General features: G+C 49.9%; 33 protein-coding genes (1 of these 33 running past the window's edge). 17 read left to right on the top strand and 16 right to left on the bottom strand.

Annotated elements, in window-relative coordinates; all coding sequences use genetic code 11:
* The 6 genes from ACN0YH_RS25390 to ACN0YH_RS25365 all read right to left on the bottom strand — a co-directional run.
* Positions 1 to 754, bottom strand: partial view of a transglutaminase-like domain-containing protein gene (locus ACN0YH_RS25390; protein ID WP_417382403.1) — the beginning only. It extends 1265 nt beyond the left edge of the window; the window shows 754 of its 2019 coding nt (coding positions 1-754); its start codon is at positions 752 to 754; its stop codon lies off the left edge, out of view.
* Positions 751 to 2088, bottom strand: coding sequence for a DUF58 domain-containing protein (locus ACN0YH_RS25385; protein WP_417382402.1), 1338 nt, complete (start codon positions 2086 to 2088; stop codon positions 751 to 753). The genes ACN0YH_RS25390 and ACN0YH_RS25385 overlap by 4 nt, the downstream gene beginning before the upstream one ends.
* Before the next feature lie 79 nt (positions 2089 to 2167).
* On the bottom strand, positions 2168 to 3130 hold the full coding sequence (locus ACN0YH_RS25380; protein WP_417382401.1) for an AAA family ATPase: 963 nt from the start codon (positions 3128 to 3130) through the stop codon (positions 2168 to 2170).
* A 195-nt stretch (positions 3131 to 3325) separates the two neighbouring features.
* Positions 3326 to 4795 carry a sulfatase gene (locus ACN0YH_RS25375; protein ID WP_417382435.1) on the bottom strand — a complete coding sequence of 490 codons (1470 nt, stop codon included), beginning with the start codon at positions 4793 to 4795 and terminating at the stop codon, positions 3326 to 3328.
* Between the two features lie 52 nt (positions 4796 to 4847).
* On the bottom strand, positions 4848 to 6260 hold the full coding sequence (locus tag ACN0YH_RS25370; RefSeq protein WP_417382400.1) for a sigma-54-dependent transcriptional regulator: 1413 nt from the start codon (positions 6258 to 6260) through the stop codon (positions 4848 to 4850).
* Entirely contained in the window at positions 6238 to 7665 is a 1428-nt protein-coding gene (locus ACN0YH_RS25365) for an ATP-binding protein (protein WP_417382399.1), read from the bottom strand. Before ACN0YH_RS25365 ends, ACN0YH_RS25370 begins: the two co-directional genes overlap by 23 nt.
* A 394-nt stretch (positions 7666 to 8059) precedes the next feature.
* Between ACN0YH_RS25365 and ACN0YH_RS25360 the strand changes: the two genes are divergently transcribed.
* The 3 genes from ACN0YH_RS25360 to ACN0YH_RS25350 all read left to right on the top strand — a co-directional run bounded on the left by ACN0YH_RS25360 (position 8060) and on the right by ACN0YH_RS25350 (position 11972).
* Positions 8060 to 9064, top strand: coding sequence for a DUF1559 domain-containing protein (locus ACN0YH_RS25360; RefSeq protein WP_417382398.1), 1005 nt, complete (start codon positions 8060 to 8062; stop codon positions 9062 to 9064).
* A gap of 239 nt (positions 9065 to 9303) precedes the next feature.
* A complete protein-coding gene (locus ACN0YH_RS25355) occupies positions 9304 to 10455 on the top strand; it encodes an SGNH/GDSL hydrolase family protein (protein WP_417382397.1) in 1152 nt (383 codons plus the stop codon).
* Positions 10452 to 11972 carry an FG-GAP-like repeat-containing protein gene (locus tag ACN0YH_RS25350; RefSeq protein ID WP_417382396.1) on the top strand — a complete coding sequence of 507 codons (1521 nt, stop codon included), beginning with the start codon at positions 10452 to 10454 and terminating at the stop codon, positions 11970 to 11972. Before ACN0YH_RS25355 ends, ACN0YH_RS25350 begins: the two co-directional genes overlap by 4 nt.
* 67 nt (positions 11973 to 12039) lie before the next feature.
* Here the strand turns inward: ACN0YH_RS25350 and ACN0YH_RS25345 are convergent, their stop codons facing one another.
* The 5 genes from ACN0YH_RS25345 to ACN0YH_RS25325 form a co-directional block, all read right to left on the bottom strand.
* Positions 12040 to 12798, bottom strand: a complete 759-nt coding sequence (locus ACN0YH_RS25345; RefSeq protein WP_417382395.1) for a hypothetical protein — start codon at positions 12796 to 12798, stop codon at positions 12040 to 12042.
* Between the two features lie 159 nt (positions 12799 to 12957).
* The gene (locus ACN0YH_RS25340) at positions 12958 to 16668 is read right to left on the bottom strand and encodes an FG-GAP-like repeat-containing protein (protein ID WP_417382394.1); all 3711 of its coding nucleotides are present in this window, start codon (positions 16666 to 16668) and stop codon (positions 12958 to 12960) included.
* A 185-nt stretch (positions 16669 to 16853) separates the two neighbouring features.
* The gene (locus ACN0YH_RS25335; protein WP_417382393.1) at positions 16854 to 18194 is read right to left on the bottom strand and encodes a DUF1501 domain-containing protein; all 1341 of its coding nucleotides are present in this window, start codon (positions 18192 to 18194) and stop codon (positions 16854 to 16856) included.
* Positions 18195 to 18250: 56 nt separating this feature from the next.
* The gene (locus ACN0YH_RS25330) at positions 18251 to 21691 is read right to left on the bottom strand and encodes a DUF1553 domain-containing protein (RefSeq protein WP_417382392.1); all 3441 of its coding nucleotides are present in this window, start codon (positions 21689 to 21691) and stop codon (positions 18251 to 18253) included.
* Positions 21692 to 22000: 309 nt separating this feature from the next.
* A complete protein-coding gene (locus ACN0YH_RS25325; protein ID WP_417382391.1) occupies positions 22001 to 25468 on the bottom strand; it encodes a DUF1553 domain-containing protein in 3468 nt (1155 codons plus the stop codon).
* Positions 25469 to 25778: 310 nt separating this feature from the next.
* Between ACN0YH_RS25325 and ACN0YH_RS25320 the strand changes: the two genes are divergently transcribed.
* Together ACN0YH_RS25320 and ACN0YH_RS25315 are read left to right on the top strand one after the other, a co-directional pair.
* Positions 25779 to 26306 (top strand): sigma-70 family RNA polymerase sigma factor, encoded by a 528-nt coding sequence (locus ACN0YH_RS25320; protein WP_417382390.1) that lies wholly within the window; start codon positions 25779 to 25781, stop codon positions 26304 to 26306.
* Between the two features lie 3 nt (positions 26307 to 26309).
* Positions 26310 to 27740, top strand: a complete 1431-nt coding sequence (locus tag ACN0YH_RS25315; RefSeq protein WP_417382389.1) for an anti-sigma factor family protein — start codon at positions 26310 to 26312, stop codon at positions 27738 to 27740.
* A gap of 9 nt (positions 27741 to 27749) precedes the next feature.
* On the opposite strand, the gene ACN0YH_RS25310 is transcribed toward ACN0YH_RS25315, so the two are convergent.
* Both ACN0YH_RS25310 and ACN0YH_RS25305 read right to left on the bottom strand, forming a co-directional pair.
* Entirely contained in the window at positions 27750 to 29411 is a 1662-nt protein-coding gene (locus tag ACN0YH_RS25310; RefSeq protein WP_417382388.1) for an NCS2 family permease, read from the bottom strand.
* Between the two features lies 1 nt (position 29412).
* The gene (locus ACN0YH_RS25305; RefSeq protein ID WP_417382387.1) at positions 29413 to 30399 is read right to left on the bottom strand and encodes an adenosine kinase; all 987 of its coding nucleotides are present in this window, start codon (positions 30397 to 30399) and stop codon (positions 29413 to 29415) included.
* Positions 30400 to 30877: 478 nt separating this feature from the next.
* On the opposite strand from ACN0YH_RS25305, the gene thiC reads away from it, so the two are divergent.
* The gene (gene thiC, locus ACN0YH_RS25300; protein WP_417382434.1) at positions 30878 to 32527 is read left to right on the top strand and encodes a phosphomethylpyrimidine synthase ThiC; all 1650 of its coding nucleotides are present in this window, start codon (positions 30878 to 30880) and stop codon (positions 32525 to 32527) included.
* Between the two features lie 70 nt (positions 32528 to 32597).
* Here thiC and ACN0YH_RS25295 read toward each other — a convergent pair whose 3' ends face one another.
* A complete protein-coding gene (locus tag ACN0YH_RS25295; protein ID WP_417382386.1) occupies positions 32598 to 34712 on the bottom strand; it encodes a hypothetical protein in 2115 nt (704 codons plus the stop codon).
* Positions 34713 to 35030: 318 nt separating this feature from the next.
* Between ACN0YH_RS25295 and ACN0YH_RS25290 the strand changes: the two genes are divergently transcribed.
* The 4 genes from ACN0YH_RS25290 to ACN0YH_RS25275 all read left to right on the top strand — a co-directional run bounded on the left by ACN0YH_RS25290 (position 35031) and on the right by ACN0YH_RS25275 (position 41490).
* The gene (locus ACN0YH_RS25290) at positions 35031 to 35597 is read left to right on the top strand and encodes a YqgE/AlgH family protein (RefSeq protein ID WP_417382385.1); all 567 of its coding nucleotides are present in this window, start codon (positions 35031 to 35033) and stop codon (positions 35595 to 35597) included.
* Between the two features lie 74 nt (positions 35598 to 35671).
* Entirely contained in the window at positions 35672 to 36637 is a 966-nt protein-coding gene (locus tag ACN0YH_RS25285; protein ID WP_417382384.1) for an aldose 1-epimerase, read from the top strand.
* Positions 36638 to 36659: 22 nt separating this feature from the next.
* Positions 36660 to 40139, top strand: a complete 3480-nt coding sequence (locus ACN0YH_RS25280) for a HEAT repeat domain-containing protein (protein WP_417382383.1) — start codon at positions 36660 to 36662, stop codon at positions 40137 to 40139.
* Between the two features lie 211 nt (positions 40140 to 40350).
* Positions 40351 to 41490, top strand: coding sequence for a hypothetical protein (locus ACN0YH_RS25275; RefSeq protein WP_417382382.1), 1140 nt, complete (start codon positions 40351 to 40353; stop codon positions 41488 to 41490).
* A 10-nt stretch (positions 41491 to 41500) separates the two neighbouring features.
* Here the strand turns inward: ACN0YH_RS25275 and ACN0YH_RS25270 are convergent, their stop codons facing one another.
* Positions 41501 to 42316, bottom strand: a complete 816-nt coding sequence (locus ACN0YH_RS25270; protein ID WP_417382381.1) for a 3'-5' exonuclease — start codon at positions 42314 to 42316, stop codon at positions 41501 to 41503.
* Positions 42317 to 42516: 200 nt separating this feature from the next.
* Here ACN0YH_RS25270 and ACN0YH_RS25265 point away from each other — a divergent pair, with 200 nt between their 5' ends.
* Together ACN0YH_RS25265 and ACN0YH_RS25260 are read left to right on the top strand one after the other, a co-directional pair.
* Complete coding sequence (locus ACN0YH_RS25265) at positions 42517 to 43590, top strand: AAA family ATPase (protein WP_417382380.1); 1074 nt, start codon at positions 42517 to 42519, stop codon at positions 43588 to 43590.
* A 43-nt stretch (positions 43591 to 43633) separates the two neighbouring features.
* Complete coding sequence (locus ACN0YH_RS25260) at positions 43634 to 44779, top strand: cysteine desulfurase family protein (RefSeq protein ID WP_417382379.1); 1146 nt, start codon at positions 43634 to 43636, stop codon at positions 44777 to 44779.
* Between the two features lie 94 nt (positions 44780 to 44873).
* On the opposite strand, the gene ACN0YH_RS25255 is transcribed toward ACN0YH_RS25260, so the two are convergent.
* Complete coding sequence (locus ACN0YH_RS25255; RefSeq protein ID WP_417382378.1) at positions 44874 to 45146, bottom strand: hypothetical protein; 273 nt, start codon at positions 45144 to 45146, stop codon at positions 44874 to 44876.
* 1586 nt (positions 45147 to 46732) lie between these two features.
* On the opposite strand from ACN0YH_RS25255, the gene ACN0YH_RS25250 reads away from it, so the two are divergent.
* The 5 genes from ACN0YH_RS25250 (at position 46733) to fliS (ending at position 57556) form a co-directional block, all read left to right on the top strand.
* Positions 46733 to 48550 carry a flagellin gene (locus ACN0YH_RS25250; protein ID WP_417382377.1) on the top strand — a complete coding sequence of 606 codons (1818 nt, stop codon included), beginning with the start codon at positions 46733 to 46735 and terminating at the stop codon, positions 48548 to 48550.
* Between the two features lie 302 nt (positions 48551 to 48852).
* Positions 48853 to 53058: a tetratricopeptide repeat protein gene (locus ACN0YH_RS25245; RefSeq protein WP_417382376.1), complete on the top strand. Its 4206-nt coding sequence runs from the start codon at positions 48853 to 48855 to the stop codon at positions 53056 to 53058.
* Positions 53059 to 53100: 42 nt separating this feature from the next.
* Positions 53101 to 53805 (top strand): hypothetical protein, encoded by a 705-nt coding sequence (locus tag ACN0YH_RS25240; protein WP_417382375.1) that lies wholly within the window; start codon positions 53101 to 53103, stop codon positions 53803 to 53805.
* A 492-nt stretch (positions 53806 to 54297) separates the two neighbouring features.
* Positions 54298 to 57027 (top strand): flagellar filament capping protein FliD, encoded by a 2730-nt coding sequence (gene fliD / locus ACN0YH_RS25235; protein WP_417382374.1) that lies wholly within the window; start codon positions 54298 to 54300, stop codon positions 57025 to 57027.
* A 55-nt stretch (positions 57028 to 57082) separates the two neighbouring features.
* A complete protein-coding gene (gene fliS / locus ACN0YH_RS25230; RefSeq protein WP_417382373.1) occupies positions 57083 to 57556 on the top strand; it encodes a flagellar export chaperone FliS in 474 nt (157 codons plus the stop codon).
* Positions 57557 to 57671 lie beyond the last annotated feature (115 nt).

Below are 57671 nucleotides of genomic sequence, written 5' to 3'. Positions count from 1 at the left end.
CATCGGTTGACTGCACGCGCAGTTTGGTTTGCTCTGCCCCCGCATCAAACTGTTTACTCAGACTCCCGAGTCGTGAAATCGTGGAAAATCCCGCACGCGATGCGATGCCTCCTGTGCGCGGTTCGATCAACCGGTAATACAACTGATCCAGTTCGCGTTCGTACCGATCTAAACCCGTCGCCGTCAACCAGCCCATCAGACAGATCACAACGAAAAAACCAGCTCGAATCAGATAGACAGACCAGTGATTCTGCGCCGTCTTCCCGGACTTCCGCACCGCATGCCCTAACTGATAGAACACCCCTGTCAACAGAATGTAACCAAAGACCAGAACCTGATAATACGCACCCTTCGATCCATAAACCAGAATGTCCCCGATCAGAATAAATGTTACGATTCCAAACAGAGGAAACGAGTTTGGCAGAAATCGATCAAAATGGCTGTCGAACATCTGGCGCAGCTGCACGGTGATGACAAATTGCGCCGCTGCATAAGCCAGAGGTGTGCGGATCGCCAACCGGTCCAGACCAAATTCATGCTGATACATCATATATTTGGCCATAAACAGAATGGCCAGGATGCTGGTAGTCCAGAATACCTGACGTCGTGAAAACGGATACCGTAACAGTTCAGCATACGACAACGCCGCCAGTACGATGATACTGAATGGGAAAAACAGTGTCTCAGACAGAATCCCGAAAGTAGCACATTCCAGGCTGATCATTGTAAACGCGATGGTTCGTTGCCCATTCATAACGATTCCACCTTCCCCCTCGCGATGTCATCCGGGGTGAACTGGAAAGCGGGTCCAAACTCATCCGCATTATAAGGCAGAGTCGTTTTACCTTCATGAATGATGATGGCCTTCAGACTCGAACCCGAATCCAGAACGGCGCGTGCCATCTGCTCCCGCTGTTCGTCCCAGTCCAGAAAAATGCAGACGGCTGTCGAAACATTGGACAACTCCTCAAACACAGCCGGACCAATCGTCTCAAATGGATCATCCAGACAACGATCAACACACGACAGGATCTCCAGCACATTGTCAAAGTGAGCTGTATGCCGGCCGGCACGAAACACATACAACTCCGGCCCCGCAGCAAACAGGTCGATCAGATATTCTCCTCGTGACAGTGCATCCGCAATGGAAGCGGTCAGACTGATCCCCGCTTCGAGAGCGTTCATCGGCTGTTTCTCACTGGAAACAGGCTGATATCGCTGACCAATTGTTTTCAGTTTCTCGACCAACCAGGGCTCGGGCGGCAAATAAGTATCCAGGATCAAAGCAATTCGGCAGTAATATTCTTCCTGATACTCTCGGACCACAGGCTTGCCCAGCCGCGCCCACGAACGAAAATCCAGACGGCGGGCGGGTTCACCCGGAACATATTCCCGGTTACCAATATATTCAGGTGATTCACCCACGTTGGAAGTCAACGCGATTCCCCCTGGTTGAAACTTGCTGCCCACAGGCAGATCAACACTGGTCAACTGATGAAAAGCGGGCAGCACCAGCAGTGATTTCCCGGGCAATGCAGCGTTTCCGGAACGGTTGAGATGAAAAGGAAACAGCGTATGAACGCCCAGCTTGGGGAGCGCATAAAATCCGCGCTGCGGTGCATCTATGGTGACCGTGACGTCGACGGATTCTCCTCGAGGCAGACAACCCAGTGTGTCGTCTCGATCTGTCTGCGACAGTGGCCGTTCCAGCCAGCGAAACGCGACTGCCATATCATAAATGGGTAACCATCCCCGGTTCGTCACTGTAAAATGTCCGACCGCAGGCTGACCAGCCGTTGTCTGGGCAGGAAAATCTCCCTTCAAATCACAGCGGGGACGAAATACCCACGAAGCGATTCCGTCTACCAAGATCAACGCCATCAGCACGCTGAACAGGTTATAAATGGGAACTGATACCGAAATCGTGCCGATCCCCGAGAGGAAAAATCCAAACAGCAGGATCTTTCCCGGATAGGTCATGCGGTAATACCAGTAATGCTTGTGCATCCGCACGAGCAGCAGGCGATTGGTAAAGGAATCTTTTTTTCTGATCTTTGATGAATAAGGATCGTATTCCGAGACATGCATAACTGAATCAACGTTTCACTTTGATAGATCCGGACTGCCCCCGCATGCATCACCATTACCCTGATCGTTGATGATCAGTCTACGTAGGCACTTTTACTTTACTTACGATATCCTTCACGACATCCAGCTTGGTAATACTGCTGTATTTTGCTTTCGAGGTTAAAATCAGACGATGTGCCAACACATATTCCGCCATATGCTGCACATCATCGGGCAACACATAATTACGCCCTTTCAAAAACGCGATCGCCTGGGACGCCCGAAACAGCATCAGCGAGCCCCGGGGACTGACACCTAATTTTAATCGCGGATCGTTGCGCGTTGTATTCACCAGGTCAATCATGTAGCGGGCCACACTTTGATCAACGTGCACCGTTTTCACCTGGTCCTGCATCTGTACCACTTCCTCGTGACTTAACACCCGTTCCAGATGATCCACCGGATGCTCCGTCGATTGCGAAAATAAAATATCAATTTCATTTTCCGCATCAGGATAACCCAGTTGCAGGTGAATCAGAAAACGGTCCAGCTGCGCTTCCGGCAGCGGATAAGTGCCATGAAAATCAACTGGATTCTGTGTCGCCAGCACAAAGAAGGGAGAAGGTAACAGATAACGCACGCCTTCAATCGTCGCCTGTGATTCACTCATTGCTTCCAGCAGCGCAGACTGTGTTCGCGGCGAGGCACGGTTGATTTCATCTGCCAGCAGAATATTACAGAAGATCGGACCTTCCCGGAAATGAAACGTGCCATCCACGGGATTATAAATTGAAGAACCAAGAATATCTGTCGGCAGTAAATCAGGGGTAAACTGCACCCGGTTGAAGGGCACGTCCAGAGAACGGGCCAGTGCTTTAGCCAGTGTGGTTTTACCCGTGCCGGGCACATCTTCCATCAGGACCGAACCGTTTGAGAGCAACGCCACCATCATCATGTCGATGCTCTCTGATTTCCCACGTATCACACTACTCAGATTTTTTCTTAACAGACTAAGCATCTGAACGTATTTTTCGCTTTGCTCCGGCAACGTGGACTGCGCCATACGAATTCTCTACCATTTATTCTGTTAGATCAGGGAAATGCAGATTCTAATCAAATCTTCGATTCGAGTGTTCCATCACAAAGGCAAGGGATCTAACGGATTATAGCAGATCACAGCAAAATGAAAGCACTCTCACAAAATTATTTCCTTTGAATCAAAATCAAATTTGAATATTTCATGAAGATCCTCTGCCAACTACGTGCCTGGTCGCCAGGGTTGCGGTCCACCTGGTTTTGCCTGAAGAAACTTCGCATCGGTCTCCTGATACCACTTGTGAAGCTGCTTACGCATCGCAGTGACACGCTCCGGATACTTTGCCGCCAGATCCTGTTTCTCACCCAGATCTTCTTTCAGATGGTACAGATGCACCTGCCCATCCTCGAATCGTTCTATCAGTTTCCAGTCACCCATGCGAATTGCACCGCCGGGAATGCCTCCCTGATTAGAATAATGCGGGTAATGCCAATACAGCGCATCCCGTTTCAGCGATTCCTCTTCCTGTAGTAAGCCTTTCAGACTCACCCCGTCCAGATGTTGTTCGGGCTTCAAAGGCAGTCCTGCCAGATCCAGAATCGTGGGATAAAAATCGGTCGAAATCACAGGCTCGTCACAAACGCTACCTGGCGCGGTACCGCCCGGCCAGCGAATCAGAAACACTTCCCTTATCCCCCCTTCATACAGCCAGCCCTTTCCCCCTCTTAAAGGCATGTTCGATGTGGGTGAACCCTCCGATGTGCTCAGTCCCCCATTGTCAGAGGTCAGCATCACCACCGTGTTCTCAGCCACACCTGATTCTTCCAGCTGACGCAGCACCTTACCGACTGCTTGATCCATCGACTCCACCATCGCCGCATACACGGCATGGTTCTGCCGGATCCGCACACGTCGTTTTTCATCGACGGGAAAAACCTGCTCCTCGTCCGCGAAATCATGCTGGCCGGTCAGCCTCAGTCGTTTTGCTTTCTCTTTATACTTGGTCACCAGCGGGCTGGGCCCCATCAATGGCGTATGAACCGAATAAAAGGCGAGATACGCGAAGAACGGATCTTCGCGATGCTCATTTATAAACTGCGCCGTCTCACTCGCCAGACGGTCAGGCAAGTGTTCTCCCTGCGGTCCATCTGTCAAACGGGGGTTACCATAAGGTGAGAAATATTTTCCCCCACCATATGGGCCGCCACGATGCCAGCCGCCACGGTTAATATCAAAACCCTGTTTTTCAGGCCAGAACTCTTCGGTCGGCCCCAGATGCCACTTGCCCGCGAAAAACGTGGAATACCCCTGCTCCTTGAGTGCCTCTGCGATCGTCGTTTCGCTTAAAGGCATCCTGTCGTTGAGTGGTGCGGGCAGATATTTTCCGGCTCGTTTCCCGGAAAAGAAATTCGTCGCATCCACGCGGGTCGGATATTTTCCCGTCATAATACTGTACCGCGTCGGACTGCAGACCGGATTGGCCGCGTATCCGTTGGTGAACCGTATGCCGGTCTTCGCCAATGCGTTAATGTGTGGCGTTTCATAAAAAGTCTGCGGGTTATTACATCCCACATCCATATACCCGAGATCATCCACCAGAATAAACACAAAGTTCAATGGTTTTTTCTGCTTCGTTTTCTCAGAAGCAGACAAGGGTATGTCTGCCAGAAAAGCAACAGAGATCATCAACATTAACGTGCAGCGCGACATCAGTTGCATGTTGAAATTCCTCAGAAGAAGTGTTTCAGCTGTTTTCAATTCCGTATTGTTTCAGTTTCTTACTCAACGTGGTCCGATGCAAGCCCAGACACCGCGCCGCGGGCGCACATTGTCCATGAAATTTTTCCAGCGCGACTTCCATCACGGGAGGTTCAATCAGCGCCAGTAACTGTTCGTAAATATTTGCAGCCTGCTCGGGATCTGTCAATTGTGCTTCCGCCCACTGTTTCAGCAGCATACCGATCTCTGCTTCCGATCCCGCGGGAGACTCATCCATTCCCAGAAACGATTGCGACACCGCAGCCGGCAGATCTTCCGGTAGAATCGTTCCCCCGCGCGCGCGCAATGCCGCATGCTCAATCGCATTCCGCAGCTCGCGCACATTACCATACCAGGGCCGCCGCTCCAGCTCTGCGACCGTTTCTGCAGTCAGGCGATGCTGCATTCCCGTCTGTCGATCCACAAACCGCTCCAGAAAAAATTCCGCCAGCACGCGAATGTCAGCCACACGCTTTCGCAGCGGTGGGATATCAATCTGAAATGTACACAAACGAAAATAGAGATCGTGACGGAATTTCCCCTGCTTGATTAACGACTCCAGATTACGATGCGTGGCGGTGATCACTCGAAAGCTCGTCTTCACCCGCTGATTTGAACCAACGGGCAATACCTCTCCCTCCTCCAGCGCACGCAACAGCTTGATCTGAATCGCCAGAGGGATGTCGGCCACTTCATCCAGAAATAAAGTCCCCTGGTCCGCCTGCTCCAGAAAACCGATCCGCGCTGATTCCGCACTGGTGAATGCCCCCTGCACATGTCCAAACAGTTCACTCTCCGCCAGCCCTTCACTTAGTGAAGCAATATTAACCGCGACGAATGGACCCGCTGACCGGTCACTAAAGCGATGGATCGCCTGTGCCGCTAACTCTTTTCCGGTTCCACTTTCTCCCGACAGCAGGACACTCGCTTCCGAGCCAGCGACCAGCGCAATGGACTTAAACACATTTTGCATCTCAGGTGTCGAACCAACCAGCCCCTCTACCTGTCGCGGTTCGCCGGGTGTCAGTTCATCACGCTGCGATTCATCAATGGCTTTTTCCAGCACCCGTTCCATCTGATTCAGATCGAACGGCTTCACAATATAGTCAAAGGCTCCTTTGCGAACCGCTTCCACTGCGGTCTGTAGATCACCGTAAGCGGTAATTACAATCACCGGAACCTGGCCAATACGATCATAGAGCCCCTGTATCGCCGTCAATCCGTCCATGCCAGGCAGTCGAACATCCATCACCACGACATCCGGTCGCTCCTCTTCTGCGAAATTCAATGCCTGTTCCGCTGACGAAGCCATGCGTACCTGATGACCAAGGCTCTCACCCAGCTGGCTTAAACCCCAGCAGATTGATTCTTCATCATCAACGATTAGTAATTTCGACACTCGCGTTCTCCACCTGATAGACAGGTAACTCTACTATAAAACAGGTCTGCCCACCGCGCCGTTCCCAGTGAAGCCGTCCGTTATGATTCTCTACGATTTCCCTGGCGACAAACAGGCCGAGCCCGGTCCCATCCTTTTTCGCGGTTACCAGAGGTTCAAACATTTTATTGATAATAGCAGGCTCAGGCCCCGGTCCTGTATCTGTCACCTCCAAAGTAACAGACTCCTGACCACTTGGGAACAGCCTCAACCTGACTTCTGCTTCTGACAGACTTTGGGAATCAGGCTCTGTTTTGACGGACAATGTTGCTTCGATGGCGTTCAGTACCAGATTGGACATTAACTGCTCCAGAGATTCCGCATCTCCCTCGACTGTCAATGGTTCCTCTACTGAATCATTAATGAGTTGAATCCCCCCATGTCGCGCTGTCGGCTCCAGTAGACTCATCAGCCTCTCAACAATCTCATTCAAACACACCGGTGCAAAACTGCAAAAATGACCGGCTTTGTTATCAAGAAAACTTTGCAGATATTGTTCAATCATGCAGAGTTGTCGATTGGCGACCTGTAATGTTTCATCCTGATCACTGTTGGCACATTTACGCAAATACAGATCTAAAGCAATTCGGCAGCCCGTTACCGCATTCCGCAGTTGATGCGCAATCGCACCGCGCAGCTGTCCCAGTGTTTTCAACCGCTCGCTACGTTTGACTTCGTCTTCAAAATCTCCCAGCAGTTCTGCCATCTGGTTAATCGAAATACTCAGATCGTGAATTTCATCGTTCCGTGAGGGCAGAACCATGGGATGAAAATCCCCATGGGCAATCTGAGCCACTTTGCGATCAAGTCGCTGCAAGGGACGCGTGACCCGGCCTGCTATCACTGTCGCCAGTACTGCAACCACAATCAGCGCAATACTGCCTGCCAGTAAAGAAGGGTAAATGGCATTCGATAACGCTTCCCGATACGCTTTGACCGGATAATAAATATGTAAGTACCTCAATTCATCCGTCCGGACCCGCTGCTGAATCTTGACTACCGTATGAAAATAATGAGCATCACCGGTTTCAATTACATCAGAGATCTGTAACTGATTCCAGTCAGGTGGTTCCTGTTTGATTGCCGTTGGTAGATAATCAGGTCGAGTCGAAGAGAGTACCTTGTTGTCCTGCCTCACCAGTACAAAGTCAGCGCCGGACAATCCTTTGGTCTGATTCAATACTGCTCCGGTTAACGGAAACGTCGCCTCATTCAGAGTATGTGCGATCTGGCGAAACTGATCTCTGATCTGTAATTTGATCTGATTGGTAGCCAGCCAGGCCTGCAGAAATGTCACGACCACAATAGCGCAGACCAGAATGCCCACCATCGGAATCAGGATCTGGTACCGCAATGGCCAGCGCATTGATCAATAGACTTTCTGTGGGACAACGTAAATTCAATGAAACAGGCAATGGACGAACCGACCTGCAGAGATCACTCCATTTTATGTTAAACACAGACCATAAAACACATTCAATCAGTCTGTTGACTCGGTATTTTAGAATCCCGGCTTCGCCAACACGGCTTTGGAACTTCAAGAAACCAAACAAGCTGTCGCAATATTAGCCACTCCTGTCGAATACACCGACACATCAATTCGCTTTGATATTCGAGAAGCATTCCCCCAAACGAGTATTCTGTTTGCACATCCTGGACAGACTACATAATTTATTGAAAACAACTACTTCGGAACATCATTTGCGGCTACAATACAGGACTCAAACTACCCGCACCCAAAGTAAGCAGGAATCCTGAAAATGCGCACCAAACGTGGTTTTACCCTGATCGAATTGCTGGTGGTGATCGCTATCATCGCCATTCTGATCGCTCTGTTACTACCCGCCGTCCAGCAGGCCCGAGAAGCCGCCCGCCGTACTCAATGCAAAAACCATCTCAAGCAGCTCGGACTCGCTGTACACAATTATGTGAGCAGTTATCGTTTCCTGCCTCCTGGCGCCAGTGTGGATTTGTCTGTCTCTGCCACAGGAAACAACGGTTCCTGGGGCGTACATGGCCGCATCCTCCCCCTGTTGGAACAGGGCAATCTTTATAACAATGTCGATCTCTCGATCGCCTGGGATTTTCAAACCGCGATTGATGGTCTCAAAATTCCCGTCTATGCCTGTCCCAGCGATCCAAACAGCGACCGCGTCCGTGATCCGGGGAGCGGAAGGGTTAAACTCTATCCCACCAACTATGGTTTCAATTATGGAACCTGGTTCGTCTATGATCCCACCAATGGCAGTAGTGGTAATGGTGCTTTTTATCCGAATGCCAGTTTGGGCATGGCTTCATTTTTAGATGGCACGAGTAACACTCTTCTGGCCGCTGAAGTCAAAGGCTGGCAACCCTACACTCGTAATGGCGGCCCTTCTACGACCACCATTCCCGGAAACGCTTCTACAGCCGCCACCATCGTCGCTTCAGGTGCCGACTTTAAAACCAACACCGGCCACACAGAATGGCCCGATGGCCGCGTCCATCACACCGGTTTCACTGTTACACTGAATCCCAATACTTATGTGCCTTATACCAGCGGCGGGACTGAATACGACGCCGACTATAATTCCTGGCAGGAAGGAAAGAACGGGAGCGCAGGCTCTCCCACCTATGCGATCATCACATCGCGCAGCTATCACACCGGAGTAGTCAACGCAGTTCTCGTCGATGGCTCCGTCAGAACCATCAGCGAAAATATCTCACTTGATATCTGGCGTGCACTGGGTACCCGCAGTAACGGAGAAGTCCTCGGGGAATTTTAACGGGCTGTTTCCAGGCTATTATCATAAATCACTCAGAGTGGGTCTGCATTCAGATCCGCTCTTTTTTTGTGGACTTTACCAATTAACAATCGTTTTCGCATTATTGCATCCCATAAAACTTTACCCCCATTTTCTGCTCTCAACTTTCTTTTTCTGAATTACTCCGGTTAAGATGAAGGAAGAATTTAATGCACCAGAACAGGTGATTCACTGCTTTTGAGTTGAGAACAGGAAATATCATGACATTGAAACAGACAGCTGTCGGGTTGATACTCTCTGCCCTGTTTTGCGTATGCTCTTTGAATGAGTTGAAATCCGCCGAGTCCAAGCCACTCACCAATTTCTCTGTTGAAGAGAAAACCAAAACCCACTGGTTCGACATCAAGAACCTGGGCGTCGAAGGCAAAGGCTGGACCGATACGGAAGCCTTTTTTAATCGTCTCCCTGCCAAAGCCAAAGGAGTCGTGCGACCACCCGTCTGGTCACTCAGTAAACATTCCGCAGGCTTAGCGGTCCGCTTTGTCACCGACGCGACTACCATCAAAGCCAAGTGGAAGCTGACTTCTGCCAATATCGCCATGAATCACATGGCAGCGACGGGCGTCAGTGGACTGGACCTGTACGTCAAAACAGAATCAGGAAAATGGCGCTGGCTGGCAGTCGGTAAACCATCAAAACAGGTAAACAATGCGACTCTGATCTCAGGCCTGATTCCCGGAAAACGCGAATATATGCTTTATCTGCCACTTTATAACGGCGTCGAATCCGTTGAAATCGGCGTTCCCGAAACCAGTCACCTCTGGAAAGCACCGCCACGGGAAGCAGGCAAAGACAAACCACTCGTCTTCTGGGGAACTTCCATCACACAGGGAGGCTGTGCCTCCCGGACCGGCATGGTCCACACTGCCATCCTGGGACGTCGGCTGGATCGCCCCGTCATCAACCTTGGATTTTCCGGCAACGGTCGTATGGAACCCGAAGTCGCCAAACTGGTCGCCGAGTTGGATGCCAGCGTCTTCATCATGGACTGTCTTCCTAACGTCACAGCCGATACCGTCGCCCGGGAAACCGAACCGCTGGTCAAAACACTTAGAGCCGCCCATCCCGAGACCCCCATTCTACTGGTAGAAGACCGGACCTATTCCAATGCTTATCTCAAAAAGAGCAGCCAGGAACGACATCGCACCAGCCGGGAGGCCCTCAAGAAAGCCTATGAAAAGCTGAAACAGGAAGGTGTCCAACACCTGTATTACCTGGATGGCGAAACCCTGTTGGGAGATGACAGCGAAGACACCGTCGACAGTTCTCACCCGACTGACCTCGGTTTCTTCAGACAGGCGAATGCGTTCGAGAAAGTACTCCGCCCCATTCTGGAACAGCAATCCAAGTGAGATCAGACCGTTTCTGCCACTTCCTGTTTCTCGTAATGCTGACTGCGTGCGGGAAGCAGGAACCGCTGGCGGATAAACCAGCTGAAGTCACACTGCCCGCAGATTCACACTTTCAGGAATTTCACGCCGAGATTCAAAATTTCTGTAGCCATTGTCATCGCTGTCCCGATCCTGGTGTGCTGACAAAAGAAGCCTGGCGAATGCAGATACCGCGTGAGTATGCTCACTTTGAACAGGCCCCCGGCTCCAGCCTGCGGGTCCCGCCACAATCGGAAGTCATCCAATACTTTGTTTCACAGGCACCTGAACATCACGACCTGCCAAAACAACATGCGTCCCCTGATTCCGGACCTGTTCGCTTTCGCAAACAGGTCATTCCTCAATCTGGTTCGAAGGCACTCCCGGCCATATCCCATCTGAACTGGATCGACACTAATTCTTCTCATGAACTTTTCTTGACCGACATGGGCTCCGGCGAGACAGGACGTATTCGATTTGATGCAGGACAACCTGAGTACGAACCACTGGCAAAACTCAAACACCCCGCTCATATCGAACGCGTCGACCTGAACCAGGATCAGCAAGATGATTATCTCATCGCCGATCTGGGCAGCTTTGGACCGGAAGATCACAACCGTGGAACCGTCAGTCTGCTGACTTTTAATAAAAAAACGCATAGCTGGCAGACACAGATTCTTCAGGATCACCTGGGACGTGTCGCTGATGCCAAAGCAGCCGACTTCGACGCCGATGGCGATCTCGATCTGATCGTCGCAGAATTTGGCTGGCACAAAACAGGACGTCTGCTGTACCTGGAAAACATCTCGCATGCAAAAGATGAGCTGAAATTTGAACTGCGAGTCCTCGACATTCGGCACGGCGCCAGTCATGTACTGATCACAGACTGGAACAAGGATGGACGACCTGATTTTATCACGCTGTTCTCACAGGAACACGAAATCATCGTTGCGTTTCTGAATGAAGGGAACGGCCAGTTTCGTAAAGAGACCATTTATCAGGCTCCCGATCCCGCGTATGGATCCTCCAGCATTGCGTTGGTTGATCTGGATCAGGATGACGATCTTGATCTGCTCTATACCAATGGCGACACCATGGACAGCTTCGAACTCCGCCCCAGTCATTCGCTGCAATGGCTGGAAAACAAGGGTGAATTTCCCTTGACCCATCATCCGGTTGCCCCGCTGACAGGTGCCTACTGCGCCACACACGGTGACTTTGACGGTGATGGCGATATTGACCTTGCTGCCTGCACTATGACCTGGGATTATCAAGTACCACGCAACACAATTGTCTGGTACGAACAACTCTCGCCAGGTAAGTTTCTAGCCCACCCCCTTGATTACTCAATGGGTCAGCATCCTGTCATCACCGCCGGCGACTTCGATGGCGACGGAGACCCCGATCTCGCTGTCGGCAATTTTGAAGGACGTGAAACAGATCAGCGGGACAAACAAGAATGGTTTTCGATCTGGTGGAATGAAAGGCCCGTGAATTGACCTCTTTTTGAACCACGAGATTCACGAAAACACATGTAATTGTCGCTGATGTGTCGTCTTTGAACGATTATTTCGACTTCAAAAGATCACTGATGTTTTTCTCAGGATCAATGGAAAAGACCGTTTTCGCATGCGGGTCAGAAACCAGAATGTTCTGCCCCTGGCGGGTGACGCCCACCGGGTTTTTGAACGGCTCGCCGGCCACCCATTTTTCAGTAGTTCCGTCGGCGGCAACTTTCCAGAGTGCTTTCTCATAACCGTCGCTGACAATCGCCGAACCATCATCGAGTACTACCACGTCATGCGGGAAATTAAACGGTCGACCTTTCACAACAACGGAGACTTTCCCCTCCGGACTGACTTTTAACAATTGGTCAGCGGTCCCGGAAACGACCCACAGGTTTTCATCCTGATCCAGCGCCAACCCTCGGGGTGCCTCGACTTTAGCAAACAGGGTCGGTTTGCCACCCGCGGCGGGAACTTTCCAGATTTGATGCAGTTCCAGATCCGATACCAGCAGGTCCCCGTTCTTTAACACTACCACATCCATGGGAATCCCAATTCCCCCGTTGGTGAGCGGTTGGGGCTTCGCGCCCGCTTTTTCAAAACGATACACTTCCCGTGTCGACGAATCACCCGCGATGACATGTCCCTCTTTATCGATCGCGACGCAGCGAACCGCATTTAATGGTGTGCGAAAGACTTTAGAGCCGGTAAAGTAGCTGGTCGGTTTGCCGTTCTCAACACTCCAGATGCCAGGCAGTTTGCGATCCGCCACGTAGACGGTATCTTTGTCAGCTGCTGCTACAGAGAGCGGATACAACATCTCCGCAGCCTGTACCATTTCAGGAGCACAGAAAAGCACGAGAAAAAGACAACAACGAAAGAGAGCTGGCATCATAGCAAACCTGATTAAAAACCAAAGTGAGTCAATCAGTCCGCATTTTACCGAATCAGGCTGGCAATTGCACTCGTGAATTCACGCTCAGGGTTTCAGCAGAGCATTCCAGAATCGGGCGGTGTTTTGATGACGGGTGTGATACACTTCCTTATCTGACTTCAACACCTGCTCATCCGGATAAATTTCCGTTGGATAAGGATAACTTTGCATCTCCCGGAACGGCAGCGGTTCGACCGACTGACCCAGGATCGTATGCAGGTTTGCATCCTTGTCCCAGCCCACATTATGTAGAATAAAATCACGCTTCCAGCCTGGTTTGACAGGCAATTCGGGTACTTTGAACCGCAGCCGCATCTCATCCCCTGAGCCCATAATCACCAGACGATTATCTGCCAATTCCACCAGCGCTTTCACATCACCAAAACGGGTAAAGCCTCCCTGCATCGGCGGCCACTGGATACCAGTCGACAGACTTTGATAATCATAGCGTTCCGGCCCGTTGCCTGGATGGATGAGAGGCGTAGAAAACCCCCGGTACTGCAGTACTGCAGATTCCAGCGGTAACAATTGTGTCACAGTTTCAGCAGCTGTTTCGTCTAAAGTAAAGAAGACCTGTTCCCAGTAGAACTCCATATTCGATTCGATACGCACACGATAATCGTCTGTCAGAAACCGGTCGGTCAAATCGACAACAATCGTTTTGGTCTTGCCACCGGGAAAACCCATGAAGGGTTGAATGGTTTTCCATGCGCCATTTTTGTCCGGTACTGCCAGTGAAGGAGGTCGCGGCGAAGGCATCGAGGGATTCTCCGATAACGCCAGATTGATCCCGGTATCGGTCGGATAAATCCAGCCGGTCAGAAACAGTTTGATCCGTGGAGCTGTTTTCGCGATCCTGACTGCCTCTGTATTCAAATCCAGTTCCAGCGCATGCTCTTCCGTAAGCCCCTGTCGATATTTTTCATCGAATGTTTTCGCATACACATTGTCCGCATCCTTAATTTCAGGCAGCACGTCGCGACCACGCTGATTCACGGCGGTGCGGGGTGTCTGTCGATTTTGAACCGTATGGATTTTAAAAGCCGCCAGATCGGGAGACCCGACCTTTTCATTGGAAAATATCTCCACACCTATAGGATGGTCGACTGCCGTCAATTGCACGGTGTCGAAGTAGCCCGCTTCCCAGAGTTCTTCGGTGATCCGCAGTTCATAAACACCGTCTTTCGGCTTAAGTCGGTCTCCTGCAATCTTGAGATACTCCCAGTCACGGCAAGGCGCTACAACTCCTTGCGCAAACTGCAGTCCGATGGGAGCTGCCCAGAGCAGATCGGTATAAAAGGAAAACTGTTCCCCGTCCCATGTATACAGGTAAGGACAGGACCCCATCAACGTCTGCTTCTCATAAATCCGCTGATCGGTTTTGGCTTTAATAATATTGACGGGAATTCCATTGGTCCACAGGACGCGAATCGCTTCGGCGACACTCTGGTTACCCAGTCCGAAATGTGTAGACTGCCCTGCGACAATCTGAGGCTGGTATATCGTGCCGCTACGTAATTCCAGCAGACTGCCGATGCCGTAATGATTCACGCGTCCGCTGGCAGATTTGACTTCCCCTTTAATCTGCTCGGCCCGCAGTGAAACATCAATCCAATGATAGTCATTTCCCTTGTTCTGCCGATAGATAATTTCATCGCGTGCCACCGTGATTACATCCAGGTTGCCATCCTGATTCAGATCGGCAAGGAGATATTTCTGAACGGGCTTCGCTGAAGTGAGCTCCTGATCTGTCACAAACGCGGTCTGCTCTGTTCTCTGCTCCGCGGTTCCCAGCAGCAGTTGTAACCCGGTTGAGTTCAAAGCTACCACGTCCAGTACGCCATCATTATTCAGGTCACCGGTCTGCAGCATGTTGCCCTGCAAGTCGACAGGCTCGGTTTCCCTGATTTTCTGGACTGAAGCAATCTGCACACTGCCCGGCTTGGGCCGCCGGGTTTCAGCCAGCATCAGCTCATTTTGGCGCACGCCAATCAAATCCCAGGAACCATTTCGGTCAAAGTCCGTCAGTATACATTCTTCAAACTGATTCGCTGTCGGCCCGTCATCTGCTTCGAGTTTAGAAAAGGAGCGCCAGCGAAACCGACCATGTCGTAAATTTTCCAGGTAGCCCGCCTGCTTCGACAAACGACTGCATAGGATCAGATCAAGGTCCACATCCCGGTCCCAGTCGACGCGTACCATCGAAGTGACAGCCAGATCCGCAGGAGGCAACTGGCTTTGGTCGCTGATATTTCGAAACGAAAAATCACCCCGATTCGACCAGAGTGAAAGCCCCTTGTCCGTAGAAGCGACCAGATCCAAATCACCATCATGATCCAAATCAGAGAAATTGACAGCAAATACGTCCGCTAACGTATCTAACGTTTCCAACTGTGCTTTCATGACCAGCGTACGTTTGCTCGTTTTCGAATCAATCTGATTTTCAAAGACTTTGACACCCGATTTTCCACTCACCACCAGATCCAGATCGGCGTCGCGCGCCGGCGAAATGGGAAAGACTGTCGGTGCTGATTTCTCTCTTGCTTCTGGTTGTGACATTCGTTGTATATCAGCGTCAAGATCGACGTCCATAACCTCCGCATAATCGCCTTCCAGTTCACTCTGTGTAATCAATTCCCAGATCTCCCCGGTCTGAGAATAAACGGCAACCTGCCTGGCTGTCAGCACAATCAGGTCGGGCTTTCCATCCAGATTAAAATCAGCAACCTGCAGATCCTTGATGTCAGTCGACAGCGCTGGAGAAAATGTTAGCGGACGTGCTTCAGCGAATTCCACTGTACGAGGCTTCTGTTGTGCCGGCCATTCGACTGCCTGATAGAACGCAGGAGGAAAGTCATGAATCACAAACTCCAGCGGGTTCTGTTCCACGCGACGACGATCACTTTTGACGAGATCTTCCGCAATCAACACATTTCTCAAGATACGCGCGTTTCGGAGTACCACATTCCATTTCCCGCCTTTAATCGCTGTCAGCGAATCCTCAATCAGCTGATTTAAATCCAGGCGTGTATGATTTTTGACGCTGACTGCCAGGGGAGCCGCCAGCGTGTTGATTTTCTCAAATACAGCAGTCGCCTGCTCTGTCTGTTGTTCTGCTGTGACTTGAAGATACTCCAGCGTCAGAAACAGATTATCAGGCTGCAATTCCCATGCTTTAGCCAGTGATTCTCTCGCCATCGATTGAACTTTCGCATCAGAATCCTGCTTTTGCACCTGCGACAACTCAAACCAGATGGCGGCATCTTCAGGCTTCAATTCTGTCGCATGGACCAGATCTTCCTGCGCCTGGAGCGGTTTCCCTAGAGCTGCATAAATACGAGCAGACAGGATTGAACTGACGACAGACTCGGGAGATATTTGTATCAACTGACTCAAGGCATGGAGAGCCTGTTCTTTCAGTTTCCCCCCTTCCGGCTCCTGGGCTAATTTTTCAGGCGTCAGTTGCAGCAGACGACAAATCGTTAAATTGCGAAAACCAATCTCTTCTGTGGGTAGCTCTTCTGCCAATTGTTCCAACAGACGATCAGAGTCGTCATACTTTTCATTCTCCAGGTAAGCGACTCCTTCATTTTTCAATTGCAGCAGTCTGGTTGCCCGCTCATAGCTTATTGGGTCAATTTCAACTGGACCATTTTGCCGGTCCGGTGGTGCCTTGAGTGTCAGAAACAAGGCCAGCATCCCCAGAAACAGGACCACTGCAGCAATGATGGCAAAATGCGAAGACCGGGGCGGCATATAATAAACCTCTCAGCTGAAACATCTATGACTGGATTCTTCATCAATTAAGAATACACAGCCAGCTTGCAGATGTCAGCCAAGACAGGAACGCTTTCCCGTCAGAACGACCCGGAAACAAAACCAGGATGGCCATTTTCAAGCCATCCTGGTTCTCTGGTATTAGATTTATAAGTCTTGCGGGCTTATGAAAAGAGTTCTCGAACAGGATCGCCCATATCGGTAATCGGCACGGGACGATCGCCGGCAAAGAGTTCTTCACTGGGGTCAATACCCAGAGAAGCATAAATTGTGGCATGCAGATCAGGAACAGAAACCGGGCGGGAAACGATTTCTTCACCCAGTTCATTCGTCACACCAATTGTTTTTCCATTCTGCAGTCCGCCGCCAGCCAGAACAACGCTGAAAGCCTTGGACTGATGCCCGCGTCCTCCGCCGGAATCGAATTTCGCCGGACGTCCAAATTCGGAAGCAACAACAATCAACGTTTTATCCAGTAGCTTATTCTGCTCCAGGTCGAGTACCAGCGCTGACAGCGCGGAGTCCAGTTCCTTGATCAGCAGATGCTGATTGAGCTGGCCATCGTTATGTGTGTCCCAGCCGGTACCATTCACAAAGTTCAGATTATGCGAGACTTCAATGAACCGCACGCCTGATTGAATCAGACGACGTGACAGCAGACAGCGCTGGCCGAACTCACCACCATAAGAGTTGCGGAGATCACTATTTTCATTGTCCAGCTGGAAGACTTTCATGAACTCAGGCCCCGACAGACGCAACGCCTCAGCCACCGACTGGTCATAATCCTGAATCGCCTGACCTCCTACACTTTTCTGGCGGAATTCGGCCCGCATCTTCGTCAGCAGACGTTCGCGACGGTCCTGACGACTCTGATTCACGCGGGAAGACCGTGTGAAGCCACTCGGGCCGGCACTGGTATCGGTCAGATAAATATAACCCGCCTCACTACCCAGAAACCCGGGACCACGCGTCACGTTGGGATATCCAATCAGCACATACGCGGGAGCATGTTCACTCGCAGATCCCCGTTTATGCGCCACCACGGAACCGACTGAAGGATAGGTAATCGTTCCAGTTGTCGGTCGTCCTGTATGCATGCGGTTTGTGGCAGCCGCATGTTCGTCGATCACCTCATGGTGCACCGATCTCACAATGTTGAATCGATCGAGAATCGGTGCACATTTGGAAAGATGCTGGCAAACTTCGGTTCCCTTGATCGCAGTCGGAATTGAATCGTAGTAGGAACCGGCTTTTTTGGCTTTGGGATCACCCTTGCGTTTCGGGTCCCAGGTATCGATGTGGCACGAACCGCCGCCCAGCCAGATCATGATACAATGCTCGGCTTTACCAACCGGCATTGGCAGTTTTTTCGCACCATGTTTTTTATCAGCGTGCTTTTCAGAGGCCAGCAACTGCTGCCAGGGAGTTCCCAATGCAGATGCTGCCAGACCAGTGAGCGAAGCCTGTCTTATAAAGTCGCGACGAGTAGATTCAAATGCGTTCATGATTGACTCTTATGATTAAAGTTGCAGGTTGGTTTATCAGTCAGGATCAAGTTTGATTATGGTACGAAGACAAATTCCGGAGAATTCAACAACGTCCAGAGCATATCTTCATAGCGATTGCGCCAGTCCACGTTCAAGCGTTCTGTGGGAAGATCCCCCTCTTTGACGGATGCTTCCAGGGACACCTTGATTTCATTGGCTTCGGGACTCAAATGATTTGACCACCCCACCAGATTGCGTGGCAGTGGCTCACGTGAAACAATCTTTGCATCCTTGTTAACACGTTCTGTATAACCAGGCTGCAGCAGTTCGACAAAGAGTTTCAGTTCACTTTCGGTCGGTTCACGTGTCAACGTTTTCATGACAGTCGCTTTAATCAACGTTTCGAGTGACTGCTTCTGTAATGCCAGGTCAGTGAAATCACTGTCGTCAGACAGACGGGTGAACCGCTTGCCGATAACACCATTCGCGAGAATGGCCGGCTGAATCGCTGTGGAAGCATATTCGCGAACTGTGATCGGGCTTTGTCGTGTATCACGCCAGCCAAAGGTTTTCAACAGAGTAATAAAGGGTTGCCCGAAAGGCAGTGCCAGACTGGGCCGATCTCGTTCATTGGAGGGTGAAGTGAACTGCCAGGCACGCCGCGGCGCTCCCAGATCAAGTGAACTGTGATAGTCACGGGACCCATCAATATCAATACACATCCGACCGGCATCCAGTGGTTTCCCGCAGATCGCGAACAGCGAATCGACAATCTGCTCGGCTTCCATACGACGCAGGACCGGTGAAGAAAAATGATAGGTCGTATCCAGCAGCCCTTCGATTTTTGATTGATCGGTGGCTGCCTCTCGCTGATACAGATCCGACTCAAAAATCAACTGTGCCAGATATTTCAGATCGTAGCCATGAAGAACAAATTGCTGTGACAGGTACTTCATCAGTTCCGGATGGGAAGGTTCCTGGCCATCCCAGTCATCCACAGGTTCCACCAGTCCCTGTCCAAGATACCGCTTCCAGACGCGGTTCACAATCACATTCGCAAAACGTTCGTTGTGAGGTGAAGTAATTGTAGCCGCCAGTTGTTGCCGCGTGTCTTTGGGAGACCGCAGGTAATTTTCCGGATAGGCCCCCGGTTTGACGAGTTCCTCGAACGTCCATTTGGGTGTCACATTCTCGCCAGGCAGCAGAGTGACTGAGATCAACATTGAATTCGATTTGAAATCAAAGCCGGGTACAGAACTGGTTTTGGGAACCCCTTGGGGGCTGCGTTTCAGCATAGCGGCCAGACTGAACAGGTCACGCTGTTTGAAATCATGAAAGGGAGCATCATGGCAGCGGGCACACTTCATGTTCAGTCCCAGAAACGTCTGGCCGATGATATGTGCTTTGGCCGCCATCGGGGCATCATTCTGCGATGCCATTTCAAACCCGGCCGGACCACCGAAATACTTACTGCCTTCCATCATGACCAGTTCAGTCAGGAAACGGTCGAAAGGCTTATTGTCATAAAACGATTCGTGAATCCACCAGCGGAAAGGTCCGGTGTTGTTCAACGTCGGGTTGACAATATTCGGGTTTTCAGCCAGTACATCCTGCCAGTAACCAACCCAGCTGTCTGCCCAGGCGGGATCATTAATGAAACGTTGAATTGCATTGGCACGTCGTGTTTTTGGTTCGTCAGCCAGATAAACGCTGATCTGTTCTGTGGAAGGAACCGTTCCCGTCGTGTCCAGAGACAACCGTCGTAGAAAAGCCAGATCACTAAGGAGTGGCGACTGTGGCGCCTTCTCTTTTTCCAGCCGCTCATTAATAAAGTGATCGATGGCGTTGTTCGCCCGCAGTCCCTTCACTGCGGATGGCACTTTGACTTGAGGCTGCTTGAGAATTTCTGCTTTCGCGATCTGATGTCGCGATTCCCAGTACTGGTCTTCTTTCTGTGATGCGACGCGACGACGCTCTGCGTTCACAGCAATCAGGCTGTATCGATACGCGCGTTCGAAAGGCAGCCAGTCAGCATCCGTCAGCATGATGGTTTCATCACCGGGTGTCAGTAACTGAAAGTCCTGTTCTGGTTCACCAATAAAAACAGCAGTCTCACCAAAATCGGGACGATGTCGAAAGCCGCCGACAATCATTTCGAAGCGGACTCGATGTGGTTTTCCATCCCCTGCAAATTCGATAACTTTTTCCTGATCACCTCGATGCAGCGGTCGAATATGGGGAGACAGGCTGCGATCTACTTTGAATACATGACCGTGAGCGGAACCGGAAATTTTATGGAAGCCGGTTTCAGCGACCAGTTTTTCATCGATATACAATCGCGAAGCATTCCGGGCTCGGACCAGAATCCGCTTCTTCCCTTTCGGAATCACGACACTCGACATGGCACGAACCAGAAAAGGGTCGGGGCGATCTACTTTGACACCCCGTTCGGAGTAACGATTGGGAATTTCGATTAATGCGAAGTGTGGTTGTGTAAATGATTCTGCCAGTCGCGGAGGACGGAACGTCCAGGATTTCTTATTAGGAATCCCTTCCAGGATATCCACTTTGACACGATCTTCTGGAATCGCAGTCCAGTCAATCTTCGGAGAGGGTGCATGATATTTAAAGTGAGATGCGACTTGTTTTGCAGTCAGCGCCTTACGATAAACAGCCAGCTCATCCATCTGACCATCAAACGAACTGTTTGCTGAACCGCCCATCGAAGAACCAATCCAGACTTCGTCGTTATCCACAACGGGGGCCAGCGTTGTATCGCCGCCCATATCCCATTTCCCGGAAACAGGCTGACCGTCGACATATGCCTTCAGACTTTTCTTTTTTCCGAAGGTATAAGTTACAGCCACATGATGCCAGTTGTGAGCACTGATCCCGGCTCCACTTGAAGTCCAGCGATGGTAATCGGCTTTCTGATCTTTCTTCTCAGGTTGTCCCCGAAACAGAAAACTGATCTCAGAGCCGGTGACTCGGAACCCATAGTTCTGATTATCACGGGCTACCCCTTTGCGGTTCGTTCGCCCTTTTCCAATGATGTAATAATGGCGCCCCGCTTTAGTGGAGTTCAGATTCACCCATGCTTCCAGGGTGATCGCATCCCCGGCAGTAAAATCGAGAATACTCTTTTCACCCGGATCAACCACCCGCAGAAAACCATCTCCCGGCACAAACGATGCCGACTGATTCTTAGTTGTGAACAAAGGGAATTCGGAAGGGCGAGGACCGGCTGCAGGCTTTGCCAGCTTACCGCTGACGAGGGCTTTGACTGGTTCGGCTTTTGCCTTCTTAGCCACTACACTGCTGTAACCCTCCGGAGCGACGGTCTCAAAATTCCAGTAGAGTGTCGGCTGGTCTGAAAGAATCAGCTCCCGGTAACTGGCGGGGGGAGATTTAGGGCTTTTCTCTTTTTGAGCGTAGGAGGGGCTCGCAGAGAGAGGCAGGGCGAGCGAGAGGCTCAGCAGGCAAAGGGAACGCTTAACGAATGCCAGGTGGTTCATAGTGGGCAATTCCAGATAATCAGGTTCTCAGTAGAGACGTCACAGCAGGCGAGTTTTGTCAGAATCCAGAGATTCCAGACCCGACAAACATTACTGTACACAAGAATGTATTTATGTCATAAATCGTGACTTATTCTAATATACCGAGACCCTGGTTGATCTCACTGCAAATTATACCCGGATTGTTCAATTTATGAACTTTTTAAGAAATTCTCCCCTTTTTTTGTGAGTATCCGCGTCTTCTGCTCTTAAATACAAAAAATGACTCAAACGGATGAAAAACCATTATTTGATCAAAAAAGAGATCAATTAAGGCACAAAGATAAACTCGGGGGAATTCAACAAAGTCCAAAGCATGTCCTCATAGCGTTTTCGCCAGTCATCATTCAGACGTCGGGTCGGTGGATCCCCCTGCTTGACCGCCACCTCAAGCTCCACTTTAATTTCATTGGCTCGAGGGTTCACATGGTTTGACCAGCCCACCAGATTTCGAGGTAATCGCTCGCGGCTGACAAGTTCAGCCTGCGGATTCACCCGCTCAGCATACCCAGGCTGCAGCAGCTCTTTAAACATATTGAACTCTTTCGTGGTCGGCGTTCGCGTCAATGTTTTCATGACAGTCGCTTTGATCAAAGCCTCCAGTGTTACATCTTGTAAAGCAAGTTCCGTGAAATCACTGTCATCAGAAAGACGCGTGAACCGCCGACCCAAGATGCCATTGGCAAGGATTGCCGGCTGGAGGGGGGTCGAGGTAGATTCGCGAACCGTAACAGGGCTTTGACGTGTATCACGCCATCCGAACGTTTTCATCAGAGTAATAAAAGGCTGGCCAAACGGAAGCGCCAGGCTGGGACGATCCCGTTCATTGGACGGTGATGTAAACTGCCAGGCGCGACGCGGCGATCCCAGGTCCAGTGAATTGTGATAGTCGCGGGCACCATCAATGTCGATACACATCCGGCCGGCGTCGAGTGGTTTTCCACAGATCATAAACAGCGAATCGACAATCTGCTCGGCTTCCATCCGTCGTAAAACGGGCGAAGAAAAGTGATAAGTCGTATCGAGCATGCCTTCAATTGTGTTGATGTCCGTCGTTGCCTGTCGTTGATACAGATCCGACTCGAAAATCAATCGAGCCAGATATTTCAGATCATAGCCATGAATCACAAACTGTTGTGACAGATACTCCAGCAGTTCAGGGTGCGAAGGCTCCTGACCTTGCCAGTCATCCACGGGTTCCACCAGCCCCTGGCCGAGATACCGCTTCCAGACGCGATTTACAATCACGTTCACGAATCGTTTATTTTGCGGCGAAGTAATTGTAGCGGCCAGTTGTTGACGCGTATCCTGGGGAGACCGCAGATAATTTTGCGGGAACGTGCCTGGCTTGACCAGCTCTTCAAAGGTCCATTGTGGCGTCACCTTCTCTCCCGGTAACAGTGTCACTGAAATCAGCATCGAATTCGACTTGGAATCAAAGCCGGGCACAGAGCTGGTCTTGGGAACACCCTGGGGGTTGCGTTTCAGCATGGCAGCCAGGCTGAATAGATCTCGCTGTTTGAAGTCATGGAACGGCGCATCGTGACAGCGGGCACATTTCATATTCAAGCCGAGGAAGGCCTGTCCAATAATATGTGCTTTGGCCGCCATCGGAGCATCATTTTGCGATGCCATTTCAAAACCGGCAGGACCGCCGAAATACTTGCTGCCTTCCATCATGACCAGCTCGGTCAGGAAACGGTCAAATGGCTTGTTGTCATAAAACGATTCGTGAATCCACCAGCGGAAGGGACCGGTGTTATTCAATGTCGGATTGAGGATATTTGGGTTCTCCGCCAGCACATCCTGCCAGTAACCGACCCAGTTGTCGGCCCAGGCGGGATCATTGATCAAGCGTTGAATTGCCTTCGCACGACGTGTTTTAGGATCGTCGGCCAGATATTCACTGATCTGAGTTGGAGCAGGTACGGTTCCTGTTGTGTCGAGGGACAGCCGTCTTAGAAAAGCCAGATCGCCGAGTAACGGAGCCTGATCAGCTTTCTCTTTCGCCAGACGCTGATTGATGAAGTGATCGATGGCGTTGTTCGCCCGCAGTCCCTTCTCTGCTGCGGGTACTTTGATTTGAGGCTGGCTGAGAGCATCTGCTTTCGCAATCTGATGCCGCGATTCCCAGTACTGGTCTTCTTTCTGTGATGCGGCGCGACGATGCTTTGCATTCACAGCGATTTGATTGTGGCGATACTGGCGTGCGAAAGGTAACCAATCCTCGTCAGTCAGCATTACGACCTGATCAGACGGAGTCAGAAGTTGAAAATCTTCACCAGGATTACCAATAAAAACGGCTGTTTCTCCGAAATCGGGACGATGCCGAGAACCACCCACGATCATCTCGAAGCGAATGCGGTGCAGCTTACCATCGCCGTTATATTCGACAACTTTTTCCGTATCCCCCCGGTGTAATGGACGAATATTTGGCGCCAGGCTCAGATCGACATCATAGACAATGTCGTGACCGCTGCTGGTAATCTTGTGGAAACCGGTTTCTGCCACCAGCTTGTCATCAATATAGAGTCGCGCAGCATTGCGAGCACGTACCAGAATCCGTTTTTTACCTTGAGGGAGCGTCATTCGAGACATTGCCCGCACCAGGAATGGATCCGGCCGATCTACTTTCAAACCACGCTCGGAATAACGGTTAGGGATTTCAATCAAAGCAAAGTGTGGTTGCGTGAATGTTTCCGCAAATCGAGGTGGCCGAAACTTCCAGGATTTCTTATTCGGAATCCCTTCCAGAATATCTACCCTGACGCGATCTTCCGGAATCGTGGCCCAGTCGATCTGCGGATCAGAGGTGATATATTTAAAGTGTGATGCCACTTGACTGGCAGTCAGTGCCGTACGATAGAGAGCTACTTCATCCAACTGTCCATTAAACGAGCTATTCACTGAACCGCCCATCGAAGAACCAATCCAGACTTCATCATTATCCACCACAGGTGATCGTGTGGTGTCACCGCCAACATCCCATTTCCCGGAAACAGGCTGACCATCAATGTAGGCTTTCAGGCTTTTCTTTTTCCCGAAGACGCAGGTCAAGGCCACGTGATGCCAGTTATGGGTACTGATTCCGCCCCCGGTAGAAGTCCAGCGGTGGTAGATCGGTTTTCCCCCTTTCTTCTCAGGCTGGGTGCAAAACAGAAAACTGATTTCTGAGCCGGTTAATCGCAGGCTATAGTTCTGATTGTCTCGAGAGACTCCTTTGCGATTCGTACGGCCTTTCCCGATGATATAGTAGTATTGTCCGGACTTCGTGGAATTGGGATTAATCCACGCTTCCAGAGTAATCGCATCCCCGGCGGCAAAATCAAAAATGCTCTCTTCGCCTGGATCAACAACCCGCAGAAATCCATTGCCGGGCTGAAAAGCAGCCGCCTGATTCTTAGCATCGAACAAAGGAAATTCAGCAGGCCGGGGTCCTGCGGCGAGATCTACCCGTTTCCCGCTCACCAGTGCCGTTAGGGGTTTTGCAGACTCTGACCCATCCTGCCCGCGCATAGACTGGCTGTTGAAACCATTTTGCTCGCGTTGCTCGAAACCCCAGTATGCCACTGGTTTATGAGACAGAATCAATTCCCGGTAACTGGCAGGAGCCTTCTGTGATTCTGCCACCGTTTCTGTTTTGGATTGATCTGCAGATGCGAGGATCGGGAACAGAGACAAAGCAAGCGAAGCCAGCAAAAGAGAATGAGCACATTGAGTTTCACGGTTCTGGTTCACAGCAGGCAATCCCGTTATCAGATTCTATAATGAAAGTTCACAGCAGGCGAGTTATTGCAAAATTCAAGAATTCCTGACCCGACAAACAATACTGTACGCGAGAAGGTCATAGCAGCGTAAATCGTGATCTATTAAAATATACCGCACTACAGTCTGATCTCACGCTAATTCATATCGGGATTCATCGATTTAAGTTTTTTTGTCAGGAATCTCCTCATTCTGTGAGATTTCAAAATTTCTGGTATATTAAAGCAAAGAATCATAACACTGCTGATTGGTTGGCAGTGGGACCGTAAGGATCAGCGCCGTCTTGAAACCCGAAGAGCTTGAACAATTTGTCCAACTTTTAACTGCTCACCAGAGCAAGCTTTACGCTTATATTCGCTCACTGCTGCCTGATTCCCAAGCCGTTCAGGATGTGCTGCAGGAAACGAATCTCGTACTCTGGCGCCGTTCAGAAGAATTTGAAACGGGCAGCAATTTTGTAGCCTGGGCCTGCAAAGTCGCTTACTTTCAGGTACTGGCCTATTATCGCGACCATAAACGCGATTCGATGGTATTTAACGTAGAGCTGGTTGAAATGCTGGCGAAACAGAATGAAGAGAAACTGGCGGGCGCTCAGGATCTGCAGCGGGTACTTGCACGTTGCGTTTCCAAACTGCCAGAACAGAGTCGAAATTTGATTCAATTGCGGTATGCCTCGGGTGGCTCGGTGCAGGCGATCGCAGAGGCACAGGGACGATCTGTTGGCGCTGTGTCTCAGACCCTCTATCGAATACGACAGTTATTACAAGAGTGCGTTCAGAAAACACTTGCCAGTGAGCAGGGAGAATTGTGAGTCATGAACCAGAAACCAAATCCTGAAAAAACACAGAACAATACTCAGGAAATTATCTCCGCCTTTCTGGATGGCGTATTGACGGATGAGGAAAATCAGAATTTCCTTAAACGACTGGAAACCGATGAAGCGGCCCGCGAACTCTATCTGGAAATGATGAATTCCGATTCCCTCCTGCAGTGGGAACAGGGCCAGACTGATCCTCTTCCCGAATTGTTCTGCCTGACTCCCAAGAGTGAAACAACCACCCCCCGTATTGATCCCGGTATTGCATCAGCGCGCAAGCAGTTAACCGTGATGCGCTATGCGCTGGCGACGACCGTCGTTGCCTGTCTGTTTCTGACGGTTCTGCTGCTGATGGACGGCACACCGGCTCGCGCCGTCTCACGGCTTGACTCCAGTGATGGCGTGCCCGCAGCCATGATCATTGAAGAACATCAACCCGTCTGGGAACGTACCGAGTGGACTCAGGATGTGAGCAAGCCGCTGGTTCCCGGCTGGTTGAAACTACAGTCAGGACGCGCACTGATTGACTTTTTAAGTGGAACCACCATCGCCCTGGAAGGCCCCGCAGAACTCGGAATCAATTCTGATAACCGCGCATATCTGAAATCCGGTCGCCTGGCGGTCGTCGGCAGTGCGCGCGATCATGAATTCACTCTGACTACAGCAACTCTGACGCTGCTTTCTCAATCTGCCAACTTTGGGCTGTCGGTTAATGCCGATGAACAGACAGAACTTCACGTCTTTTCAGGCAGCGTCTCAATTACCCATTCACAGGAAAAACCAGACGCCGAGATCGATCAGGACCAGACGCCGGAAACTACCGATGAACTGGTTGTGACCGCAGGGCAGGCGATTGTGTTTGACAGCACCGGCCAGGAAGTGACACGGCAACTGGCAGACCAGAGTACCTTCCCTACACGTGATCAGTTTTCCGTTGCAGATCCTCCGGGTGATATCCCGGCCATCAATTTTGCGGCACACAAAATTGAGCCTTATAGTTTTCAGGACGGGCAATACGAGCTACCCACTGATTACCAGCTCATTGAACAAGGCAAAGGAATTCGCCTGTGGGGGAATGCCTGGAAGACGCTGGATGTCAACACAGAAATCACCCCCAACACGGTGATCGAATTTGATTTCCGCTCTTTGCATCAAGGTCAGATTCATGGCTTTGGCTTCGATCACGATAAGGAGTACGGCAAAGGTAATCATGTCTTCCAGATTTACGGGTATGAAGCCTGGTCGCATATCGGGCAGCAATTTAACACCTATACGGGAACCGGCTGGAAACGGTTTCGGATTCGTGTGGGCCGTTACCTGACTGGGAAATATCGTTACCTGCACTTCATTGCCGATGAAGATGTAATCGCCCGTGCCGAGAGCCAGTTTCGTAATGTGCGGATTTATGAAGCGCCGACAAAACAGTAACGGGTGAACTCAGTGACCCAGATCCGGTTTGGGATTCGGCTCTCCAGCTTCGACAGGTGCGGGTTCGTCTTTGCAGCCACCCAGTATCAGAAATGTCACGGCGAACAAGAGATAGCCGATTCCAATCCCCGTCGCGTGAAATGTGAACCCATCCATATTGTCGGCCGTAAATGCCAGACGAAAATGAATGTCATTACCAATGACCTCATAGGCATTCGTCAGTCCCAGAAAAGCAAATAGAGCGGCAAACCCGGACCAGATCGCAGCCGAGCGATACTTACCATCGATCAGGCAGGCGCAGATCGCAGCCAGAATCATGCAGGTAAAAATAAAGCCTCGTTCCATTACGACCAGACCATGGACCAGAAAACCATTCACTTCGGTAAATAAATTCGTCGATAAAATATCCTGTAGAGTTTTGCCCCCACCGACAAGAAGTGTACCCTGCATGATTGTTGCGCCCCAGGCAGCAATTGCCGGGAATAACCCCAGCGCCACAGCCGGTGCATGCCGACTCGGAGAAGCCTGAAACGCCTGGGCTGTAATCACCATACCAATCCAGAGTACAATGGCCACACCGGCTTCAAGGGGAATAATTTTACTGATGACTCCCGTCGTCCCCGTCAGGCAGATCAGCAGGAAAAAGATCCCATTCAGCGTGGAATACCCGGCCCGTGCCCCCATTTCTTTCCAGCCCGGATGTCCGATATAAATCGTTGTAGGAAAGCAGCTACCCAGCAACGAAGCCATGATCGTTCCCACGCCATTGGCCATCATCGCCGGCCTGGCAGGGTAGCTGTCACCGGCGGCTTCAGCCGATTCGATGTTCTGCATGCTGCCGATGACATTGAACAGTCCCATCGGAAAGATTACCGACATATACCCGGCCCATTCGCTGGGTTCTTTCAACAGCTCCCATAAAGCTCCCCCGGCAAAGTGGGGACGATACCAGCCCGATTGTTCCCAGGCAGTTTTGATTGACTCTGCACTCATCGGCGATCCCTGCAGCATTTGAGGAATCACTTCCGGTAAAACCCAGGCACAGATGGTTCCGACGATAATCGCCAGTAAACCACCGGGAATCGGGACCGGTAATTTCTTATGCGAAAACAGCGTCAGCAGCACAACCGCTGCCGGCAGCATCGCAATCATCGGTCGCTGATAAATCTTCAGGACAAATGTCATTGAGATAAAACCAATGGCGATCCCGGCCAGTGTCGACAGCAACGCGGCACGAGGTGTGACCCGACGCACACGATCTGCTATGAAGGCGCCGGCGAATTCGATCACGCCACTGCCGAAGCAGGCCAGCAGTCCCATCTGCCAGGCAGCTTCCGCACTATTAGTTCGCTGGTAGACGGGCACCATTACGAAGAAGATATATACCAGCAATGAAGGCGTGTTGATGCCGTAAGGCAGTGCGCAAACATCACTGCGATTTTCCCGCTTCGCCAGTTGATGTGCCTGCCATGCATAAAAAATATTCCCGAACAGAATACTCAACGCAGCGCCAGGCAGAATATATTGCAGCAGCAGTTCTGAATCAGCAGAGATACCACACAAGCCACAGAGCGCGACTATGAGTAGAAGCTGGACCAGATTATCAATCATTAAAGCGAAAAAACCGTCCAGGTCGCGTCGTACGAAGAGGGGGTAATTGCTGTGCTTCATTTCAATTCAACAGTTCCTGAATTTCATCCTGAGTGAATGGATTTTTTAAGCGGGCCCCCAGTTGCGAGACAATCCGGGCAGCGGCATGCGAAGCCAGATGCCCCGCCTGATGCCAGGTCAAACCGTTTGTGATTCCATACAAAATCCCGGCGGCGTACATGTCACCGGCACCCGTCGTATCGACGGCTGCAACTTCGACGCCTTCAATGGGGATGACACGTCCTTCATGCATCAGAATCGAACCATCGCCGCCCAGCGTCAACGCCAGATTGGGGACATGGTTGTGTATCACGTGCGCACAATCGACGGCATCCTGTTTACCAGTCAGGCTGCGGGCTTCTTCCAGATTACAGAACAGCAGATCCACAGGACCTTCGATCAATTCCTGGAATTCATCCCGGAACAGATTGATCAGGAAAGGATCGGATACCGTAAATGCCACTTTGACACCATGTTTTTTTGCCAGTTCGATAGCGCGGTAGGCTGCGCGTTTCTGAGTTTCTCCGGTAAACAGGTACCCTTCGACATACACATATTTCGACTGCTTGATGTGTTCTTCATTGATGTCATCCACACTCAATGTGGCTGATACCCCCAGATTCGTGAGCATCGTCCGTTGTGCGTCATCCGTAATGAGAACAACACACGTCCCGGTCTGCCCCTCGGCAGCAGGTGGTACCTCAATCGTCACTCCCAGCTTGCGCATGTCGGCAAGATCAAATTCCCCCAGCATGTCACTGCCTACTTTACCGGCGTAGGCTGCTTTGCCCCCGAAATCAGCGATGCCCAGAATCGTATTCGCAGCGGAACCGCCGGCACACTGGGAAATGGGGGCACCATCCAGTTCTCCAAGAACTTTTTGCTGGATTTCTTCATCCACCAGGGTCATGATTCCCTTGGCAAAACCGAGTTTCTGGAGCGTGGCGTCTGAGACGCGTGCCTGAATATCAACTAATGCGTTCCCAACGCCATAAACATCGTACTGCATGGTTTCCCTTAGCCTGATCGCTTCCGAATGATTTCAAATCCCTCTTTTTGTAATAAAGAGGCAGCCCACATCTGCTTTTTTGAGGATGAGCAGATCATAACTAAAGAGACATTCAATGGGAAACCACAGAGAGTAAGCATCTACTGAGTTTGAAAAAAGCAGTCAGGTCACTACTATATAGGCAAGAATTCACATCCAGAACCATATCGCTGCCGCTGAGATGATTCTGAGTCCGGATTCTATAAAAACTTAAACCGGCGACAAATCGACTTGATTCACCGCATCAAACTTTACAAGGATGCTTTTACACATGACAAACTCCTCTTCTGCGAACGACTTGCTGTACTCACTGCCACCCATCGGTGGAAACCCCTCGACACGTCCGAATCAGACCAATCCGGGGAGTTTTGCAAATCCGCCTCAGATCGCTCCGGGAGCGAAAGGAGCACTGACGTTCTCGTCTCCCGATACGCCGGGCATGCCTGCTCCTTCAGAAAAAACCGCCTGGGATTTCATGCCTGCAGGCTGGGAATTGAAACCAGGTTTCGAAGAAAACTATGAAACAGCCGATGCCTGGACCCCCCCGGCTGACTTCCTGCCGGTCACCCAGCTGGAATTTGCCCGTTGTGGTACGATCACTCCTGAAATGGAACGGGTCGCTGAACGGGAACCACATCTGCTCGCAGAACAGATCCGAGATGAAGTCGCCTCCGGGCGTATGATTATCCCTGCCAACAAAGTGCACCTCGGGTACCAACTGGATCCGATGGCCATCGGTCGCGCTTCCAAGACTAAAGTTAACGCCAACATGGGTGCCTCACCCGTTTCTTCCGGGACCGACGAAGAAATCGAAAAACTCAAATGGGCACAACAATGGGGTGCCGACACCGTAATGGATCTCTCCACCGGTGGCGATATCGATGGCTGTCGACAGGCGATCATCCAGAACAGCTCCGTTCCCATTGGAACGGTTCCCATTTATTCCATGATTATTGCCCGTCGACTGGAAGACCTGGACCATGCCAGTATTCTGCAGATGCTCGAACATCAGGCCAAACAGGGTGTTGACTATTTCACGATTCACGCTGGCGTACTTCAGGAACACCTCTCACTCGTCGCACAGCGCCTGATTGGAATTGTCAGCCGCGGCGGTTCGCTGCTGGCAAAATGGATGCTCCACAACAAACAGCAGAACCCGATGTACGAACTCTGGGATGAAATCTGCGAAATCATGCGGGAATATGACGTCAGCTTTTCCATCGGCGATGGCTTACGGCCTGGCGGACTGGCAGATGGCTCAGACCGTGCCCAGTTGGCGGAACTGTGTGTGCTGGGTGAATTGACCGAACGTGCCTGGAAAAAAGGTGTGCAGGTCATGATCGAAGGACCCGGACATATCTCGTTCGACCAGATCGAGTTCAATATGAAACTCCAGCGGACTCTCTGCCATGGCGCCCCCTTCTACGTATTGGGCCCCCTGGTCACTGATATCTTCCCGGGTTATGACCATATCACCAGCTGTATTGGTGCAACTGCAGCAGGCTATCATGGTGCCAGCATGCTCTGCTATGTGACCCCCAAAGAGCATCTGGGCCTGCCCAAAAAAGACGACGTCAAACAAGGCTGCATTGCCTACAAGATTGCCGCCCATGCAGCAGATGTGGCGCTGGGAATTCCCGGAACCCGTGATCGGGACGATGATCTCACCGAAGCCCGTGCCGCCCTCAACTGGGAAAAACATTTCGAACTGAGTTTCGATCCCGATACCGCCCGTGCATTGCACGATGAAGACCTGGATGTAGATACCGACTTCTGTGCGATGTGCGGCCACGACTGGTGCAGCGTTCGTATCTCGAAGGAAATCCAGGAATTCATGTCAGGTAAATCGGAAGACTATGCCTGGGACAAAGCGAAAAAGTCACTGCCTTTAACTGCTGAGCAGCAGGAAATTCTGGAGAAGCGTGGCGTTCTCAGCCCGGACGAAATTCACAAGCTGGCATCGAAAGTCAAAAAGGAAATGGTGGGCGATCAGGATAAAGCAACCTGCCACAGTGATTATGTGGCCCCTGAAGAAGCACAACAGATGCAGACCTCAAAACAACTGCCTGTTTTGAATGAACGCCCCTGAGTCTTCACCGAATTTCAACAGCGTGAAACAAAAACGCGAGCCTCTCTGTTCTGGTGAGGCTCGCTTTTTTTCAGCCTCTCAGCTTAAGTCCGCCGGCAATAAAGCCACAGACGACCAGCACCAGAGTCACGATTCCGCGGATACCTTTTCCCAGGCGAAAACCATTGATACTCGAAATCCCTGAATTGCAGTGAGGACAGGGGGCTCTTGCACCCTGGCCCTCCGCTGTAAATTTGCGGTCGCAATCCATGCATTGGTAAACTTTGTCGCCTGCTTTTACGCCACAGTGCGGACAGCTTGTAAACATGATGGAACTCGAAGTGTGGGATTCATTGCAGATCGGGCATTGATGTTCATACTTCGGCAATTGGAAGGCAGGAGCTGCAGGAGCAGGATTGGAATTAAAATCAGGGAACGAATCATCTCGTGAATTCCGTGCATTGAGACCAGAATTTGCTGACATCTGGTTCATCTGCTGCATTTCTCGTGCTTTCTGCTGAGCTTCCTGCAGGGCTGGACTCTGAGGCTCAGCAGTCATATTTCTGCCCCCCATCCCCGGGTTCATCCCCCCCGGCATGCCCATCCGGCCTGGTATTCCTCCGGGCAATCCCATTCGGCCAGGAACCCCTCCTGGTAACCCTGAATTGCCCCCTTCATTCATAGCCAGTTGATCGGCCTGTTTCTGCTTACGCGGTTTGATCAGGCTCAGATCAGAATCACTGAAGAATTCTGCGATGAACAGTTCTTCTTTCTTACCGGTATTCAGGACAGCAACTGAATCACCATAAGCCAGTCGCACAAACTTTCCTTTCAGCTTTCGCTTATTTAAATCGGTAAATACATGAAACTCTTTTTCCCGTTCCTCCGGGGTAAGTATCACCTCGGTAGTTTCTGGAAAAAAGTTTCCTGGGATTTCTTTTTTCAAGCGTTCTTGCACATAGACCTGATCCTCAGGACTGAAGTTTTCATAAGGAAAATCTTGAACCACGCCTGATTTTGTAATCAACAGAGTGACATTACCCTCTTCCATTTTGACATAAGAGGCAGCAATTGAGTTGCCAGACAGATCAGTCCATTTGCGTTGATAATTCAGTCGCATGAAGAGTTTCAGCCTGGTGGGTGACAACTTGGGATCGGGATCCTCACGATAGGCCAGCGGAATTTCATCAAACCGACCATGCATTTTCAAAGCATCCCGCAACAGTTGTAGATCTTCAGGGATTAACGTTCCGATATGCACATTGATTAAACCACTCGGTTTGCCCAAAAATACTGCCTCGCGACCATTGATACGAATAAACTTCGCCTCAGATTTCTTTTCCTGCTTGTCGGTCCAGACACGATAGTCATTCAAGGCAGCAACCAGTTTGGGATCGATTTCCGTATCCGCTTTTTCCACATCAGGATCATCGTCCCCTTGCGTCGTATTCCCCCTCTCCGCGGCGGCTGCCATTTTCGCGGGAGAGTCTGTCGAACCGATTTTTGCTCCCAGTTCAGCTGCTTTGGCCTTCAGACCTTCCGGCAGAAGTGACATCAGATTATTGTGCTGATGATATCCAATGATCCATGCGACATCTTTTTCACTCAGATCATCCAGGGAAACCTGGACAGAACCACCTGCATCCTTAAGTAATGTGGCTTTCCCCAAGGGACCCACTGAAAGTAGTTTGGCTGTATGTCGCGTACCATCTTTCAATGTGAATTCACGGACGGTAAATGGTTTAAACGATTCTTTTTCAACCGATGATCTGGCAGTCTCAGCAGACATCGATTCTGTCGCAGGTTGGGCAGGAGACGAATCTGCAGCAGGTTGAGTGGGTACCGATTTTGCAGGCGGGGAAGTCTCTGATTCGGACTTCGTCACGACTTCTTTTTGTGGTTTACGATACTCGGGAGGGAGAAAACTTAACAGCTTTTTCCGTTTGTGATATTCGTAGATCCAATTCAGATCTTTCACACTCAATTTTTCAAGGGGGACACGCACTGTCCCCTCTCCATCCAGTTTGAGCGTTGCAGTGGGACCGGTGACAGTAATCAGTTTTCCGGTTGCTTCAGTCCCATCGCGATAGGTCCAGTTACGCACGGTGAAGCGTTCGTAACTTTCTTCAGCAGGCAACGGTTGTGAGAACATCAATGAACAAAGCATCGCGTACAAAACAGCAAATTGCGTTTTTGTCGTCTTCATTGTACCTAGCCCATGTTATAAAATGAGAATCGGGGCGCTTGTTGAATTCTTGAATCAGCCAGCAAACAATGACTATCAGGATACCCCACATCCGTTCAATATTAAATACTGAAAATAGAAATTTTCTGAATCCAAGGCGAGAGGTGCCTCAGAATGCCGTTGATTGCTAAAATCCCTCTCATAAGTATCTCTAAAAAGGCAACTCTGTTCTGAAAATCTAAGTCTGTTTTTTCTGCTTTTGTACAGATATAATATATTATCGTGCAGTCATCCCATTTTATTTGTTGAACTTCACACTGAAGGAGAGTGATCCGCTTTATGCTGAAATCTTTAAAGGGGCAGTTCTTAGTCGCGTCCCGTAAGCTGAACGATCTCAACTTTTATCGATCTGTTGTGCTGATCGTGGAACATAACGAACAGGGAGCCACCGGCCTGATTGTCAATCGTCCTTCCTCCTTTTCGATCACCAATGCATTATCGCGCTATTTTGACATGCCCAAACTCGAGGACATGGTATTTATGGGCGGTCCGGTAGAACCGAATGGCATGTTTGCCCTGCATAACGCCGGGGATCTTGAGCAAACGACAGAAGCAATCGTCCCGGACTTATTCATGGGCAGCAGCCCGGAGATTTTCGAACAGGTGATCTGGCGCATCTCCGAAGGTGATCCCCATCTGGATTTTCGGATCTTTTTCGGTTGTGCCGGCTGGGCACCTTTGCAGCTGGAATCCGAAATAAATCGGATGGACTGGCTCTATACCCCTGCGATGACGGAAGACATCTTTGAAATCGACCCCTATGATATCTGGGACACACTGCTGGAACGTGCAATGGCAGAACGACGATTTCTGCCTCAAGAAACAGCACACCCCGAGTGGAACTGATGCCAGCACTGACAGACTGACCTGAAACGATCTATATATCCACTGAATCCACGATAAGAAAAGTAACCTCTCGCATGACGCCTATTCAGATCAAAGACCCGGATACTGGTTCCTTCGCCAACATTTTACCAGAGCTGGGATTCAACTGTTTTGAATTCCAGGCAATGGTGAATGGTCAGCCGATTGATGTGATCGACGCACACCCTGACTTCGCATCAGGAAACCAACGCCCGAGCAGCGGTGGAATTCCTATTCTGTTCCCCTTCCCGAACCGCATCGCTAACGCGCACTTTCAGTGGGAGGGAGTTTCTTATGAACTCCCTGCCGACAAAACCTACCATGACAAAACCGGCAATGCCATTCATGGATTCTGCCTGGATCTTCCCTGGCGTGTCATTTCGCAGGAAGAGTCTGCTGTGACAGCCCAGTTTCAATTGAGTATTGACGGAAAACACCGGCTGAAATACTGGCCTGGCGATATCTTTATAGAAGTCCGATATGAAGTCAAAGGGACGGCTCTACGAGCAGATATCCGGGTGGGCAATCCCGGCTCAAATTCGGTTCCCTGGGGGTTGGGCACACATCCTTATTTCAAAGTTCCCCTGTCGAAAACCGGGAATATCAAAAACTGCCTGGTAGAGTCGCCGGCGAGCGAGGAATGGGTTCTCGAAAACTGCCTGCCTGTCGGCGTTAAAAAATCGATTGGAAAATCACACGACCTGCGAGAAGGTGCCTGGCTGGATCAGTTGCAGGCAGATGATATCCTCACTGGCATGCCTGAAGATATTGAACAGTACGAATGCCTGATTATGGATGAACAGGCAGGGCTGGTCGTCACTCAGGACTATGATGCGATCTTCACCGAGCTGGTTGTTTTTACGCCTCCGGATCGGGATTGCGTTTGCCTGGAGCCATACACGTGTGTGACGAATGCCATCAATCTGCTTAACGCGGATGTGGAAACCGGACTCCGGGTGCTGCCCCCGGAATCGGAGATCAAAACCTGGATTGAAATCCGGGCCGGAAAAGTTATTGTCTGATTGGAACGTCGGGAGAAACAGGATGACAAATCGACTCTGTCTGCTGCTGTGTCTGACACTCTTGACCCTGCTTCCCCTACAGGTCTACTCACAGCAAGAAAGACTGCCCCAAAAAACCATTCAACAGGCCTCACCGGAAGGTCCGCTGACGAATGCCCAAAGCCTGCAGTTAATCACTGAAATTGAATCCCGCCTGAAGGTTGCTAAAAAGCTGCCCGCTCATCAACCTCCTCTGACAGATCAGAGCGCTGCTTTTATCCTTGTCGACGATATGGTGAGGGACGTTACCTACAACAAAGCGCCCAATGGCTTACATTTTTTCCTGACACGAATGATTCTGGTTAACCAGAGCCCGCAGCCCCTTACACTGGCTCGCAGCCAGATTAAAGCGGTGGTAGACGGCCAGGAAGTTCCCATTCGTACCTTACCTCCCAATCTCTCCATCCATACTGTCCAGTTGGGAAAACGCCGTCAGCGACTCAGTAAATTAAATTTTCAAGATGAGGTTACCGTAGCCCCCGGCGAACAGGACAGTCTGTGGATTTTACTGACAGACTTACCTGGAGCGCCCCGTATTCCTGAAATCGAATTTCAAGTCACAGTCAAAGATCAGACGCTGAAACTGAATGTGAACCGCTTCGAATTCGGTAAATTGAAATATGCCGTCGAATTACTGGGGCCCAGCCAGTGTCTGGCAGTATTGACTGTGAGCGGCGAGTTGAATTCCATCAATATCGGAAGCCTGATTCAGGAGATTGATTTACTGACTACCCAGAACGTCAAACGGTTTGTCATTCATTTCCCGGACCCGAAAACTCTTATCGACAACTCCGTCGAAAAATGGCTCCCTCGCGCAGCCAGTCAGGTGGGGGTGAATGCGATGGTGAATTCACCCTTCCCTGTGTTTCCCAGCATGATCACTGAGTTACATCTGTCCGGCGAAGTCTTCAAGGACACCAGAGTACCTTTCCTCGGAATCAACAAGGGGCAGGTCACACATGAAACAGAGTCAGCGGCGATTCACGCCGCACTCGACAGTGCAATGAGCGTTCTGACGCGTGAAAAAATTGCAGAACAGATTCGAACAGGATCACCGGCGGTGAAAATTGCAGCGCTCATCAGCGGGGGTCGCCAGTTGACCAATGCAGAACTCCCGCTGATCCTGGAACTCACATCAGATCCAGACCCGCTCGTACAACAGGCCGCAATCTTTGCCTTACGTTACCTTGGAGACCCCCGTGTTTATGAACGGTTAACTCAAGTCGCTAAGACAGTCGGCCCCCAATCGGAAGTCGCTGTTGCCAGCCTGGCAGAATCCCGGTTTTCCCAAGGACAGAAGGTTCTGTTGAAACTGTTAAAAGAAAGTCCCCCGGACGCTCAGAAAATCATGATTGGCATTATCGCTCAGAGTCCACGTCCTCAGTGGGGAGACGCCATATATGAATTCATCTCCAGTGATCAGCTGGAACTCCGTAAAGCAGCAATCCAGGCGCTGGTACTCAATGGTCATCCGCAACTCTTTGAAATATTGACCAAGGCGCTACAGTCTTCCAATCCGGAAATCCGCGAAGTAGCCTTTCAGCAACTGATTCAGCAGAAAGACAATGAGAGTGAAGCATTGGCCTTGAATTATGTTCTGTCGCAAATGGAACAGACTGCACCAACCCCGGCGATGCTTACATTTCTTGATCGACTGAAAGATCAGCGTGCCATCCCACTGCTGTTTCGCCACCTGGATAATCCAAAACTCGATTCCGGACTGCGGGTCGCCGTCATTAAAACGCTGGCCTCGATTGGTGACCAGACAGTGGAATCCGGCTTCCTTAAAGTTTATCCCCAGGCAAATGCTAACGAAAAACTGCTGATACTCTCCTCACTGCAGAAAGTCGATTCGCCACACTATTTCGAACTGGTGGAACAGGCTTTAAACGACAGCGATCTGAAGATTGTTAATGGGGCTATCGACAGTTTACGCAAATCCGGTTCCATCCAAGCCGTCAAATTTTTACAGAAATCATTACGCAAGACCACCCAGTCTTCTACCTGGCGTAACATCTTTTCATCACTGGTTTCAATCGGTACGCCTGAGGCGCGGCGAATTATTATGGACGCCCGACATGAAGGAGATCTCGATGATAAAAAAAGAGCTGCTGCATCGGCCCTGAATAATATTTATACGCGTTCACCTGGCTACCAGTACGTGAAAAATGGAAATGCGGAGCTGGGCAGAAAACAATACGAGGAAGCCCTGGATGAATATCAGACCGCTCTTAACATTGACTCCCTGCTCGTGCCGGCCTATCTGGGTATCGTCAATGTTCAAAATGCGATGCAGAAATATGAAGAGGCTCTCAAGACAGCAGATCAGGGACTGAAAATCGACAGCATGCATGCACGATTATATGTCACCAAAGGGATGATCTTTAGCAACCTGTCAAAATCTGAAGAAGCACTGCAGCAGTTTCACAAAGCGATTGAAATCGCGCCGCTGGACCATTTTTCTTACGTCATGCTGGCATCGCATTATTCCAAACACAATCAAAATGAAAAAGCGCTGGAAGCCTACGATGGCGCCATTCATGCCAACCCGCGTTATATGAATCTTTACGATTTCAAAGCCGATCTCCAACTCACACTCAAACGTCCCGACGATGCCCTCAAAACTTATGACCAGGCCATCGATGTCAATCCCGGACAGATCAAGTCCTATTCCAGCAAGATTACCCTGCTCCGCAAACTCAAACGATACGACCAGGTCTTGGCTGTTTGTGATGATATTCTGAAAGAAACCAGCCTGAAGCAAAATGACCGGTACATGAGATACGCCTATTTGACAAAGGCAAATACATACCAGCAGCTCTCGCAACTGGATAATGCAATCGCCGCCTGTGACGCCGCGATTAAATTCAGCCCTGGAGTATTGGAACCCTATCTCACCAAAGCTCAGATTTATACCGAAGCAGAGCAATGGGAGAAAGCGTTGCAGGTCTACGATCAGATTATTGAGGATCCAATGATCCAGAAAAACGATCTCTTAAAAGTAGTCTTCAACGGACGCGGTCATATGAATTTACAGCGGATGGACTGGCAGGCCGCCCAGAAAGATTTTCAGCGGGCTTTTGATCTGGATAATAAAAGCTCACAGGCGATTACCGGTCTGGCGATCTGCATGGTCTATAATCACGAAGAAAAGAAAGCGATTTCGTTCGTCAAGGAACAGTTGAAAAACTTCGATAAGGATGGCCTGTTTCACTACAACGTTGCCTGCGTCTACGGGCGGGCGTTGATCAATCTGAAGGATCAGAAAAAAACACCTGACGTTCAGAAAACCATCAAGGGTTATCAGGATACAGCAATCCAGCATCTGAGCCATGCCGCCCAATATGGATTTCAAGATGTCGAGTGGATGCAAAAAGATCCTGATCTCAGTGAATTGCAGGCACTTCCCCCGTTCAAAGCATTGGTTCAGAGACTTGAGAAACAGGGGAACCCACTACAGTAGCCCCCCCTGGCGAGCTGATTTCATCCTAAACCACTTATCCGATTAAGCTTACTGCGGCTGGCACAGCTCCCGCTATCCAGCCTGTAGATTGCCGTTTTCTGAATTCACGCTTTCTGCTACATTTCCAGCCCCCTCTTTCAGGCGTCTCGATAGCGAATTCCGATTCTGCGCGAGGCCTGTTTTTTCTCCCTGTTTCAGAGTGAGTTTAGTGATGCGTCGTCATCCTTTCCTGAATTTTAATTCGATCCTGCTGGCTTTACTGGTTGCTACTTCGCTTTCGGCTGAAAATCCGCCTGCAACACAGGTCAAAACAAAAATCACTGCGGGGAGTACTAACCAGAATGATCCGCGTCAGATTTTGACACAATGGTCGGCCGCCTCCAGCTTTCTGTCGCCCGTCGGTCCCCAGTCTACCGTCGAAAAATTCAAGAAACAGAATCAGGCCTATTTCAGCGGGCATGAGCTGACGCTGATTTCCGAATTTCAACAACCCATCTCAATACAGACCTTACAGTCAGAATACGAATGGCATGTGATCAGAAAAACGGACTTCGTTATTATCCTGAGGGGAGTTCCCAAAGATCTCTTAACCCGTCATCTGTGTCGCCCCTTTGAACTGCAGATCAATACTCAATCCATGCTGCCTGAATCTTTAACGTTTCTACCCGGTAAGACAAAGTCACAATCCGGGTTTGCTGCAGTCGAGTTAACTGCGTTAAAAGAAGTACGTAAATCCGCCATCATCGCAGGACACCCAAAACCGAATTTTATTTCACAAACGGTCGCCAAGGCGATCTTTCCACAGGTGGTTATCCCACCAGAACCTTTAAAGAGAAATCCCATTCAACGCATTTCTTTATCCCAAACCAGTTCTGAAAACCGGAACGAAACAGATCTGCAGGAAATTGAACAACTGGTGAATCGCTGGGTTTCAGTCTCTCGCCGAATTGATTCGGTTAAACTGGGAAATGGAATTACTCTCTATCCACGCAGCGAACAGCAGAAATCACTGGATGCAGATGTTTCTCAACAGAATATGAATCTCTCGACCAGGGCAATCTACCTGTCTGCCATGCAAAACCTGTCTGCGTGGTTAATGAACGTCGATCAGGGTTCCTTCCTGGTTGAATCGTTCACAATCGAATTATCTACAGACGAGCCGGGACCGCTGGCAGCAAAGTTTATCACACTGAAACTTAAGCCAGATCCGGATCAGCCTCAACCCGGCTGGCAGTCTGTCGAACTGGAGTTCCACACCTCTCAACCACTTCCAGTTAAAATCAGTGAGACCAGAAACCAACAGGTTGTTCAGTTTCTCCTGTCAGGTATGGACATAAATTATTCCGAGTAAAGCCTGACATTTATTCGGTTGGCGGCTCCCAGTCTCCCCAGTGTTCAAGATAGTGCTGATACGCTTTATTGGATTTCGCTTCCCGCTCCAGGTACCGATAGGCCTCTGTGACAATCTCCTGCTCAGTTTCAATACTGAGGAATCCCGCCAAAACCCGGGAGCGGAGAAAAACGAAATAGGTATCCAGAACATCACAACGGCAGTAGTCATTGATTTCATCGACTTTGCCGGAATCATACATTGATTGCACCTGCGAACCATCAATGCCGGTTTTGCCCGGTTTACCAATCAGATTGGCCAGCAGGTTCAGCCCTCCCGTGACCCGGCCGGCACCGAAGTTGGAAAACAGATCCATCAGATCAATGTGAGCGCCGGTGTTATAGCGGTTGCGGGACTGATCAAAACTGCGGGCGTTTACATTGAACCATTCCGGTAGAGAAATACCATAACGGTACGCTGCCAGTTCCAGAACCGGCAGATCATATCCACGACCATTAAAGGTGACCAATGTGGGCTGACCATAGTGCACCCAGCCCTGCCAGAATTTCTTCGTGATGACATGCGAGCGGAATTCGGGTGGATCAAGTACCGTCAGATCCTGTAACCGATAGTCTTCAGAAAGCTTGGCCACGGCAACAGAAATCGGCAGCATAAAAGTAGCCGGTATAAAATCGCTGCCAGAGGCTTCAACCTGTTCAGCCTGATAGCGGGCCAGGGCTTCCTCAGGAGGCAATTCTTCCCCCGGATAACGGACACGGGAAATCAGATCTCCATCGGCGATCGCTTCCACATCAAATACAAAATACGATACTGGGGGTTGAGACACGTTCTGACTCGCAATTTACAGGGGAAGTGATGATAATATCAGCATGAAACATGTTAACTGACGAACAGGACTGAGAGCCAGACTGGTCGGGATTCCCGCTCCCGACAAATGGCCCCTTCCATTCGGTTCTGCTGACCAGTATAAACAATAAGAAGCGTTTCGAGTAGTTTGGTCTTTTGTTGCAAAGGCAGTCCGGGTTTATGACCGACCATGAAGAGCATCTGATGGTTCAGGAAGATGATGAGGCACAACGTGATCTGGAAGCTCAGGCCATCCGTGGTCTATCCAATGCTTACCTCCTGATGCGCGATGAAATTGGCAAAGTCATCATCGGTCAGTCCGAAGTCGTGGATGAAATCCTCATCTCACTGTTCAGCCGAGGCCACTGCCTGCTGGTGGGAGTGCCTGGACTGGCCAAAACACTACTGGTCAGTACCATCGCCAAAATCCTGCACCTCTCATTTCGAAGAATTCAGTTTACCCCGGACCTGATGCCTTCCGATATCACAGGAACCGACGTCCTGCAGGATGATCCGGAAACCGGGCATCGTTCGTTTCAGTTTATGCAGGGACCACTCTTCACCAACGTCCTGCTGGCAGATGAAATTAACCGGACGCCTCCCAAAACTCAGGCTGCACTGCTGGAAGCCATGCAGGAACGTCACGTGACCGTCGGTTCGAATACCTATCGTCTGCCTGAGCCGTTTTTTGTACTGGCTACTCAAAATCCGATTGAGCAGGAAGGTACCTATCCGCTGCCGGAAGCGCAACTGGACCGCTTTATGTTTAACGTGGTCGTGAATTATCCGACTGCGGCCGAAGAACTGATGATCCTCAAACAGACGACAGGCAATCAGAAACCGGAACTGGAAGCCGCATTAACCGGCCGTCAGATTCTGGCGCTGCAGGAAGTCGTCCGTAAAGTCCCCGTCGCCGAGCATGTTTTTGTTTACGCCCGAGATCTGGTACGGGCCACCCGTCCGGGAGAAGCGACTGCTCCCAAATTCGTGAAAGAATATTTGTCATGGGGCGCCGGACCGCGAGCCGGACAGTTTCTGATACTGGGAGCCAAAGCCAGGGCCATCCTGGAAGGACGCTTCCATGTCTCGACCGAAGATATCAAATCAGTTGCCCATGCGGTCCTCAGGCATCGAATTGTCACCACTTTTCAGGCAGACAGCAAAGGACTTGCTCCCGACGATATTATTGACATGCTGATTGAACATGTCCCCAACCAGCTTAAATCTCAGGCGAAGGAAGCCGCAAAAGGGTAACGGTTTTCCCCACGGTTTACCGGCTTTGAAATACTGACCTGTCATGTCGATACCAGCTTCACAACGGATCTTTCTGGATAATAATTCCACCACGCGCCCCCTGGATGATGTGGTGGACCTGGTCGCGGAGCAGTATCGAACACACTATGCCAATCCCGGCAGTGCCCATGCTGATGGCCGTCAGGCGCGCAGAGTACTGGAAGATGCCCGTGAACAAGTGGCATCACTGCTGGGCGCTCATCCCCAGGAAGTCATTTTTACCAGTGGTGGCACGGAATCGATCAACCTGGCCATTCAGGGTTTTTTGTCTGGAACGCCCGGAGAAATTATTTTACCGGCCGGTGAGCATCCGGCTACGGTCAATACCATCCGCCGCCTGGCACCCAGGGGTCTGAAACAGATTCAACTGCCTTTAGACGGCGATGGCAGAATTGAGACGGATGCACTCACAGAACTAAACTGGGAACACGTGCAACTGGCCACTTCGATCCTGGCGCATAACGAAACCGGCGTGATTCAGGATATCGACCCGCTGGCGGAAAGCTGTCAGAAATATAATATACCCCTGCACCTGGATTGCGTGCAGGCGATCGGGAAGATTCCGTTTCATTTTCATGACTCCGGCGCCACCGCTGTCAGTCTGGCAGCTCATAAATTTCATGGTCCGCGCGGGGTAGGTGCCCTGATTGTTAAAGAAGGCGCACGCCTGCTGCCTCAAATTGCAGGTGGACATCAGGAGCGTGGCAAACGGGCAGGAACCGAACCGGTGGCATTGGCGGCTGGCATGGCGCAGGCCCTGGAGTCTGCTGTTCGCGAACAGGAACATCGCACGCGCCAGACTGCAGCGCTCAGGGATCGCCTGCAGGAAGGACTGCAGAAACACTGTCTGCCAACCGTTATTAATGGTAGTCAACAACATCGGTTGCCTAATACGCTCAACATCTCATTTCCCGGCCTGGATGGAGAAGCCCTGCTGATCTCACTCGATCTGGCAGGCATCTCCTGCTCTCTCGGCAGCGCCTGTGCCAGCGGTTCACGAGACCCGGCTCCCGTGCTGCTGGCGATGGGCTGTGAAGAACACGTCTATCGCTCTGCAGTTCGATTAAGCCTTTCGTTCCTCAATACAGACGAGGAAATCGAAGCAGCTATTATGCGAATCAGCAAAGTGGTTAACCAACTGCGGTCCTGACCTGAAACATTGTATTGTCAGTTTTCTCGTTCCGCGCTCTGATCCTGAGACCGCGTTGGTTTCATTATCGACGTTATTCCAGACCGGGCAGTTCCTACTCTCCCGGGTCATCAAAAATTGTAAACTGTGGCATCGACAGATCAGACTGCTCAAGAGCCTTGAGCTGGGTTTCGATCAACTCGATGCGACTGGCGATCAATTCGCGACGGTGCGACCACTTTTGTTCCCAGTCCTGGAACATGGTTGCGATATTCTCTGAAGCGACTGTTGAGCTGTGACGGGTTGTTTGAATTTTTACAAGTGATCGTCCTAATCTTGAGTGGGCTTCCTTAACCTGATGACTAGTGTGTTGGGGACACAAAGGCATGCGTTGCTGCTCCCTAAGGTATGCGATTCGTGAATATGGTCTTCTTAGGATGAATACATCTTGCAAGTGAATCTGTTCAGCGCAGGTGCAATATGATCTGTGATATTTATTCCATCAACTGTAGAGACTTCATTTGTCTGCTTATTCAACCACCTGCTGTGGCATGTTCGCTTCTGGCAAGATATGAAAGATAGATCGTCGTTGCCGATCAGTGATCTTGAGCAATAAGCGTTGACTTTTTCCATGAAAAGAATGAGTCTCCGGCAAGACCAAGTTCATTTGTTACGACCAGCATTCATCAGAACAATTATCATCAACCCGCATAATCAACAACTCTGCAATAGCAGTTACAGAATGCACCGGTTGGTTTCCAGTCAATAAGCTTAACTGCAGACTTCAGTTTCTCTTTCTTTGATAGAGCGATTTACACAATGGTCTCACTCTTCCAGAGATGATCCAGTTCAATCATAACTCTTTGAATTGGTCTAAGGCTTATGGTGGAATTACAGGCTGAATTCAAGTGACCTGTTAACAGGCCCCCAGAGATGTGGCTCGGTTTATAATGCCTATAGATCCACGAAGGGAGTGTTTCATTCAACTTGATGAATCTGACTCCTACAGTTCTCCGATGTCTTCTCACATCTTGCTTTGAACGTAAGTCCGATTTCAATTCAGAGAGCCAGATCGTCAATACACAGAGTCAATTTCCAATTCTGTGACCCACCATTATTAAAACTGTATTTCCAGAATCGAAAATCCAAGGTAACCGGTCGATCAACTTCTGACTGCAAGCTGTGTTTCAATGAGAACATTAGACTGTGTCCAGTTTTACTGTAGCGTCTCCAGGGCCATTTGGACCGAGTATAATAGATTGAGAGACGCTATGGTTAAATGTGATGCGCTCTAGTACCCAGCAACAAGTCTGTCCGACAGTTTGCTTCCGTAGATTACTGATCCTCAATTTCACCTGGTGCGAAGCAGGTATTGAACCGGAACACAAACTAAGTGCTGTTATACCCACAGGGATTCACCCATGACAAAGTTTACCAGTCAGGCAACCCTTGCCAGTCCCGCGACACAGGCAGGGTCCGGTTAGGCAAGCAGTAGCGATCCTGCAGCCAAATTTAACATAAATATTCGTTTGCATGAAACGATCACCACATTCCTCTCTCACGCTAATAGAGTTACAGCCGAACTTTTGATGAAGGAGCGGATAATAGTTACAACTCATCCCTTCCTGAGTGCGATACCGGAGAGATCGGTTTATTTTCAAAAAAACACCAAAGACCCTCAGATTACCTAAAGTAACATTCCGATAGAATATGAGCATGAATGCGCAATTTCCCTCTGCCCATTTACTGCATCGTCTGAATCTGGAATGGTTTTGTTATGGAAAGATAAGCCACATCAGTTCGAGGAATCCTGTCAGAATGTATCACTTTGTTTCACATTTATAGGATTTGACAGGATCAAAAACTAATGTCTTCGGGTGGTTTCAGCATCACTCGAAACCTAAATCATATAAGTAGCTAATACCCATTAATCCCTTGGGAAGCTTAATTTAAAAGTGAGAAAGGCTGTTTGCCATGACGCGAATTAATACTAACGTTGCCTCGTTGCGAGGTCTGCGTAGTTTAAACAAATCTACAAATCTTCTGGATACCTCGCTGACACGATTGTCAACCGGTTTGAAAATCAACTCGGGTAAAGACAATCCATCAGGTCTGATCGCCAGTGAAACTCTGCGATCTCAGGTGTCTGCGATTGAACAATCCATTAAAAACAGTAACCGTGCCAGCAACGTAATCGCGACTGCTGACTCGGCTCTGGGTGAAGTCACCAACCTGTTGAACCAGGTTCGAGGTCTGGTTCAAGAAGGTTTGAACGAAGGTGCTTTGTCTCAGGATGAAATCGAAGCGAATCAGCTTCAGATTGATACTGCTTTATCAGCCATCAACCGTATTTCAGCGAACACCTCATTCGCCGGTGACAAGTTGATCGACGGTAGTAAGGCTTTCCGAACACAGGCTTCTGCAGTTGACTCTGCTAAACTCTCTGACTTTCAGGTCAACGAAGCGGTATTCGGTTCCAGCAGTACAATTACGCTGGATGCCACAATCGTAACCGCAGCCACTCAAGCCAGCCTGGATTACAGTGCTGTCGACGGTGGTCTGGCAACCGCCTCAACCATTGAAATTGGTGGAGCCAGTGGTAGTCAGGTGTTGTTCCTGGGTGCTTCCAGTTCTCTGGATAACGTGCGTGACGCTGTCAACGGTGTGACTGACATTACAGGTGTGACTGCGACCAAAACTAACAAGGTTGCCAGCAACGTCAGTTTTCAAAACGCAGCCAATGTTAACTCAAATTTGTCATTTTCCGATGCCCGCGCTTCAGACAGTATCTTAGGTGATGCAAACCAGAATATTAACGTTTCGTTTGTAGACCCGAGTGGTAACAGTCAACCATTAGGCGTTGTAGTTTCTAATAACGCCACGGACATTAACATTGTGATCAATTTGGCGACAAACGGTAGTGGTGCCATTACCTCGACTGCCGCCGACATCAAAACGTTAATAGATAATAACGCAGATGCTAACGCGTACGTTTCGACAGCATTTGAAGGTACCAGTAATGGTAACGGAGTTGTAGAAGCCGAAACGGCAGCAGCCTTAACCGGTGGTACCAACGCTTATCTGACGTTCAATGCATCTAACTATGGAGCTGACGAATTTGTCGATGTCAACGTGCTCTCCGGAACATTTGACACTGTCGATAACATCACAGACGGCAATGCTCTGAAACGAGATATCGGTTCCGACATTGTTGCCCGAATCAATGGTCAGGTTGCCCAGGGTTCCGGTCTGCAGGCCAACTTGCGATCGCAACAGCTGGATGCTTCGTTCTCCTTCACTTCTGCTGCCAACACAGTCGACAATACTGCCAGCATTACGATTACTGGTGGTGGTTCACTATTCCAGATCGGTCAGGACGTATCGGCCGCCGGTCAGGTGGGTATCGGAATTGAAGCTGTGAATACGGCCCGACTGGGTGGTGTTTCCGGTAAGCTGTTCGAGCTGGGATCAGGTGGTGGAAAGAGTCTGCTCGACGTCGGTCCTTCGGTTCCCGGTTCTGATTTGGTGAATATCATCGAAGAGGCGGTCAATCGTGTGTCCACACTTCGTGGTCGATTGGGTGCGATTCAGAAAAACGTGATCGAAACCAACGTCTCCTCTCTGGGGGTTGCCTTGGAAAACATTTCTGAAGCTCGAAGCCAGATCGTGGATACCGACTTCGCTGTCGAAACTGCGAATTTGACTAAAGCTCAGATTTTGAACCAGGCTGGTATTTCGGTACTCTCGATTGCCAACCAGAACCCACAGCAGGTATTGAGTCTCTTAGGATAATCCTGGAGAGAGTTGATCACCAACTGAAAAATACTTCATTTACGAAACCACTATCCATCATACGATGGGTAGTGGTTTTTTATTTAGACTTGCTGTTCTTCCTATTCTTCCAGCCCCCTGCAGTGAAAGACCTCGATTAGATGTGATTTTACCCTGGCTCAAGAAACTGCTTATCTATCCCCGCGCCGCAGCCGATACAAACAGAATAACCGGAAAAGTCTAGCTGGCGATCCAATCTGGTCGGGTTTCAACAGCTCGCATTGAAATAAATACAATCGGTACTGTGACTCAAAGAAGAATCTATGCCTTCACCTCAGGAACTATTGGCAACGGCGGTTCAACAGCATCAAGCGGGAAATCTCCCTCTGGCAGAAGAACTCTACCGTGAGGTGCTGCAACAAGACCCCACCCAGGCTGACGCGCTGCATTTACTGGGCGTGGTATATCTGCACCTCAAACAATATGAAAAAGCCATCGATTTTATTACGCGCGCCATTTGCCAGAATGATGGGATTGCTTCATTTTTTTCCAACCGCGGAGCCGCCTATAAAGGCTTAGGACAATTTCAGGACGCGATGAATAATTATGATCGTGCGCTGGAACTTGATCCTCAAAACCCGGCGTTCATCCTGAATCAGGCAATCACGCAGGTGGCAGCCGGTAAAAAGAAACAAGCCATTCAAACTTACCGGAAGGCAATTCAGTTAAAACCCGATTACATCGACGCGCTGATTAATCTCGGAAATCTCCTACAGGAAGAGGATGAGGGCCTTGAGGAAGCGATCGCCATTTGCAGGCAAGTCGTCAAGTTGGCCCCTAAGGTTCCTACCGCACATTTCAATCTTGCCAATGCGCTCGCGAAATCAGAAACACCTGAATCTGCAGAACAGTCCTATCAACAGGCACTGCGGCTGGCTCCGAATCATATTGACACTCTGAAAAATTACGCCGCCTTCCTGACATCACAGGAACAATACGAAGCAGCACTTACCATTCTTAAGAAAGCGGTCGCGTTACAACCGGGCTGTTCCGAAATCAGAAACAATCTGGGTATCGTTTATGCCGAGCAAAAAGAATTTGAATCTGCCATCAAGTGTTTTCGGGATGCATTAAAACGCGCGCCTGATAATTGCGAGATCCTCTTTCACCTGGGCAAAACATTTGAAGAGTCGAACCAGCCCCACGATGCAATGATTACTTTTCGTGAAGTATTAGCAAAACATCCCAATCATTTCGGCGCTGCATTTCACCTGGGGTCAATGGCAGCAGCACTGGGTGACCTGGAATATGCCTATGAGATCTTTCAAAGTCTCTATCAGAGCGACCAGACGAACACCGCTTCTCTGTATGGAATGGGATGCATCCGGGTACGGCAAAAAAAAGTCGGTTCTGCCGTTAGCTATTTCGAATTACTGGTTGAGTTGGAACCCGAACATCTACAGTCACGTTTACATTTGATCGAACTCTATACGTCACAATTGCGCAACAAGGAAGCTGAGGAGCAGGTAAAGCAAGCACTCAAATATCATCCCGAAAACGCCACTCTCTGGAGTTATCGCGGGCACTTCAGCAAACAGAAAAGGCAATCTAAAAAAGCGCTCAAAGATTTCCAGCGTGCGGTGGAACTGGATACTTCCTCCGCATCGTCTTACTGTAATCTGGCGACCGTCCACCACGACCTGGGCCAGTTTGAAGAAGCAAAAGAGGCGTTGAAAAAAGCGTATCAATTGAACCCTCTGCCGGAATATCGCCTCGCGATTGCCAGCCTGCTGCCTCCCATTCCTGCTTCCCTGGAAGTAATAAAAGACGTGCGTCAGTCCTTTGTGCAAAAAATCGAAGAGATGCGCGCTGATGAAGTGCAAATCGACGCTTCGATCAAGTTGACTCCCGGTACGTTTTATCTGGCTTATCAGGGATATAATGATCGGCCCATCATCGAACGTATGGCGGAAGTCTATCAACTAAAGAACAAACTCAGTTGGGATCAACAAAATCCAACAGTAGAACGTGATGGTCGTATCCGAATCGGTTTTATCTCCAACCTGTTCTATGGACATACCATCGGGTTCCTGATGAAAGGGATTATCAAGAATTTTGATCGAGAAAAATATCATGTGATTACCATCTCGCCATTAAAACATACTGACGATCATGCACAAAACATACGTGCCGACTCCGATGAATATCTCTTTCTGGGGATTGACCTCCAGCAGGCCAGTCAGCGTCTTCAAAGTCTGGAACTGGATATTCTGTTTTACGCCGATATCGGCATGGACCCGCTGATCTTTTCGTTGGCCACCACGCGACATGCCCCCATCCAATGTGTTACCTGGGGACACCCGATTACGACCGGCCTGAAAACCATTGATTATTTTATCTCCAGCAAACTGATTGAATCGGAAGACGCGCAAGACCACTACACCGAAACGTTGGTCGAACTGGATTCTCTGCCTACTTACTATTATCGTCCCAGTTTGCCCGACAAGATTAAATCACGAGGCGGATTTGGGCTTTCCGACGACGACCACATTTATGCCTGCCCGCAAACGCTATTCAAATTTCATCCCGAATTTGATCAAGTATTGGCTGGAATTCTACGCAAAGATCCCCAAGCGCGGATTGTGATGATTCGTGATGAAACATCCAAATGGAAAAATTTGCTGATCGAACGCTTTAATAAATCGTTCCCTGATGTCGTTGACCGCCTTCACTGGGTGCGCGGGATGTCGTTAGATGACTTCCTGAATTTGATTTATATTTCCGATGTCTTGCTTGACCCGATGCACTTCGGGGGGGGAAATACCGCGTATCAATCCATGGCTATCGGCACACCTGTCGTAACATTGCCAGCAAAGTATATGCGCGGTCGCGCGATGCTGGCCTTGTATAAAAAGATGGGCATCATGGATTGTGTCGTCTCGTCCATCGACGAATACATCGATCTCGCCTGTCGGATCGGCTGCGACGAAGACTTTCGGGACCAACTCCGCCTGAAATTCCTTTCCAAGAGCCACCTGCTTTTCGAAGACATCAATGCCGTTCGAGAAATGGAAGACTTCTTTGAATCTGCTCTTCAACAAATCGATACACAAAAAAAAAGATCTCAATCTCTCAACAATCTGACAAGTTCGACTTCAAACAAGGATCAATGCATGGATGCTTCATTAAGTAGTACGAAAAGTGAAGACCACTCCAAAATCCTGAATTCTGCCATCCAGAATTACACATGTCCTGCCTGTGGATATCATATCGCCGTGCAGTTTTACGATGGAGGCCTGCTGCCATTAACCACGCTAGCCTGGCCGCAAAGCTGCGAAGAGGCCCAGGCAATGGAACGTCTCCCACACGATTTCATGAGGTGTGTTGATTGCGGGCACATCTCAAACGCCGCCTTCGACTATGCCAAGGTCCCTTATTCCGATAAGCCAAACCTGATGTTTAACAAAGGCGCCATCTGGTCAGAACATCTGCAGAAGGTCTGTGATCTGATTGCAGAGACCCTGTCTGATAACCCGGTTGTTGTGGAAATTGGCTGTGGGGAAGGTCATTTACTGCGATCGCTGGCGAAGAAATTTCCGACGGGAAAATTCATCGGCTTTGATCCGAATGCGGAAATTGAGACAGAAGGCGATCTGATTGAGGCGCGCCCCATGTTATTCGAACCTGGAAAACATCTGGCCGAACTCCGTCCCGACTTAATCATCAGCCGGCACGTATTTGAACACTTGATGAATCCGCTCGGCTTTGCACAGGAAGTGGCCTTTGCTGCGAATGTGGCAGAATGTGCAACCAAGCTGTTTATTGAAGTCCCCTGTATCGACGGCGTGATTGCTGCAGGTCGCACGGTTGACTTTTTCTACGAACACAATTCACACTTCACAACTCAGTCACTGGAGAGGCTCTTGACGCGGTGCGCGACTGCAGTCGATCTGATCCAAACCAGCTATAACGGGGAAGTAATTTACGGTCTGGCCAGCTTTCAGCCCCAGAAGTATCAAGTCGAACTGGCGCGCCAGGCAGTTCTATTCCAGGAAAAAGCCCTACAGTCGGCAGCACAACTGGCTCAACAGTTTGACGAACTGGCAAGTACCGGGAAACGAATTGCCATTTGGGGAGGAACCGGAAAAGCGGCCGCATTTATTAACCAGAATCAACTGGATAAAACGCGATTCCCGATCGTTATTGACTCCGACATGAATAAAGTCGGCACGTTCGTACCGGGCACCGGTCAGGAAATATTATTCCGGGATCAACTGCTTGAAAAACCCGTAGATGTCATTTTAATTGCCACTCAATGGCGGGCCGCCGATATTGTGCTTGAAATCGAGCGGAATCAAATCCATTTTGAAACGATCCTGATCGAATACCAGGGGCGGCTGTTCGATTACTTCCATGACAAGCACCCTTATCGCAGGGAAGAACAACAGTCTGAAGTACAAGTCCCCCGCCCTCAGTTCCTTTCACAGAAAGCCAGACAACGTAATTCGATCGAGAGTGACCTTGAGTAGCAGAGCACTTTTCCCAATTACGACTCCAGGACAGGATAAATTATGATCATCTTCAATTTCGGCATTCCGAACTCAGGCACAGACTGGTCACAGGAAGTTTTTAAGAAAATCTGGGAAAGCCAGAACTTCAAGTTTCAAGTCGAAGACGCTAGCACCCAGGAAGAGTTGAATCAGATCATCGACACGATGAACGTGGATCAGCGAATGATTCTTCGATTTCATTCACTGACAGAAGAAGCCATCACAGCGGCAAAACAGGATGCCGTGCGTCCATTTTATCATTATCGTGATCCCCGGGACGTCGTGTGTACCGAGATAGAAAACAGCGATATTCCTTTTGCAACCGCCGTCGATCTAACCGTCAACGCATATCAGCAGATCCATCACGCCCTCTGCCTGCCGGGAATCATGGTGATTCCTTATGAACATCTTGTTGGCAATACCGAAGGGCTGATATTCCAGATGGCGACCAAACTGGGGGTTCTGTTAAAGCTGGATGTCGTTTCGGCCATCGCTGACGAAATGCGTGCGTTACAAACAGAACCGCAGTACGCGGCCACTGCTTCGACAGCCGAAAATTCCTACACTGCACAATCGCTGCGCATCGACGAAGAACACACATCGGAATCGCCCTGCGTTCAGCCTCTGATTGTCGGTAAGTGGCGCGACCAACTGACACAATCAGAAAAATCAATGGTCACTCGTTTTTTTAAACCATTAGTCGATCAATTTGGTTACGGCGAATAAAAATTCAACTCGTTATCTGAATCAGATCGCCTAATTGGCATTGGAACTGCTTGTCCCGCGGATGCCTAAAAGTGTGACTATCGCCTTTGATGAACTTAACAGGGATCCTTTTCCGGGGAAACGCGGGAACTGCCGAATTGACGACTCAAACGAATTCCATTTGGCACTTCACTTTTCGTATGCGGTCATTGAATCGAATCCCTCCAGAAAAAATCGTCATAATCACCAAAGTTATTTAAAATACTACCCCTTAAGGCTGATCTTCCTACGCTCCACTCATGCAGAAACCTTTTACTAACCGATATATAACAGGATGCTGTCGTTTCTTGTGCACCAACTGTTGCTGATCGTGATTGGCAATCTACAGATGCAAATGAACGATTACATCCTCAGTCGGGCTAAAAAGTATTTGTTCACACTCTGAATTTCGAGTGATGATCGTTAAGCGTTAAAGGAACAGTCGCACAGTCACTTTAATACAGGCTTGGTACAATGTCAGGCATCAGTTCCGGTGTCGGTCTGGCAACCGGATTAAATATCACAGAAATTGTGGATGCCATCATCGGTGTTCAGAAAAACGCCCTGGTGCGTCTGGCCAATCGTGCATCCGCATTCGAAGCCACCGAAGGGGGGATAAAAACCCTCGAAGCCAACCTGCTGACGCTGAATTCCTCGGTTCAAAAATTGAATCTGGAAAGCACCTTTGAAACACTAAAAGCCACCAGTTCGGACAGCAGCCAGTTCAGTGTTGCTGCCAACAGTACCGCTACCTCCGCGACCTACCAGCTGCAGGGACTACGAAAATCGTCGAATCACCAGGTGATCTCGAATGGTTTCGCGGATGCCGACACAACTCCCATTGGCACTGCCACTACAATTACGATTTCGGGTGGAGGACAGTTGGATGAGCCCAAACTGCTGGAAGAACTGAATGATGGACTGGGCGTTCAACGAGGCAGTATCCGGATTACTGACCGGGACGGACTGACAGAAGTCATCGACCTGAGTAAAACCATTACGATTAACGACGTCGTGGATGAAATTAATCAATCCGCGACTTCGATCGTTGCCAGCATTGAAGACGATCACCTGGTCTTCACGGACACCGGAACAGGCCTCGGGACACTGAAAGTCAGCGAAGTGGGTGGCGGCCAGACCGCGCAGGATCTGGGAATTTTAAAGTCAGTTGTTGCATCTACTTTTGACGGAGATTCCGTCTATCGAGTTACCAGTGATTTTAACCTGTCGCAAATCAATGATGGAAACGGGATCACCACGGTGAGCGGATCTGATGATTTTCAGATTACTGTCGCCGATGCTTCAACCATTGACATCAACCTGGACACAGCACAGACGGTCGGTGATGTCGTCGACTTGATCAATAACAACGTTGCCAACGGAGGCAAGCTAACCGCGTCGATCACCGCCAACGGGGAACTGAGCCTGACCGATAATACGGTCGGCGCGAGCACGCTTGAAGTGACTGCTTTGAACAGCTCCCTGGCAGCGCGTGAATTGGGGATCCAAACAACAGGGCCTGGTGGCACCATTACGGGGGCGCTGTCTGGCGGATTGAATTCGGTATTACTCAGAAATTTAAACGGGGGCGTTTCGGCAGGGGGAACGATCCTGAACGCAGGTCAGGTTTATATCGAAGATGGCGCGGGAGGCAATGCGACCATTGATTTTTCCTCCGCAAATACGTTGGATGATGTCATCGACCTCATCAATGCGAATGGTTCCATCCAGATTGAAGCCAGCCTGAACGATACCAAAACAGGCATTCAGATTAAGGACCTCTCTGCTGCCTCGGGAACATCTATTGAAATTCAGGACGTCAGCGGGAATCTGGCAGGTTTTCTGAAAATTGAAGCCGTCTTGGCTGATACAAAGCATACCGTCAGTTCCGGCTCTTTGGATCTGCGTTACATTAACGAAAAAACCTCACTGTCAACCTATGCCAAGAACGGCACGGCAGTTTCGACCGGCAGCATCCGCATCACCGATCGTGACGGAACCAGTTTTAATGTGAATTTATCGGATTCGGCAACTACCAAAACCGTAGGCGATGTACTGACAAAAATTAACGATGCCGCAACCACTGCTGGAGCGCAGATCAACGCCCGTCTAAATGACACCGGCGATGGATTTATCGTTGAGAGCACTGGTGGCAGCAGCTTCGATGTCAAAGTGGAAGATCTTTCAGGCGGAACTGTGGCAACGGACCTGGGAATCAAAGGCTCGGGAACAACGGGCGTCGATAGTCGCCAGACAACCGTGATCACGGTTGAAGCAACAGACACACTGGAGGACATTACCGATAAGCTCAATGCAACCGGCGTCGCTTCTGCTACGATTATTGACGACGGGACCGCGTTCAACTCAGCGCGGCTTTCGATCACTTCTTCGCGCAGTGGTGCCGCGGGTGAGCTGATCCTGGAAAGTTCGTTCGATTTTGGCTTCGCGACCTCGGTTGAGGCCGAAGATGCATTGATTCGGATCGGCAGTAATCCACAAACCTCGTTCTTACTCACTTCCTCGACCAACAGTTTTGACGACGCGATCACAGGATTGGAGATTGATCTGCTTTCCACAAGCAGTTCTCCCTCCACGATCAACGTTTCCCGCGATACCGCGGGAATCAAAACGACCATCAACACGTTTATTACTGCCTATAACAGTTTTGTTGATGCGAAGGAGTCTCTCACCAGTTTCAACTCGGACACGAATGAACGTGGTGTGCTGAACGGAAATGGCGTTGTATTGACGACCGTTTCACGCCTGGAAGGTTTACTGACAAAAAAACTTTCCGTCAGTAACAACTCAATTAAAAGTATGTCGGAACTAGGGGTGCAGTTTAGCGGTGACGGTAAATTAAAGCTCAATGAAAGCATCCTTGAACAGGTATTGCTCGATGATCCGAATGCCGTAACAGAATTTTTTCAGCAGGAAGATACCGGATTCGCTGTCGTGATGGATGAAGTGATCACCGCGATGACCGATCCCTTCACGGGTTCATTCAAAGCACAGATTGATTCACTTCAGTCATCGGCACTGTCATTAAATACCCGAGTGGAAGAACTGAACGAGATTCTGGAAGTTCGTCGCGAAAGACTGATTCAACAGTTTACACTCCAGGAAACGATCGTGAACCAGTTAAACTCACAGCAAACCGCATTGGATGGCCTGCAAACATTGAGTTTCAACTCATCCAAAAAGTAATAAACCATCCATAATTTATTGAATCATTCAAACCAAAAGAGGGGCCTTCAGGGAGATGAACGGAAAAGATTACATAGAGAATCAGGTTTTGACGGCAACACCGCACCAGTTACATTTAATGGTCGTCGATGGTGCTCTGCGGTTTGCCCGGAAAGCAGCGCAAGCTGCCGAGGCACAAAATTTTGAGCAGACCCATTTTGCGCTGGATAAAAGCCGCGACCTGGTGGCTGAATTGATTGGAGGACTTGATCCTGCTCAACAACCCGAATTAGTTGATCAGTTGAAGGCGCTGTTTGTTTTTGTGTATGAAAACTTGAATCATGCTGACGTGAAGCAGGAAGTCAGTTACATTCACAACGCCATTAAAGTTCTGAGCATTCACCGGGAAGGCTGGTGCGAACTGATCGAACAGCTCCAAACGACCACAACCGAGGAAAAAAAAACTGTTCATTCTCCAGAATCTCTTAAGCGACCACATCACCTGGAGCAGCCCGAGCAAGCACATCAAAGCCGTTCCTGGCTGACATAATCATATTCAAGAAGTCGCTCATTGCGCATAAAAAAAAGGCACTCTCACCAGTTCGATGAGAGTGCCTGAGGTGGAGACCTCCGCCTCGATGCAAGCTTGCTTCCCTGTCAGGAAA

The sequence above is a fragment of the Gimesia sp. genome (assembly GCF_048262075.1).
Taxonomy (GTDB): Bacteria; Planctomycetota; Planctomycetia; order Planctomycetales; family Planctomycetaceae; genus Gimesia.
The sequence above is the reverse complement of the archived record's forward strand: the minus strand, read 5'-3'. Positions and strand labels throughout refer to the sequence as shown.

Coding starts and splice junctions, on each gene's coding strand:
- ACN0YH_RS25375 (WP_417382435.1), bottom strand. CDS start 4,795: ATGTTGATGATCTCTGTTGCTTTTCTGGCAGACATACCCTTGTCTGCT.
- ACN0YH_RS25260 (WP_417382379.1), top strand. CDS start 43,634: ATGTCGATACCAGCTTCACAACGGATCTTTCTGGATAATAATTCCACC.
- ACN0YH_RS25305 (WP_417382387.1), bottom strand. CDS start 30,399: ATGCAGTACGATGTTTATGGCGTTGGGAACGCATTAGTTGATATTCAG.
- ACN0YH_RS25355 (WP_417382397.1), top strand. CDS start 9,304: ATGACATTGAAACAGACAGCTGTCGGGTTGATACTCTCTGCCCTGTTT.
- ACN0YH_RS25240 (WP_417382375.1), top strand. CDS start 53,101: ATGATCATCTTCAATTTCGGCATTCCGAACTCAGGCACAGACTGGTCA.
- ACN0YH_RS25255 (WP_417382378.1), bottom strand. CDS start 45,146: ATGCCTTTGTGTCCCCAACACACTAGTCATCAGGTTAAGGAAGCCCAC.
- ACN0YH_RS25275 (WP_417382382.1), top strand. CDS start 40,351: ATGCGTCGTCATCCTTTCCTGAATTTTAATTCGATCCTGCTGGCTTTA.
- ACN0YH_RS25285 (WP_417382384.1), top strand. CDS start 35,672: ATGACGCCTATTCAGATCAAAGACCCGGATACTGGTTCCTTCGCCAAC.
- ACN0YH_RS25310 (WP_417382388.1), bottom strand. CDS start 29,411: ATGAAGCACAGCAATTACCCCCTCTTCGTACGACGCGACCTGGACGGT.
- fliS (WP_417382373.1), top strand. CDS start 57,083: ATGAACGGAAAAGATTACATAGAGAATCAGGTTTTGACGGCAACACCG.
- ACN0YH_RS25330 (WP_417382392.1), bottom strand. CDS start 21,691: ATGAACCACCTGGCATTCGTTAAGCGTTCCCTTTGCCTGCTGAGCCTC.
- ACN0YH_RS25340 (WP_417382394.1), bottom strand. CDS start 16,668: ATGCCGCCCCGGTCTTCGCATTTTGCCATCATTGCTGCAGTGGTCCTG.
- ACN0YH_RS25335 (WP_417382393.1), bottom strand. CDS start 18,194: ATGAACGCATTTGAATCTACTCGTCGCGACTTTATAAGACAGGCTTCG.
- thiC (WP_417382434.1), top strand. CDS start 30,878: ATGCCTGCTCCTTCAGAAAAAACCGCCTGGGATTTCATGCCTGCAGGC.
- ACN0YH_RS25250 (WP_417382377.1), top strand. CDS start 46,733: ATGACGCGAATTAATACTAACGTTGCCTCGTTGCGAGGTCTGCGTAGT.
- ACN0YH_RS25385 (WP_417382402.1), bottom strand. CDS start 2,088: ATGCATGTCTCGGAATACGATCCTTATTCATCAAAGATCAGAAAAAAA.
- fliD (WP_417382374.1), top strand. CDS start 54,298: ATGTCAGGCATCAGTTCCGGTGTCGGTCTGGCAACCGGATTAAATATC.
- ACN0YH_RS25365 (WP_417382399.1), bottom strand. CDS start 7,665: ATGCGCTGGCCATTGCGGTACCAGATCCTGATTCCGATGGTGGGCATT.
- ACN0YH_RS25345 (WP_417382395.1), bottom strand. CDS start 12,798: ATGTTGTATCCGCTCTCTGTAGCAGCAGCTGACAAAGATACCGTCTAC.
- ACN0YH_RS25360 (WP_417382398.1), top strand. CDS start 8,060: ATGCGCACCAAACGTGGTTTTACCCTGATCGAATTGCTGGTGGTGATC.
- ACN0YH_RS25380 (WP_417382401.1), bottom strand. CDS start 3,130: ATGGCGCAGTCCACGTTGCCGGAGCAAAGCGAAAAATACGTTCAGATG.
- ACN0YH_RS25245 (WP_417382376.1), top strand. CDS start 48,853: ATGCCTTCACCTCAGGAACTATTGGCAACGGCGGTTCAACAGCATCAA.
- ACN0YH_RS25265 (WP_417382380.1), top strand. CDS start 42,517: ATGACCGACCATGAAGAGCATCTGATGGTTCAGGAAGATGATGAGGCA.
- ACN0YH_RS25280 (WP_417382383.1), top strand. CDS start 36,660: ATGACAAATCGACTCTGTCTGCTGCTGTGTCTGACACTCTTGACCCTG.
- ACN0YH_RS25315 (WP_417382389.1), top strand. CDS start 26,310: ATGAACCAGAAACCAAATCCTGAAAAAACACAGAACAATACTCAGGAA.
- ACN0YH_RS25295 (WP_417382386.1), bottom strand. CDS start 34,712: ATGAAGACGACAAAAACGCAATTTGCTGTTTTGTACGCGATGCTTTGT.
- ACN0YH_RS25290 (WP_417382385.1), top strand. CDS start 35,031: ATGCTGAAATCTTTAAAGGGGCAGTTCTTAGTCGCGTCCCGTAAGCTG.